The 53,492-nt window shown below is 70.5% G+C and carries 63 protein-coding genes (2 of these 63 running past the window's edge); 34 read left to right on the top strand and 29 right to left on the bottom strand.

Annotation, left to right across the window (positions count from 1 at the left end; translation table 11 throughout):
- The 3 genes in view from JHE00_RS08145 to JHE00_RS08135 are tightly spaced (at most 13 nt apart) and all read right to left on the bottom strand, a layout consistent with a single transcriptional unit that may run on beyond the window.
- Positions 1-917, bottom strand: partial view of a sugar kinase gene (locus tag JHE00_RS08145; protein ID WP_200316587.1) — the 5' portion only. 25 nt of this gene lie to the left of the window's left edge; the window shows 917 of its 942 coding nt (coding positions 1-917); its start codon is at positions 915-917; its stop codon lies off the left edge, out of view.
- 13 nt (positions 918-930) lie between these two features.
- Positions 931-1,833 carry a dihydrodipicolinate synthase family protein gene (locus JHE00_RS08140; RefSeq protein ID WP_200316585.1) on the bottom strand — a complete coding sequence of 301 codons (903 nt, stop codon included), beginning with the start codon at positions 1,831-1,833 and terminating at the stop codon, positions 931-933.
- Between the two features lie 4 nt (positions 1,834-1,837).
- The gene (locus JHE00_RS08135) at positions 1,838-2,998 is read right to left on the bottom strand and encodes a mandelate racemase/muconate lactonizing enzyme family protein (RefSeq protein WP_200316583.1); all 1,161 of its coding nucleotides are present in this window, start codon (positions 2,996-2,998) and stop codon (positions 1,838-1,840) included.
- 91 nt (positions 2,999-3,089) lie between these two features.
- Between JHE00_RS08135 and JHE00_RS08130 the strand changes: the two genes are divergently transcribed.
- From JHE00_RS08130 to JHE00_RS08105, 6 genes are read left to right on the top strand one after another with little or no spacing between them, the layout of a single operon-like run.
- Entirely contained in the window at positions 3,090-3,890 is an 801-nt protein-coding gene (locus JHE00_RS08130) for an IclR family transcriptional regulator (protein WP_200316581.1), read from the top strand.
- Positions 3,887-4,519: a bifunctional 4-hydroxy-2-oxoglutarate aldolase/2-dehydro-3-deoxy-phosphogluconate aldolase gene (locus JHE00_RS08125; RefSeq protein ID WP_200316578.1), complete on the top strand. Its 633-nt coding sequence runs from the start codon at positions 3,887-3,889 to the stop codon at positions 4,517-4,519. The genes JHE00_RS08130 and JHE00_RS08125 overlap by 4 nt, the downstream gene beginning before the upstream one ends.
- Before the next feature lie 31 nt (positions 4,520-4,550).
- Positions 4,551-5,822, top strand: a complete 1,272-nt coding sequence (locus JHE00_RS08120) for an ABC transporter substrate-binding protein (protein WP_200316576.1) — start codon at positions 4,551-4,553, stop codon at positions 5,820-5,822.
- Entirely contained in the window at positions 5,812-6,756 is a 945-nt protein-coding gene (locus JHE00_RS08115) for a carbohydrate ABC transporter permease (RefSeq protein ID WP_200316567.1), read from the top strand. The genes JHE00_RS08120 and JHE00_RS08115 overlap by 11 nt, the downstream gene beginning before the upstream one ends.
- A complete protein-coding gene (locus tag JHE00_RS08110) occupies positions 6,756-7,604 on the top strand; it encodes a carbohydrate ABC transporter permease (protein ID WP_200316564.1) in 849 nt (282 codons plus the stop codon). The genes JHE00_RS08115 and JHE00_RS08110 overlap by 1 nt, the downstream gene beginning before the upstream one ends.
- Before the next feature lie 16 nt (positions 7,605-7,620).
- Complete coding sequence (locus JHE00_RS08105; protein WP_200316562.1) at positions 7,621-8,562, top strand: zinc-dependent alcohol dehydrogenase; 942 nt, start codon at positions 7,621-7,623, stop codon at positions 8,560-8,562.
- Here the strand turns inward: JHE00_RS08105 and JHE00_RS08100 are convergent.
- Positions 8,542-9,396, bottom strand: a complete 855-nt coding sequence (locus JHE00_RS08100; RefSeq protein ID WP_200316560.1) for an LLM class F420-dependent oxidoreductase — start codon at positions 9,394-9,396, stop codon at positions 8,542-8,544. The two genes, JHE00_RS08105 and JHE00_RS08100, sit on opposite strands and share 21 nt — an antisense overlap.
- A 48-nt stretch (positions 9,397-9,444) precedes the next feature.
- On the bottom strand, positions 9,445-10,257 hold the full coding sequence (locus JHE00_RS08095; RefSeq protein ID WP_200316558.1) for a TIGR02452 family protein: 813 nt from the start codon (positions 10,255-10,257) through the stop codon (positions 9,445-9,447).
- 109 nt (positions 10,258-10,366) lie between these two features.
- Between JHE00_RS08095 and JHE00_RS08090 the strand changes: the two genes are divergently transcribed.
- Positions 10,367-10,990, top strand: coding sequence for a DedA family protein (locus JHE00_RS08090; RefSeq protein WP_200316556.1), 624 nt, complete (start codon positions 10,367-10,369; stop codon positions 10,988-10,990).
- Here the strand turns inward: JHE00_RS08090 and JHE00_RS08085 are convergent.
- Positions 10,971-11,573: a TetR/AcrR family transcriptional regulator gene (locus tag JHE00_RS08085; RefSeq protein ID WP_200316554.1), complete on the bottom strand. Its 603-nt coding sequence runs from the start codon at positions 11,571-11,573 to the stop codon at positions 10,971-10,973. The two genes, JHE00_RS08090 and JHE00_RS08085, sit on opposite strands and share 20 nt — an antisense overlap.
- 50 nt (positions 11,574-11,623) lie before the next feature.
- Here JHE00_RS08085 and JHE00_RS08080 point away from each other — a divergent pair, with 50 nt between their 5' ends.
- Positions 11,624-12,853, top strand: a complete 1,230-nt coding sequence (locus tag JHE00_RS08080) for a cytochrome P450 (RefSeq protein WP_200316552.1) — start codon at positions 11,624-11,626, stop codon at positions 12,851-12,853.
- Here the strand turns inward: JHE00_RS08080 and JHE00_RS08075 are convergent.
- Entirely contained in the window at positions 12,810-13,196 is a 387-nt protein-coding gene (locus JHE00_RS08075) for a hypothetical protein (RefSeq protein WP_200316550.1), read from the bottom strand. The two genes, JHE00_RS08080 and JHE00_RS08075, sit on opposite strands and share 44 nt — an antisense overlap.
- Before the next feature lie 173 nt (positions 13,197-13,369).
- Between JHE00_RS08075 and JHE00_RS08070 the strand changes: the two genes are divergently transcribed.
- The gene (locus JHE00_RS08070) at positions 13,370-13,747 is read left to right on the top strand and encodes a MerR family transcriptional regulator (protein WP_200318255.1); all 378 of its coding nucleotides are present in this window, start codon (positions 13,370-13,372) and stop codon (positions 13,745-13,747) included.
- A gap of 18 nt (positions 13,748-13,765) precedes the next feature.
- Positions 13,766-15,343, top strand: coding sequence for a peptide chain release factor 3 (locus JHE00_RS08065; RefSeq protein ID WP_200316548.1), 1,578 nt, complete (start codon positions 13,766-13,768; stop codon positions 15,341-15,343).
- A 7-nt stretch (positions 15,344-15,350) separates the two neighbouring features.
- On the opposite strand, the gene JHE00_RS35535 is transcribed toward JHE00_RS08065, so the two are convergent.
- Positions 15,351-15,473, bottom strand: coding sequence for a hypothetical protein (locus tag JHE00_RS35535; protein WP_268958247.1), 123 nt, complete (start codon positions 15,471-15,473; stop codon positions 15,351-15,353).
- Positions 15,474-15,776: 303 nt separating this feature from the next.
- Here JHE00_RS35535 and JHE00_RS08060 point away from each other — a divergent pair, with 303 nt between their 5' ends.
- Together JHE00_RS08060 and JHE00_RS08055 are read left to right on the top strand one after the other, a co-directional pair.
- Positions 15,777-16,910, top strand: coding sequence for a ScyD/ScyE family protein (locus JHE00_RS08060; RefSeq protein ID WP_230423165.1), 1,134 nt, complete (start codon positions 15,777-15,779; stop codon positions 16,908-16,910).
- Between the two features lie 119 nt (positions 16,911-17,029).
- Positions 17,030-17,425 carry a VOC family protein gene (locus tag JHE00_RS08055; protein ID WP_200316546.1) on the top strand — a complete coding sequence of 132 codons (396 nt, stop codon included), beginning with the start codon at positions 17,030-17,032 and terminating at the stop codon, positions 17,423-17,425.
- On the opposite strand, the gene JHE00_RS08050 is transcribed toward JHE00_RS08055, so the two are convergent.
- The 4 genes from JHE00_RS08050 to JHE00_RS08035 form a co-directional block, all read right to left on the bottom strand.
- On the bottom strand, positions 17,377-17,745 hold the full coding sequence (locus JHE00_RS08050) for a hypothetical protein (protein WP_200316544.1): 369 nt from the start codon (positions 17,743-17,745) through the stop codon (positions 17,377-17,379). The two genes, JHE00_RS08055 and JHE00_RS08050, sit on opposite strands and share 49 nt — an antisense overlap.
- Entirely contained in the window at positions 17,742-19,637 is a 1,896-nt protein-coding gene (locus tag JHE00_RS08045; RefSeq protein WP_200316542.1) for a M48 family metallopeptidase, read from the bottom strand. Before JHE00_RS08045 ends, JHE00_RS08050 begins: the two co-directional genes overlap by 4 nt.
- 97 nt (positions 19,638-19,734) lie before the next feature.
- Complete coding sequence (locus JHE00_RS08040) at positions 19,735-20,178, bottom strand: DoxX family protein (protein WP_200316540.1); 444 nt, start codon at positions 20,176-20,178, stop codon at positions 19,735-19,737.
- Positions 20,179-20,311: 133 nt separating this feature from the next.
- The gene (locus JHE00_RS08035) at positions 20,312-20,530 is read right to left on the bottom strand and encodes a hypothetical protein (RefSeq protein ID WP_200316538.1); all 219 of its coding nucleotides are present in this window, start codon (positions 20,528-20,530) and stop codon (positions 20,312-20,314) included.
- A 415-nt stretch (positions 20,531-20,945) separates the two neighbouring features.
- Between JHE00_RS08035 and JHE00_RS08030 the strand changes: the two genes are divergently transcribed.
- From JHE00_RS08030 to JHE00_RS08015, 4 genes are read left to right on the top strand one after another with little or no spacing between them, the layout of a single operon-like run.
- A complete protein-coding gene (locus JHE00_RS08030) occupies positions 20,946-23,417 on the top strand; it encodes a sensor histidine kinase (RefSeq protein WP_200316536.1) in 2,472 nt (823 codons plus the stop codon).
- Positions 23,418-23,423: 6 nt separating this feature from the next.
- Positions 23,424-23,834: a roadblock/LC7 domain-containing protein gene (locus JHE00_RS08025; RefSeq protein ID WP_200316534.1), complete on the top strand. Its 411-nt coding sequence runs from the start codon at positions 23,424-23,426 to the stop codon at positions 23,832-23,834.
- Positions 23,831-24,202, top strand: coding sequence for a DUF742 domain-containing protein (locus tag JHE00_RS08020; protein WP_200316532.1), 372 nt, complete (start codon positions 23,831-23,833; stop codon positions 24,200-24,202). Before JHE00_RS08025 ends, JHE00_RS08020 begins: the two co-directional genes overlap by 4 nt.
- Positions 24,183-24,779, top strand: coding sequence for a GTP-binding protein (locus JHE00_RS08015; RefSeq protein ID WP_200316530.1), 597 nt, complete (start codon positions 24,183-24,185; stop codon positions 24,777-24,779). Before JHE00_RS08020 ends, JHE00_RS08015 begins: the two co-directional genes overlap by 20 nt.
- A gap of 73 nt (positions 24,780-24,852) precedes the next feature.
- Here the strand turns inward: JHE00_RS08015 and JHE00_RS08010 are convergent, their stop codons facing one another.
- From JHE00_RS08010 to JHE00_RS07990, 5 genes are read right to left on the bottom strand one after another with little or no spacing between them, the layout of a single operon-like run.
- On the bottom strand, positions 24,853-25,473 hold the full coding sequence (locus tag JHE00_RS08010; RefSeq protein ID WP_200316528.1) for a DUF305 domain-containing protein: 621 nt from the start codon (positions 25,471-25,473) through the stop codon (positions 24,853-24,855).
- Positions 25,474-25,533: 60 nt separating this feature from the next.
- Complete coding sequence (locus JHE00_RS08005; protein ID WP_200316526.1) at positions 25,534-26,046, bottom strand: hypothetical protein; 513 nt, start codon at positions 26,044-26,046, stop codon at positions 25,534-25,536.
- A 56-nt stretch (positions 26,047-26,102) separates the two neighbouring features.
- Entirely contained in the window at positions 26,103-27,380 is a 1,278-nt protein-coding gene (locus JHE00_RS08000; RefSeq protein WP_200316524.1) for a (Fe-S)-binding protein, read from the bottom strand.
- Positions 27,377-28,489: an FAD-binding oxidoreductase gene (locus tag JHE00_RS07995; RefSeq protein ID WP_200316522.1), complete on the bottom strand. Its 1,113-nt coding sequence runs from the start codon at positions 28,487-28,489 to the stop codon at positions 27,377-27,379. The genes JHE00_RS08000 and JHE00_RS07995 overlap by 4 nt, the downstream gene beginning before the upstream one ends.
- The gene (locus tag JHE00_RS07990) at positions 28,486-29,937 is read right to left on the bottom strand and encodes an FAD-linked oxidase C-terminal domain-containing protein (RefSeq protein ID WP_200316520.1); all 1,452 of its coding nucleotides are present in this window, start codon (positions 29,935-29,937) and stop codon (positions 28,486-28,488) included. Before JHE00_RS07990 ends, JHE00_RS07995 begins: the two co-directional genes overlap by 4 nt.
- Positions 29,938-30,136: 199 nt before the next feature.
- Here JHE00_RS07990 and JHE00_RS07985 point away from each other — a divergent pair, with 199 nt between their 5' ends.
- From JHE00_RS07985 to JHE00_RS07975, 3 genes are read left to right on the top strand one after another with little or no spacing between them, the layout of a single operon-like run.
- The gene (locus JHE00_RS07985; RefSeq protein WP_200316518.1) at positions 30,137-30,727 is read left to right on the top strand and encodes an HSP18 transcriptional regulator; all 591 of its coding nucleotides are present in this window, start codon (positions 30,137-30,139) and stop codon (positions 30,725-30,727) included.
- 37 nt (positions 30,728-30,764) lie between these two features.
- Positions 30,765-31,640: a non-homologous end joining protein Ku gene (gene ku / locus JHE00_RS07980; RefSeq protein WP_200316516.1), complete on the top strand. Its 876-nt coding sequence runs from the start codon at positions 30,765-30,767 to the stop codon at positions 31,638-31,640.
- Positions 31,641-31,688: 48 nt separating this feature from the next.
- Positions 31,689-31,895 carry a hypothetical protein gene (locus tag JHE00_RS07975; protein WP_200316510.1) on the top strand — a complete coding sequence of 69 codons (207 nt, stop codon included), beginning with the start codon at positions 31,689-31,691 and terminating at the stop codon, positions 31,893-31,895.
- 475 nt (positions 31,896-32,370) lie between these two features.
- Here the strand turns inward: JHE00_RS07975 and JHE00_RS07970 are convergent, their stop codons facing one another.
- From JHE00_RS07970 to JHE00_RS07945, 6 genes are all read right to left on the bottom strand, one after another.
- The gene (locus JHE00_RS07970; RefSeq protein ID WP_200316509.1) at positions 32,371-32,574 is read right to left on the bottom strand and encodes a hypothetical protein; all 204 of its coding nucleotides are present in this window, start codon (positions 32,572-32,574) and stop codon (positions 32,371-32,373) included.
- 185 nt (positions 32,575-32,759) lie between these two features.
- A complete protein-coding gene (locus tag JHE00_RS07965) occupies positions 32,760-33,128 on the bottom strand; it encodes a DUF6401 family natural product biosynthesis protein (protein WP_230423164.1) in 369 nt (122 codons plus the stop codon).
- 177 nt (positions 33,129-33,305) lie between these two features.
- Positions 33,306-33,848 carry a TetR/AcrR family transcriptional regulator gene (locus JHE00_RS07960; RefSeq protein ID WP_200316507.1) on the bottom strand — a complete coding sequence of 181 codons (543 nt, stop codon included), beginning with the start codon at positions 33,846-33,848 and terminating at the stop codon, positions 33,306-33,308.
- On the bottom strand, positions 33,845-35,218 hold the full coding sequence (locus JHE00_RS07955) for an amidase (protein ID WP_200316506.1): 1,374 nt from the start codon (positions 35,216-35,218) through the stop codon (positions 33,845-33,847). Before JHE00_RS07955 ends, JHE00_RS07960 begins: the two co-directional genes overlap by 4 nt.
- Positions 35,219-35,252: 34 nt before the next feature.
- Positions 35,253-35,951, bottom strand: a complete 699-nt coding sequence (locus JHE00_RS07950; RefSeq protein WP_200316505.1) for a DUF998 domain-containing protein — start codon at positions 35,949-35,951, stop codon at positions 35,253-35,255.
- Between the two features lie 60 nt (positions 35,952-36,011).
- On the bottom strand, positions 36,012-36,779 hold the full coding sequence (locus JHE00_RS07945; RefSeq protein WP_200316504.1) for a PP2C family serine/threonine-protein phosphatase: 768 nt from the start codon (positions 36,777-36,779) through the stop codon (positions 36,012-36,014).
- Positions 36,780-36,846: 67 nt separating this feature from the next.
- Between JHE00_RS07945 and JHE00_RS07940 the strand changes: the two genes are divergently transcribed.
- Together JHE00_RS07940 and JHE00_RS07935 are read left to right on the top strand one after the other, a co-directional pair.
- The gene (locus JHE00_RS07940; RefSeq protein WP_200316503.1) at positions 36,847-37,056 is read left to right on the top strand and encodes a helix-turn-helix domain-containing protein; all 210 of its coding nucleotides are present in this window, start codon (positions 36,847-36,849) and stop codon (positions 37,054-37,056) included.
- A complete protein-coding gene (locus JHE00_RS07935; RefSeq protein ID WP_200316501.1) occupies positions 37,056-37,589 on the top strand; it encodes a Clp protease N-terminal domain-containing protein in 534 nt (177 codons plus the stop codon). Before JHE00_RS07940 ends, JHE00_RS07935 begins: the two co-directional genes overlap by 1 nt.
- Here JHE00_RS07935 and yczE read toward each other — a convergent pair.
- The gene (gene yczE, locus JHE00_RS07930) at positions 37,584-38,234 is read right to left on the bottom strand and encodes a membrane protein YczE (protein ID WP_200316499.1); all 651 of its coding nucleotides are present in this window, start codon (positions 38,232-38,234) and stop codon (positions 37,584-37,586) included. The genes JHE00_RS07935 and yczE overlap by 6 nt on opposite strands.
- A gap of 53 nt (positions 38,235-38,287) precedes the next feature.
- Here yczE and yczR point away from each other — a divergent pair, with 53 nt between their 5' ends.
- Complete coding sequence (gene yczR, locus JHE00_RS07925; protein ID WP_230423162.1) at positions 38,288-39,742, top strand: MocR-like transcription factor YczR; 1,455 nt, start codon at positions 38,288-38,290, stop codon at positions 39,740-39,742.
- Between the two features lie 422 nt (positions 39,743-40,164).
- Here the strand turns inward: yczR and JHE00_RS07920 are convergent, their stop codons facing one another.
- Both JHE00_RS07920 and JHE00_RS07915 read right to left on the bottom strand, forming a co-directional pair.
- A complete protein-coding gene (locus JHE00_RS07920; protein WP_200316497.1) occupies positions 40,165-41,313 on the bottom strand; it encodes a hypothetical protein in 1,149 nt (382 codons plus the stop codon).
- Positions 41,314-41,410: 97 nt separating this feature from the next.
- On the bottom strand, positions 41,411-42,613 hold the full coding sequence (locus JHE00_RS07915) for a pyridoxal phosphate-dependent aminotransferase (RefSeq protein WP_200316495.1): 1,203 nt from the start codon (positions 42,611-42,613) through the stop codon (positions 41,411-41,413).
- A gap of 29 nt (positions 42,614-42,642) precedes the next feature.
- Here JHE00_RS07915 and JHE00_RS07910 point away from each other — a divergent pair, with 29 nt between their 5' ends.
- Positions 42,643-43,938, top strand: a complete 1,296-nt coding sequence (locus JHE00_RS07910; RefSeq protein WP_200316493.1) for a DUF445 domain-containing protein — start codon at positions 42,643-42,645, stop codon at positions 43,936-43,938.
- Positions 43,939-43,942: 4 nt separating this feature from the next.
- Positions 43,943-44,671 (top strand): 5-formyltetrahydrofolate cyclo-ligase, encoded by a 729-nt coding sequence (locus JHE00_RS07905; protein ID WP_200316491.1) that lies wholly within the window; start codon positions 43,943-43,945, stop codon positions 44,669-44,671.
- Between the two features lie 69 nt (positions 44,672-44,740).
- On the opposite strand, the gene JHE00_RS07900 is transcribed toward JHE00_RS07905, so the two are convergent.
- Positions 44,741-45,214, bottom strand: coding sequence for a CGNR zinc finger domain-containing protein (locus JHE00_RS07900; RefSeq protein WP_307831854.1), 474 nt, complete (start codon positions 45,212-45,214; stop codon positions 44,741-44,743).
- Between the two features lie 90 nt (positions 45,215-45,304).
- On the opposite strand from JHE00_RS07900, the gene JHE00_RS07895 reads away from it, so the two are divergent.
- The 3 genes from JHE00_RS07895 to JHE00_RS07885 all read left to right on the top strand — a co-directional run bounded on the left by JHE00_RS07895 (position 45,305) and on the right by JHE00_RS07885 (position 46,867).
- On the top strand, positions 45,305-45,676 hold the full coding sequence (locus tag JHE00_RS07895) for a VOC family protein (protein WP_200318251.1): 372 nt from the start codon (positions 45,305-45,307) through the stop codon (positions 45,674-45,676).
- Positions 45,677-45,738: 62 nt separating this feature from the next.
- Entirely contained in the window at positions 45,739-46,188 is a 450-nt protein-coding gene (locus tag JHE00_RS07890; protein WP_200316489.1) for a TFIIB-type zinc ribbon-containing protein, read from the top strand.
- A 13-nt stretch (positions 46,189-46,201) separates the two neighbouring features.
- Positions 46,202-46,867, top strand: coding sequence for an ATP-binding protein (locus JHE00_RS07885; RefSeq protein ID WP_200316487.1), 666 nt, complete (start codon positions 46,202-46,204; stop codon positions 46,865-46,867).
- Here JHE00_RS07885 and tgmC read toward each other — a convergent pair.
- Positions 46,806-47,945 (bottom strand): ATP-grasp peptide maturase system methyltransferase, encoded by a 1,140-nt coding sequence (gene tgmC, locus JHE00_RS07880; protein ID WP_200316485.1) that lies wholly within the window; start codon positions 47,943-47,945, stop codon positions 46,806-46,808. The genes JHE00_RS07885 and tgmC overlap by 62 nt on opposite strands.
- A 125-nt stretch (positions 47,946-48,070) precedes the next feature.
- Between tgmC and JHE00_RS07875 the strand changes: the two genes are divergently transcribed.
- The 6 genes from JHE00_RS07875 to JHE00_RS07850 all read left to right on the top strand — a co-directional run bounded on the left by JHE00_RS07875 (position 48,071) and on the right by JHE00_RS07850 (position 51,590).
- Positions 48,071-48,499 carry a helix-turn-helix domain-containing protein gene (locus JHE00_RS07875; RefSeq protein WP_307831853.1) on the top strand — a complete coding sequence of 143 codons (429 nt, stop codon included), beginning with the start codon at positions 48,071-48,073 and terminating at the stop codon, positions 48,497-48,499.
- A 5-nt stretch (positions 48,500-48,504) separates the two neighbouring features.
- Positions 48,505-49,185, top strand: coding sequence for a hypothetical protein (locus JHE00_RS07870; protein WP_200316483.1), 681 nt, complete (start codon positions 48,505-48,507; stop codon positions 49,183-49,185).
- Positions 49,186-49,266: 81 nt separating this feature from the next.
- Positions 49,267-49,563 (top strand): DUF2516 family protein, encoded by a 297-nt coding sequence (locus JHE00_RS07865; protein ID WP_200316481.1) that lies wholly within the window; start codon positions 49,267-49,269, stop codon positions 49,561-49,563.
- A 28-nt stretch (positions 49,564-49,591) separates the two neighbouring features.
- The gene (locus JHE00_RS07860; protein ID WP_200316479.1) at positions 49,592-50,131 is read left to right on the top strand and encodes a YbaK/EbsC family protein; all 540 of its coding nucleotides are present in this window, start codon (positions 49,592-49,594) and stop codon (positions 50,129-50,131) included.
- Positions 50,132-50,148: 17 nt separating this feature from the next.
- Positions 50,149-50,595: an SRPBCC family protein gene (locus JHE00_RS07855; protein WP_200316477.1), complete on the top strand. Its 447-nt coding sequence runs from the start codon at positions 50,149-50,151 to the stop codon at positions 50,593-50,595.
- Positions 50,592-51,590 (top strand): NADP-dependent oxidoreductase, encoded by a 999-nt coding sequence (locus JHE00_RS07850; protein ID WP_200316475.1) that lies wholly within the window; start codon positions 50,592-50,594, stop codon positions 51,588-51,590. Before JHE00_RS07855 ends, JHE00_RS07850 begins: the two co-directional genes overlap by 4 nt.
- An 80-nt stretch (positions 51,591-51,670) precedes the next feature.
- Here the strand turns inward: JHE00_RS07850 and JHE00_RS07845 are convergent, their stop codons facing one another.
- Positions 51,671-52,612, bottom strand: a complete 942-nt coding sequence (locus JHE00_RS07845; protein WP_200316473.1) for a methionyl-tRNA formyltransferase — start codon at positions 52,610-52,612, stop codon at positions 51,671-51,673.
- 166 nt (positions 52,613-52,778) lie between these two features.
- Between JHE00_RS07845 and JHE00_RS07840 the strand changes: the two genes are divergently transcribed.
- Positions 52,779-53,492, top strand: the 5' portion of a protein-coding gene (locus tag JHE00_RS07840; RefSeq protein WP_200316471.1) for a lysine N(6)-hydroxylase/L-ornithine N(5)-oxygenase family protein. The gene runs 627 nt beyond the window's last position; the window shows 714 of its 1,341 coding nt (coding positions 1-714); the start codon lies at positions 52,779-52,781; the stop codon falls past the right edge of the window.

Raw genomic sequence — 53,492 nt, 5'->3', positions numbered from 1 at the left:
GTCTCGACCAGCAGTTCCGCTGCCCGTGCGCGGTCGGGCAGTCCTGCGGTGTCCCCCGTTCGGGCGAGTACGTCGGCCGCGAGCCGGGAGCCGAGTCGTGCCGCCGCGCCCCCGCTCGCGCCGGCGAGCCTCGCCGCGAGGTACCCGCCCGCGAACGCGTCGCCAGCGCCGACCGGGTCGACCACGCTCGTCGCGAGGCTCGGCTGGTGCCTCGGCTCGCCGCCGTCGGTACTCCACCAGCAGCCCTCTGGGCCGGCCTTGACCACGACCTCGCGCACACCGGACCGGCGCACGATCTCCGCCGGATCCGTCGTGCCGAACAGCGGCTCGGCCTCGTCGGTGCCGACCAGCAAGACGTCGGTGTGCGGCAGGATCGCGCGCAGCGTGGGCACGGCGCTGCCCCGCGGATCGAGCGCGGGCCGCAGGTTCACGTCCACCACCACCGAGCTGCCGTGCTCGGCGGCGTGGGTCGCGACGTGGGTGACCAGCCGTTGCGGGCCGGGGCCGAGCGCGGCGGTGAGCCCGGAGACCAGCACGGCTCTCGGCCGGTGCCGCAGCGCGCGAACTCCGTCGGCGACGTCGAGCGCCGAGGCCGCCGAGCCCGCGCGGTAGTAGTGCACCCGCCGTCGTCCGTCGGGCAACGCGTCCTTGGCGAACAGGCCCGTGGGCCGGTCGGGGTCGGACTCCGCGTCGAGCGCGACGCCGAGCGCGTCGGCCGCGTCCCGGACCCTGGCCGCGAACGGGTCGGCACCGAGCCGCGTGCACAGCACCGTGGAGCTGCCGAGCACGGCCGCCGCCGCGCACGCGTTCAGCTCGGCTCCCGCCACGTGGACCTCGAAGGACGCCGCGGCCGACAGCGTCTCGCCAGCCGGTGGCTGGACGAGCACCATCGGCTCGCCGATTCCGACGAGGTCCACGCCGGAGTGCAACTCAGCCCGCCTTCGCGAGCAGCGGCAGCTCGTCCAGGATCGTGTGCAGGCTCTGCTTGCCCGCCTGGTCCAGCGGAGCTGCGGGCAGCCGCACGGTGGCGTGCTCGATGAGGCCGCGCCGCACGAGCACCTCCTTGTGCACCGCCCACGCGATGCCGGACTGGAGTCCGAAGAGGACCAGCGGCAGCAGCCTCGCGAAGGCCGCGCGCGCCTGCTCCCGCTTGCCTGCCACGAAGTCGGCGAGGATCGGCGCGAGCAGGTCGGGGAACTCGCACGCCGGCATCGTGCCGACGGCACCCCGCGCGTACTCCTCCAGCACGAACTGCGCGTTCTGGCCGCCGAGCACCGCGACGTCCTCCGGCAGCGCGTCCACCACGGCCGCGACCTTCGGCGCCGTCGGCGGCGACTCGACCTTCACCGACGTGACCCGCTCCGGCTCGCACAGCTGCGCGACGAGCGCGGGCGGCATCGCGACCCCGGTGGCTCCCGGCGCGTCCTGCACCATGATCTCGGCCGAGGTGGCCGCCGCCAGTTCGCCGTAGAACTCCACGAGCTGTGCCGCACTGGGCTTGACCATGAACGGCGGCAGCACCATCAGTGCCTGCGCGCCCAGGTCCTCGGCGGCGCGGGCCTGCTCCAGCGCGGTCACCGTGGAGGTTCCGTTCACGCCGGCCACGACGGGTACCGCGCCCGCCACCACATCGGTGATGGTGCTGAGGATCCGCTCCCGCTCCGCGCCGGTGAGCGCGAAGCCCTCGCTGGCCATGCCGAACGTGGCGACCCCGTCCACGCCCGAGGCGAGCTGGAACTCGGTGAGCCTGGCGAGTCCGGCGAGGTCGAGCGAGCCGTCCTGGTCGAACGGGGTGGCGAGAATCGGCACGAGACCGTGCACGGTGTGGGGCATCTGTTCAGGACTCCTTGGCGAGCGCGGCCACGGCCTCGGCGTCGACCTCGACGCCGAGGCCCGGACCGGCGGGCAGGGACATGGCGGACGGTTCCACCGCGAGCTGACGGGCGAGGATCCGCTCGCCGACCCGCAGTGAGGTGGGCTGGTACTCGAAGGCGGGCAGGTCCTCCACGGCAGCGCTGACGTGGAGTCCCGCCGCGACCGCCACGCCAAGGCCCACCGAGTGGTGGGGCGCGACGGGCACGTGCTGGGCGGCGCAGACCTCGGCGATGGCCATCGCCTCGGTGATGCCGGTGCGGGCGACGTCGGGCTGCGCGATCCGCAGCGCGCGGGCGCCGGCCCACTGGGCGAACTCGAACCGGTTGCGCAGGGACTCGCCCACGGCGACCGGGATGGTGGCGCGGGCGACGAGCTCGGCGTGGGCGGCGACGTCCTCGGGAGCCAGCGGCGCCTCGAGGAACCAGCCGCCGCGCCGCGCGAGTCCGTCGGCCAGGCGCAGGGCCTGGTCGATCGGGTACGCCCAGTGCGCGTCCACGGCGACGCGCAGCTCGGGGGCGGACTCGCGGATCGCGTCGATGGTCGCGAGGTCGGCCTCGACGCCGTGGCCGAGGTGGAGCTTCACCGCCGTGGCGCCGCGATCGGCCCACTCGCGAGCGAGTTCGGCCCTGCCCGCGTCGTCGGGGCGGGGCAGGCCGGAGACGTAGGTGGGCACGCGCGTGCGGAACGCGCCGCCGAGCAGTTCGGCGACCGGGCGGCCGGCGAGCCTGCCCGCGAGGTCCCACAGCGCGATGTCCACGGCGGCGAGCGCGTCGGCCTGGTGCCCGACCAGGTGCCCGCGTTCGCGCATGAGGTCGCGCAGCCGTGACCACGCGGGCCGCGGCGCTCGCGCGTCGGACCCGATGAGCACGGGCGCGAGCAGCAGGTCCACCACCGCGGCCGGCACCTCGGGCGCGACGGGCGCGAGCGCCTCGCCCCAGCCGGTGGTGCCGTCCTCGGCGGTGAGGCGCACGAGCAGGGTCTCGTAGCGGTCGGAGTAGAGGCTGCGCCACGGCTCCCGCACGCGGTATCCGGCCTCGGGAGCGCTGCCATCGGCGAGGCGCCCGAGGTAGGCCTCCTCGGCCGGAAGCTTCAGAACGAACGTCTCTACCGCGCTGATTCTCATACGAGATGCTCTATCTGGTTGACTCCATGCATCATGTGGTTAAGACTTCCACATACTGCACAGGCAATGCAACAAACCGAGGAAGGGTGGCATGGCAGCCGATCAGGGGATGAACCAGAGCGTCGAGAAGGCGGCGGCCGTGCTGGCCACCTTCCTCGACGGCCGTGGCGACCTGCGGGTCTCCGACGTCGCGCAGCGCGCGGGTGTCGGCCAGTCGACGGCCTCCCGGCTGCTCGCGACGCTCGAACAGCTCGAGTACGTGGAGCGCGACGAGATCAGCTCGCTGTACCGGCTCGGCCCCGCGGTGATCTCGCTGGCGGGCGCCGCCGTGAACCAGCACCCGGTGCACCGCGAGGCGCGCCACCACGCGCAGAGCCTCGCGTGCTCACTCGGCCTCGGCGCCAACGTCGCCGTGCGGCGCGGGGCGTCGCTGTTCTACCTGTGCAACTTCGAGGGAAACCTCGCGCCCAAGTCCTACAGCCTGCTGGGCCAGCGCAACCCGTTGCACGCCACCGGGATCGGCAAGTGCCTGCTGCTCGGGCTCACCCCGGAGCAGCGCCGCGAGCTGCTGCCGGAGCTGCCGCGCTACACCCAGCACACGCTCATCACGCACGACCAGCTCGATGCCGAGCTGACGCAGGTCGCCGAGCGTGGCTACTCCGTGGAGCGCGAGGAGCTCGCGCTCGGACGCGCGTGCGTGTCCGCGCCGGTGCTCGACGGCACGGGCTCGGTGACGGCGGCGATCTCGATCTCCGGTCCACTCTCGGCGATCGACCTGCCCAACCGCGAGGAGGAACTGGGCCGCAAGGCCATCGAGGTGGCCGACTCGATCAGCATCGGTCTCGGCTACATCGGCCCGAGTCACCCGGTGAGCGCGGGAACGGGCCGATGACCGACGTCGTCGCCGCGGCGCTGGACTCGACCCCGGTGGTCGGGATCATCCGGCTGCCCGACGCGAGCGGTGCTGTGGCAGCGGCCGAGGCGCTGTGGCGGGGTGGTGTCCACGCCGTCGAGGTCACGCTCACCACGCGCGGCGCAGCCGACGCCATCCGCGCGCTGCGCGACCGCGAGCAGGGGCCGGGCGTGATCGGGGCCGGGTCCGTGCGCACCGAGGCCGATGCGCGCGAGGCCATCGCCGCGGGCGCACGGTTCCTGGTCACGCCGACGTTCCGGCCCGCGGTGCTCGACGCCGCGCGGGCCGAGGGCGTGCCCGTGATGTGCGGCGGGCTGACACCGACGGAGCTCGACTCCGCGGCGCAGGCCGGCGCCGACTACCTGAAGCTCTTCCCGGCGTCCGCCGTCGGACCCGGTTACCTGCGCGAGCTGCTCGCGCCCATGCCCGACCTCCGGATCATCCCGACCGGCGGCATCGGTGCCGACGACGTGGCCACGTGGGCCGCGGCGGGCGCGCACGCGGTGGCCGCCGGATCGGCGCTGGTCTCGGCCGAGCTCGTCGCCAGGCAGGACTGGGCGGAGCTCACCGCGCGAGCCGAACGGTTCGCGCGCTCCTGGCCGCGCTGACGCGGCCGGGGAAGTCCACAACGGAGTGAACATGATCGCCTTGCACCGCAAATCCAGGCGGGTGCTGGCAACGGCGGCCACCGCCGTGCTGCTCGCCGCCGCCTCCGCGTGCGGTCCGTCCACCGAGGACGGCAAGCTCGTGCTGGAGTTCCCGTCCTGGCAGGCCGACGACGAGTCGTTCTCGCCGTTCTGGCACGAGCTGATCGACGCCTACGAGGACGAACACCCAGACGTCGAGATCGACTTCTACCAGGTTCCCTTCGACAGCTTCGTCGCGCAGCAGACCACCCGGTTCGCGGCGGGCGATCCGCCGGACATCGTGCACCTGCCCTCCAGCAACGCCGTCGAATTCGCCGCGCGCGGCTGGCTCGCGCCGATCGACGACCGCCTCGCGGGCACCGACGTGCTCGAGGAGTGGACCCCGCTGCAGGAGCAGATGAAGTGGGACGGCCGCTACTACGGCCTGCTGCTGCTCGGCTACGGCTACGCGCTGTTCTACAACGAGCAGCTGCTGGCCGATGCGGGCGTGCCGGTGCCAGAGACGCCGGAGCAGCTGCTCACGGCCGCGCGGGCGGTGTCGGAGCAGCAGGGCGACTCGTTCGGCTTCGGCGCCACGACCGTGCAGAACCCGGACAACTACACCGAGCTGACGTCGTTCCTGGTCGGCAACGGCGGGTCGTGGTCGGAGCCGGACGGCCGCATCACCGCCGAGAGTGCGGACGCCCGCACGGCGCTGGAGCAGTACCGCCAGGTGCTGGCCACCGCGCCGGCGGGAATCCAGTCGCAGCAGCGCAACGAGCTTTTCCTCAACGGCCAGATCGCGATGCTCATCGACGGGCCGTTCCTGCTGTCCGAAGTGGATTCGGCTGCGCCCGAGGTGCGCGAGCACCTCAAGGTCACCGCGCCGCCGTTCGAGGTGGTCCCCGGAGGGGTCAGCAACAGCCTGCACCTCGCGGCGGGCTCGGAACCCGAGGTGGCCGACGCGGTGTGGGAGTTCGTGGAGCTGGCCTCGCAGCCGCGGTGGCAGGAGCGCTACACGCAGCTCACCGGAGTGCCCGCGCCGCGCGAGGGCTCGGTGACCGAGCAGGCGCTGAGCGAGACGCCCGAGCTGGAGCTCTTCGCGCGCCTGGCCGACGAGGCCGTGGACATCTTCCCCGAGTCGCCCCAGCTGCGGCGCAACTACGGTCGCGTCGGCGACGCCGTGGCCTCGGCCGCCATCCGGCTGCTCGCCACCGACCAGCCCGTCGAGCGGGTGGCGCAGTCCCTGCAGCGTGACCTCGAAGGAGTCGGCGATGACGACTGACGTGGGACTCACCGACGTGCGGACGCAGGGCCCGCCGAAGCGCAGGCGCACGCGCGCCCAGCGCGACCGGCTCTTCGCCTACGGCATGCTCACGCCGACGCTGGCCGCGGTCGGGCTGCTCATGGCCTACCCGATCTACATCGCGATCAACCTGAGCTTTCGTGGCGGCGAGATCGCCGACCTGCAGAACCTCGGCCAGTACCCGCTGACGCTCGGCAACTACGTCGACGTGATCACCGACCCGAAGCTGCTCGGCGACATCTGGCGCTCGATCGTCTACACCGTCGGCGTCGTGGTGCCCGCGTTCGCGATCGGTCTCGGGCTCGCGCTGCTGCTGAACAAGACGTTTCCGGGCAAGCGCATCGTGCGCCCGCTCGCGCTGCTGCCGTGGGCGGTGCCCGGCGTCGCTGTGGCCGCGGCGTTCAGCTGGATGCTCGACGGCTCGTTCGGCGTGATCAACTACCTGCTGCGCTCGGTGGGCCTGATCGACGCGAACGTCGCCTGGCTGGCCAACGCCGACACCGCGATGACCGCGGTGATCATCCCGACGGTGTGGAAGTTCTACCCGTTCTTCACGCTCGTGCTCGTGGCCGCGCTGCAGGCGATCCCCAGTGACCAGTACGAGGCGGCGCGCATCGACGGCGCCGGTCCCTGGCAGCAGTTCCGCTACGTCACCTGGCCCGCGCTGCGCGCCCCGTCCGCGCTGGCGATCGTGATCACCGGCGTCGGCGTGTTCCGCGAGTTCGACTTCATCTTCCCGTTGACGGGCGGTGGTCCCGACGACGCGACGACCACGCTGGCCGTGCGGATCTACAACGAGGCGTTCGAGTACTTCACCTTCGGCGCCTCGGCCGCGATCGGCGTCGTCACGATGGTCATCGCCGGTGCGCTCCTGCTCGCCGCGGGCCGCTCGGTGCGAGAGGGGATGAACTGATGAGCACGCTCACGCGCAAGCGCACGCCCCAGCAGTGGGGCCTGCTGGCGATCAGCATCGCGGTGCTGACGGTGCTGCTCTTCCCGGTCTACTGGATGGTCATGACCTCGGTGGTGCCGTCGAGGGAGCTGCTGACGTCGTCGCCACCGCTCGTGCCGCCCGCCGACTCGGCGAGCTTCGATGCCTACGGCGAGGTGCTGGAGAGCAGGCCGATCGGGCTGTGGCTATGGAACTCGACGCTGGTGACGCTGGGAACGGCGCTGATCTCCATCGTGATCAGCACGCTCGGCGGCTACAGCCTCTCGCGTTTTCGCACCAAGGCACAGCAGGCGATGGGCTTCACGTTGCTGTTCAGCCGCATGCTGCCGGGAACGCTGCTGATCATTCCCGTGTTCGTCATCTTCGCCTCGGCCGGGATGATCAACAACTTGTGGTCGGTGATCCTCGTGAACGTCGCGGCCACCGTGCCGTTCACGACGTGGCTGATGAAGGGCTTCGTCGACGGGATTCCCTCGGAGATCGAGGAAGCCGCGATGATCGACGGCTGCGGCAGGCTCCGCACGTTGTGGCAGGTGATCGTGCCGCTGCTGCGCCCCGGCCTGGCGACCACGTTCACCTACGCCTGCATCCTCGCGTGGGGTGACTTCCTGTTCGCCCGCACGCTGATGCCCAACCCGAGCGACTGGACCATCACCGTCGGCATCGCCTCGTTCATCGGCGAGTTCAGCGTGGACTGGAGCGGATTGATGGCAGCGGGCATCATGTCGATGGTGCCGATGTTGATCCTCTTCGTGTTCCTGGAGCCGTTCCTGGTCAAGGGAATGGCCTCGGGCTCGGTCAAGGGCTGACGCCGCGATGTGGGCGGTGCGGCTGAGCGCGCCCGGCACGCTCGAGCACGTCGACGTGCCCGAGCCCCGGGAGCTGTGCGAGGGCGAGGTGCTCGTCGCCCCGCGCCACGGCGGCATCTGCGGCAGCGACCTGCCGTACTTCCGCGCCGGTGGCAGGCTGGCCGGCGCCACTCCGCCGCACGGGTTCCCGCTGCACGAGATCACCGGCGAGGTCACCGAATCCCGCGATGCGGGGCTTCCGGTCGGTACCCACGTGGTCGGCTGGGCCTCTTCCTCGGACGGGCTGGCCGAGCTGGTGATCTCCGCCGGAGACGGGCTCTGCGCCGTGCCGCCGAGCCTGACGCTCGGGGCCGCGACCGTCGTCGCGCAGCCTCTCGCGTGCGTGCACTACGCCGTCGACCAGCTCGGTGACGTGCGCGGCAAGCGTGCCGCGGTGGTGGGCCTCGGGCCGATCGGGCTGCTGTTCGCGTGGGTCCTGCGGCAGCGCGGCGCGCACGTCACCGGCGTCGATCCCGTGGACCGCACCGCGCACGCCGCGGCGTTCGGGCTCGACGACGTGGTGGTGACGGGCAGCGCGGAGTGGGCACGCGAGCTGTCCGGTCCGCGGCCCGACGTGGTGATCGAGGCCGTCGGTCACCAGCGCGACACCCTGGCCGACGCGATCACCGCCGTTGCCGACCAGGGCGCGGTGTACTGCTTCGGGATCCCGTGCGCGGGGCCGTATCCGGTGGACCTGAACGCCGTGGTCCGGCGCAACCTCCGCCTGATCGGCGGGCTGACGCTCGACCGCAGGAGGGTGCTGGTCCGCGCGCTCGACGACCTGGTGCGCGAGCCCGCGCTCGCGCACCGGCTGGTGACCCACGTGGTCACCGATGTCGACGAGGCGTTCGCGCTCGCCTCCGAGCCGGGGCCGGGCCGGCTCAAGGTCGTGCTCGACCTAGCCGCTCCCGCGGCCTAGTTTGCCGCCGAGCTTGGCGATGTAGCCGGCGACCTCGTCCTCGGCGCGATCCGGCAGCCCGAACACCACCTCCGTGACCCCGAGCGAACGCCAGGTCTCCAGCTGCTCGTTGTCCGGCTTGCCCGCCAGCGCGACGACCTGCGGCTCTCCGGCACGGTCGGCGTCGCGCCAGGCCTTGCGCAGCAGGTCGATCTTGTCGCCGAGGTCGGTCTCCAGCGGTGTGGTGATCCAGCCGTCGGCGCAGCGCGCGATCCACGTGAACGTCCGCTCGGTGCCGCCCGCGCCGATCAGCACGGGGACGCCCGCTCCCTGAGCCGGTTTCGGCCATGCCCAGCTCGGTCCGAAGCGCACGAAGTCGCCGTCGTAGCTCGCCTCGTCGTGCTCCCACAGCGCCCGCATGGCATCGAGGTACTCGCGCAGCATCGTGCGGCGCTTGCCCGCGGGCACTCCGTGGTCGCTCAGCTCGTCGACGTTCCAGCCGAAGCCCGCACCCAGCACCACGCGGCCGCCGGAGAGATGGTCGAGCGAGGCGATGGACTTCGCCAGGGTGATGGGATCGTGTTCCACCGGCAGTGCGACCGCGGTCGCCAGCGTGATCCTGCTGGTCACCGACGCCGCCGTGGACAGCGCCACCCACGGGTCGAGCGTGCGCAGGTAGCGGTCGTCGGGCAGGCTCGCGTCGCCCGTCGTGGGGTGCGCCGCCTCGCGTTTCACGGGGATGTGGGTGTGTTCGGGCACGTAGAAGGAGTCGAACCCCGCGGCCTCCGCCGCCCGCGCGGCCGAGGCGGGGGTGATGCCGCGGTCGCTGGTGAACAACACGACGCCGTATCGCACGCTGGCTCCTCTCGTCGCCAGCATTAGAACACGTTCTAGTTCATCTTGTCAGCCCGCGAACGTGTCCCGGAACGCCGAGAGCGGCTGCCGTCCGGGGTGGTCGAGCACCGCGAACACCACGTGCGAGAAGCACCCGGCGAAGGGTCCGGCGAGCAGTTCGGCGAACGTCGTGGCCACCAGCCTCGGGTCGTTGCCGAACACGCCGCAGCCCCACGCGCCGAGCACCAGCCGCGAATGACCGTTGTGGTGGGCGACCGTGAGCACCTTCGCCGCGCGCTGTCGCAGAGCGGCCGGGATGAGCTCGAGCTGGTCCTCGTTCGCCGCCGAGGCGTTGGGAGCGGCCGAGGTGAGGAACGCGACCTGGTAGGGCTGGGCGAGCAGCGCGTGTTCGTCGTCGCGGAACACGGGAACGCCGGGGGAGTAGATGATCCGGTCGGTGTAGAGCGCGTCGCGATGCGCGCGGTGGTGGGAGTAGTAGCCGGGAGCCGCCTCGAGACAGGCGACCAGGCCCGAGGCCCTGGCCAGGCTCTCCTCCTGCGCGCGGGCTCCCGTGCGGTAGCCGCCGCCGGGCTTGCGGGCCGAGGCGAAGTTCAGGCATGCGGGCTCGTCGCGGCCGTCGTCGACGAGTTGCCGGGCGGCCGCGAGCGTGGAGCACTCCACGACCTCGATCTTGGCGGCCACATCGGGTTCCGGCTGAGGTGGCGCGGTGGTCTGTTCCGGCAGGTAGAGCCGGGTGCCGCGCACGGACTCGAACACGGCGGGGCTGATGTCCACGGTCGAGCCAGAGGCACTGGTGTAGCGGCCCGAGGCCACGATCCGGTCGGTCTGCTCGGCGATCGCCGCGAGCTGAGTCCGGTCCACCGGGCGACTCTAGCCAATCCGGTCACCGCTGTGGGCGGTTTACTTTCGACAGGGTCACCGCTGCCGATCGACAGCTGTTCACCTCTCGTCGCGTCGGCACGCTGGGCACATGGCATTGGTGACCGATCTGCTCGACTGGCTGCAGAGCCTTCCTCCCGCCGGCGTGACCCTGGGTGCGGGGCTGCTCGTGTTCGGCGAGTGCACTCTCGGGCTGGGCTTCATCACGCCGGGCGAGACCGGCCTGTTCATCCTGGGCACCACGGCGAGCACTCCGGCGAAGTTCCTGATCATGTGGCTGGTCACCACGGTCTGCGCGGTGGCTGGCGACTCCGTCGGCTACGCGCTGGGCAAGCGGTACGGGCCGAGGCTGCGGCAGACCAAGCTGGTGCGCAAGCACGGCGCCGAGGGCTGGGACAAGGCCACGGATCTGTTGCGCAGACGCGGATCCGGCGCGGTGCTGATCGCGATCTTCCTGCCGGTGCTGCGCACGCTCCTGCCCGCGGCCGCGGGTGCCTCGGGGATGGCGTACCGCACGTTCCTGCCCGCCGTGTCGGTCGGCGCAGCCGCGTGGTGCGCGCTCCACATCGGAATCGGCGCCGCGGCCGGCGAGGCGGCCAGGAAGGTCGAGAGCATCGTCGGTGCGGGCAGCTGGGTACTACTCGGCGCGATCGCGGTGGCCATCGTGACGGTTGTGCTGGTGAAGCGCAGGCGCGTCAGGGCCGCATCCCGCTGATCGACTTGCGGATCAGGTCGAACCACTCGTCGCGCACCCGCTGCTTGTCCTCCGGCGCGGTTCCCGAGAGCGCGAGCCCGGCGCCGCCGAGCATCCAGAAGAAGTACCGCGTGGTGCTCTCCGGCGCCGTGTGTGGGAGGTGGCCCGCCCGCATGAGCAGCTCCACGAAGCCCTTGACCAGTGCGAGCGCGTAGTCCTGTTCGTAGTCGTGCCAGCGGGCGAAGCCCAGCGCGGTCGGCGCCTCCTGCCAGCACAGTCGTCCGTAGACGGGCTCGCAGCAGTGGTCGAGGAACACGCCGAGCGCCGTCATCGCGGCCTCCAGCGGGTCGTCGATCCCGGCCGCCGCGGCGCCGACGTCCTCCATCGCGCGCGACTCCTGCGCGTCGATCACGGCCTCGAACAGTGCGAGCTTGCTGGCGAAGTGGTGGTACACCGCGCCGCGGGTCACCTGCGTCGCGGTGGCGACGTCCGCCAGCGACGTTCCGGTGTACCCGCGTTCGGCGAACAGCGCGGTCGCCTGTTCCAGCAGGGCGGCACGGGTCGCGTCCGAGTACATCTCCCGGCGGCTCTTGACAGGCGGCATACGCTGAGTCTAGCGACATACACAGAGTATGTGACCGACAGGGAGCACGCATGTCCGAGAGCACGCTGCCGGCCGAAGACGTTCCGTTGTTCAACCCGTTCGCCGAGGGCTTCGCCGAGAACCCGTATCCGCAATACGCGCTGCTGCGGGACCAGGCGCCGGTCCACGAGCACCCGCTCGGGTTCTGGGTCGTCTCCCGCTACGAGCACGTCTCGGCGCTGCTGCGCTCGGGTGCCTCGGTGGAGGACCGCAACATCACGCCCGGACCGCTGAGCGAACTGCAGCAGGCCGCCGGCGACTCGGCCTCCCTCGTCGAGGGTCTGTCCATGTTGGACCGTGACCCGCCCGATCACACGCGACTGCGCAAGCTCGTGTCCAAGGCGTTCACGCCACGGTCGGTGGAGGCGCTGAGGCCGAGGATCGAACAGCTCGTCGACGGGATGCTCGATGACATCGAGCGGCAGGGCGCCGTGGATCTGGTGCCCTCGCTGGCTTTCCCGCTGCCGTTCGCTGTGATCGCCGAGATGCTCGGCACACCGCCGACCGACCAGCTGCGCGTGCGGGAACTGAGCGGGCTCGTGGTCCGCTCGCTGGAACCCGTGGTGGACCCGGAGCTGCTGCGCGCCATCGACGAGGCCAACGACGAACTGACCGGACTCGTCGCCGACATGGTGGCGTGGAAACGGAAGAACCCGGCCGACGACCTGTTCACCGCGCTGGTCAACGCGGAGGAGGACGGCGACGTGCTCAGCGACGACGAGCTCGTCGCCCAGGTGCTGCTGCTCTACATCGCGGGCCACGAGACCACCGTGAACCTGCTCGCGGGCGGCACACTCGCGTTGCTGCGGGAGCGGGACCAGTACGCCGCGCTGGTGAACGATCGCGCGCTCGTGCCGAACGCGGTCGAGGAGTTGTTGCGCTACGACAGCCCGGTGCAGCAGAGCAGGCGGATCACGCTGGAGCCCACGACGATCGGTGGCGTCGAGATCCCCAAGGGCGCCTTCGTGATGGCGGTGCTCGCCTCGGCGAACCGCGACGAACGACGCTGGGGACCGGACGCGGACAGCCTTCGTGTGGACCGGGAGGGCGCGCGCCACCACGTGTCGTTCGGCGCGGGTGTGCACCACTGCCTCGGCGCGTCACTCGCCCGGTTGGAGGGCCACGTGGTGTTCGACCGGTTGGTGAGCCGTTTTCCCGAACTCGCCCTGGACGGCGAGGTGACGTGGAACGGCAGGATCAACCTGCGTGGCCCCGAGACGCTACCGGTGTCGGTGCGCTAGCGAGCACGCCCTGCACCTCCGAGAGCCGGGTCGGCCACTGCCTGGTGATCGCCTTCCATGCCTCCCGCAGGGGTGTGTCGTCGGCGAGTACCAGCACCGGGCCGTCGCCCCAGCGCGTCGCCACCACGGTGCCGGTTCGGTCCGGTTCGTCGGGACCCGGTGCGCCACCGGGAAGGAAGTCGATGGTCAGCGTGGCTTCCGTGCCCGCCACGTCGTCGGCCACACCGCGCATCGCCGCGTGGTATCCGCGCAGGCAGTTGCGCCTGCTCGGCTCGGTGGGCATCGGGCAGTCCGGATTGGCGGCGTTGTAGGCCTCCACCGATGCGAAACGTTCGGGAGTCACGGTCGGGAATCTTACCCTAACGTTAAGGAAAGGTAGCCGTAATCCAAGCATCTCGCGACGTGAGAACACGTCCATTTTAGACGATGCCTTTGCCGCACACGCTCCGCATCCGAGCCTGTACCGTTTGAGGATCAAGCGATGGGCGGAAGCGAGGTCGGCACGTGGGCGAGCACATGCGGATCGGCGAGGCCGCCGCCCGCACGGGACTGTCGATGCGCACGCTCCGCTACTACGAGGAAGTCGGGCTGGTCACGCCGTCGGCGCGCAGCCAGGGCGGCTTCCGCCTCTACGCCGAGTCCGACGTGGCGCGGTTGGAGCAGATCAAGCGCATGAAGCCGCTGGGCTTCCAGCTCGACGAGATGCGCGAGCTGCTCGAACTGCTCCACCCCGACTCCACGGCGCCGTTGACCGAGACCCAGCGCGAGCGGCTGCGGCAGTTCGGTGAGGCCGCCGAGCGGCGCTGCCGCGAGCTGCGTACCGAACTCGCCACGGCCGAGGAATTCGCCGCGGCCCTGCGCAGACGCCTCGACGTCGGTTCGACCGTGACGTGAGAGTAATGTCGGCGGGCGATGTCCATTCTCAGCGAGGCCGGCCGCAGGCGATCGTTCGCGGTGATCAGCCACCCCGACGCGGGCAAGTCCACCCTCACCGAGGCGCTCGCCCTGCACGCCAAGGTGATCAACGAGGCCGGGTCCGTGCACGGCAAGGGCGGCCGCCAGGGCGTGGTGTCGGACTGGATGGAGATGGAGAAGGCCCGCGGCATCTCGATCACCTCCGCCGCGCTGCAGTTCTCCTACGGCGACGCCGTGATCAACCTGCTCGACACCCCCGGCCACGCCGACTTCTCCGAGGACACCTACCGCGTGCTCTCGGCCGTCGACTCCGCGGTGATGCTGCTGGACGCGGCCAAGGGCCTCGAGCCGCAGACGCTCAAGCTCTTCGACGTCTGTCGGCACCGCGGCATCCCGGTGATCACCTTCATCAACAAGTGGGACCGGCCCGGCCAGGAGGCGCTGGCACTGTGTGACGAGCTGGTGGAGCGCATCGGCCTGCAGCCCATGCCGCTGACCTGGCCCGTCGGCGCGGCGGGGCACTTCCGCGGCGTGCTCGATTCCACCGACGGCGGCTTCATCCGCTACCAGCGCACCGACGGCGGGGCAAAGGCCGCGCCGGAGACCAGGCTCGACCCCGCCACGGCACTGGCCGAGGAGGGCGAGGACTGGGTGCGCGCGGGCGAGGAGCTGGAGCTGATCGCGGCCTCTGGCGGCGAGTTCGAGGCGCAGCGCTTCTTCGACGCCACGGCCACCCCGGTGCTCTTCGGCGCCGCGGTGCTGAACTTCGGCGTCCGGCACCTGCTCGACCTGCTGGTGGAACTGGCGCCCCGGCCCGATCCCCGCATCGACGCCGAGGGCGAGCCGAGGCCGCTGGACTCGGAGTTCTCGGCGTTCGTGTTCAAGGTGCAGACCGGTATGGACCCCGCGCACCGCGACCAGGTGGCGTTCGCCAGGGTGTGCTCCGGCGAGTTCGAGCGCGGCATGGTGGTCACCAACGCCACCACCAAACGACCGTTCGCCACCAAGTACGTGCAGCAGGTGTTCGGCCAACAGCGTTCCACTGTGGACACGGCTTTCCCGGGTGACGTGATCGGCCTGGTCAACGCCTCGGCGCTGCGGGTCGGTGACACGCTCTACTCGGGCAAGCCGCCGGTGCGCTACCCCGGGCTGCCGAGCTTCGCGCCCGCCCACTTCGCCGTGGCGCGGCCCGCCGACCTGAGCAGGGCGAAGCAGTTCCGCAAGGGCGTCGACCAGCTCGCCGCCGAGGGCGTGGTGCAGTTGCTCAAGTCCGACCTGCGCGGCGACGCCTCGCCGGTGTTCGCCGCGGTGGGGCCGATGCAGTTCGAGGTGGCCGCCCACCGCATGGAGTTCGAGTTCTCCTCGCCGGTGAAGCTCGACCGGTTGCCCTACAGTGCGGTGCGCCGACTGGCCGATCCCGCGCAGCGTTCCATCGTCGACTCCGGCAGGCGCAGCGAGGTGCTCACCAGGGGCGATGGCGTCGATCTCGCGCTGTTCGAGGACGAGATGAGCATGCGCATCCTGGTCAGGCAGAACCCCGAGCTGGCACTGGAGCCGCTCGTCGCCGAGGGCTGAGCGGCCGCTACTCGCGGCCGCGCACGATCGTCGGCTCGTCCTCGTCGTCCAGGGCGACGATCACCACCGGGGTGGCGGGCGGCCGCTCGTCGGTTCGCTGCTCGCGTTCTGGCGCTGTCGTGCTCTCCATGCCGGGATATATCGCCGCGAGCCCGTCCGGTGTTGCCTCCGAGGGCGTCGACCCCGCGCGGGCCGTGGCCGAAGCTCGGGTGATGGCGCGAGCAGCTGGACCTACGCCGAGCCGCACGAACGCTGCCGACATCTGGCAGGGGGCCTGACCACGCTCGCGCGCGGCAGACCGGTCGCGACCCCCGCTGACTTGACGCCGATGTAACACCTCCGCTCACTCCCACGTCTTTGTGACTGCGGTTCACGCCTGGGGGAGCGACAGCCGAGCCGGACAAGGGGGCTTTCGCGCAGAGGAGGACCCACGATGCGACTGAGACGTTCCCGATTACTTCTGGCCAGTGTGGCCACGGGGACCACACTGGCCATGACCGTCGCCGTGCCCGCCGTCGGGCAGGCGCACTGGCGGGACGGTCCGAAAACGACGACGATCGCCCGCGGTCTCGACAATCCGCGCGGCCTGACGTTCGGCCCCGACGGTTCGCTCTACGTCGCTGAGGCGGGCCGCGGCGGAGCGGGCCCGTGTCTGACCGGGCCGGAAGGCGAGCAGGTCTGCTACGGCACCAGCGGCGCCATCACCAAGATCCGCCACGGCAAACAGCGCTCCGTGATCTCCGGCCTGCCCTCGCTGGCAGAGCCGTCCGGTGGGTCCGCGATCGGCCCCTCGGACGTGTCGTTCGACCGCAACGGCAAGCTCTACTTCACCGTCGGTCTCGGCGCGGATCCCGCGGTGCGCGACCAACTGCCGAAGCTCGGCAGGCAGGCACTGGGCTGGCTGCTGAAGGAGAAGGGCAGGCACTCCTGGCGCCAGGTCGCCGACATCGCCGGGTTCGAGGCCAGGGCCAACCCCGACGGCGGGCTCCAGGACAGCAACCCGAACTCGGTGCTGGCCACCAGGCACGGTCAGTACGTTGTGGACTCCGGTGGAAACTCGCTGGTGTTCGTCTCCCATCGCGGCAAGGTCTCGACGGTCGCGACGTTCGGCGAGCGCATGGTTCCCCCGCCCCCGAGCCTGGGGCTACCGCCGGGCACGAAGATCCCGATGCAGTCCGTGCCGACGACGGTCACGCGCGGCCCCGACGGCGCGCTGTACGTGGGCGAGCTGACCGGGTTCCCGTTCCAGGTCGGTGCCGCGCGGGTGTTCCGCGTGGTTCCTGGCCACGCGCCCAAGGTCGTCGCGACGGGATTCACCAACATCATCGACATCGACTTCGACCGCGCGGGCAGGCTGTTCGTGCTGGAGATCGCCCGCAACGGACTGCTCTCGGGCGACCCTGAGGGCGCGCTGCTGCGTGTGAAGCACGGCAAGCCGAAGCTCGTCCTCGCCAAGGGCCTCAACATGCCGGCCGGGCTCACGCTGAAACACGGCTCGGCCTACGTCTCCAACTGCGGTGTCTGTGCGGGCACCGGAACGATCGAGAAGATCTCGCTGCCGCGTTAGCGGTGAGTTGCCCCGCCCGTCGCCGATCAAGGGCGCCCGGCCACCCGTCGCCACCCCGCGACGTCGGGTGATCGCCCGGATCGGCGGCGGGCCTTCCCGTTTCGGGGCACCATGAACCGATGGACAGACGAATCCAGATCGCCGTGGACTGCGCGGATCCCGGCCGGCTCGCGCGGTTCTGGGCGCAGGCGCTCGGCTACGAGGTGGAGACCGCGCCGGAGGGCTTCGCGAGCTGGCACGAGTTCTCCCTCGAGTACGGTGCGCCGGGGGAAGGCTGGAGCGCGGTGGTCGACCCGGCGGGCGTCGGGCCCCGCGTGCTGTTCCACAGCGTTCCCGAGGTCAAGACCGGCAAGAACAGGTGGCACCTCGACGTGCGGATCGGCAGGGCCAACGTCGATGCCGAGGTGGTCCGCCTCGGCGCGCTCGGGGCGAGCCACCTGCGCACGGTGGCCGACGAGTCCGACTACTACGCCGTACTGCGTGATCCCGAGGGCAACGAGTTCTGCGTCTGCTGACGTCGAAGCACGGCCGCCAGCGTGCCGTCCACGACCGTCAGTGCGGCCATGCCCGCTGCGGGAGCGGCCTGGTTCTCGCGGCGGTAGTGGTTCGCTATCACCAGGTTGAGTCCCGTCCTGACGGCGAGCCACGCCCAGTGCGGCCTGCGGCGCAACAGTCCGGGCGCCAGCGCCAGATCGGCCGCGCCGACCGCGCGGGCGAACCGGGGATGCTCGCCGAGGCGGAGCACCTCGGCGCTGCGGCGCGGAGCCGCCGTCAGCGCGACGCCCATCGCCAGTGTCACCGCGCCCACGGCGTTGGCCAGCCGATCCGGGTTCATCGGGCAGCTCCCTGTGGTCGTGGCACGGTGTCGAGGAAACGGGCCAGCTCGTCGTAGGCGTCATCGTCCTGCGTTCGCAGTGTCGCCGTGTCTCCACCGGCGAACCGCAGTGCGACCTTACCGCCGCCGGTGAGGTAGCTCTTGCGCTCGCCGCCCAGCATGGTCGCCATCGGCAGCCAGCGTGCGCCGGGCCTGTCGATCAGCTGCGCGGTGCCGTGCCGGAGCAGCCGCGCGATTCGCTTGCGTCGCGCGGATTCCGACCGGCCCACCGCGCCCGCCAGGTGCCGGCTCGCCGTGAGCGGCACCAGCAGCAGACCGTCGTCGTGTATTAGCACGTCCCAGTTCCGTTTGAACGCCACCACTTCCGGCGCCACGCCCACCACGACGTGCATGCGGCCGACTTCTCCGTGCGAACCGGCGGATCCACGCCCGAAGTCCAGCGGTACACCCATCACCGTGAGCCGCTGTGCCAGCCGGGGAACCGACTCCGGGTCGCGTACCGCAGGCGTCACCAGCCTGGCGACGTCCAGCACACCCTCCGGCCCGGTCACCACCCAGCCTCTGCCCCAGTCGAGCTCGTGGTGCACGCGGCGCTGGGCCAACAGAGCGCACACGACGACGTCGCCGAGCAGCACGGCCAGCCGCTCGCGCGCCGAGTGCCGGAGCAGCTCGGGATCGGCGCTTTCGTCGAGCAACGGGCGCATCAGCCGGTCGATCCGGCCGTGCTGGACGGCGGTGAGCAGCTCGCCCAGCGTCCCGTTCGGTGCAACGCCGGACTCGCGGCCCGCCCTCGCGAGCAGTGCGGCTCCGCGGGTGGCGCTTGTCGCGCCCGACAGCTGCACGATCTCACCCCACGTCGTCCTCGGCCCCGGCTCGGCCTTGAAGTAGAGCCGTTCCTCGGCCACGGGGATCGTGCGGGCGGGGTCGGTCAGCACCGTCCACGCCGGACGCGGATCGGGTCGTGCCGGGGCCTCCGGCAGCGTGGCGATCCGCTCGATCCGCTGGCGGGCGCTGCGATGGCCGTCGAACCGCGAGCCGGGCCGGGTGCCGAGCGCGGTCGGCTCCAGCTCCGTCACCAGCCGCCGCTGCGCCGGATGTCCGAGGAACAGGCGAAATCCCAGCAGGACGTCCGGCGTGCGTTCGGCCAGAGGCGGCAGCCTGAGGAACCGGTCGCCGTAGGACTGCCACAGCGGTCGCAGGGTGGTGGTCTTGCGCAGGGCACTCGTCGCGATGGCGCGGCCTGCCGCCGCCACCGAGTACTCGTCCGCCCGCAGTTCCTGAGCACGGTTGGGCGAGCGCGACACCACGGCGTAGACCCACGCGTAGGCACCGAGGATCCAGCGAGTGGGTCCTCTGTCCACACGCGACACGATGAGTCTCAGTGTCTCGGCGCCGCGGTAGCTCACGGCGAGCAGTCCAGGTCGAGCCCCCGCGTAGTGACCGAGCTCGTGGGCGAGTACGCAGCGCAGCTCGGCGACGTCGAGCCCGGCCAGCAGTGGGAGCCCGATGACCAGATACCGCCTGCCCTGCCGCAGTCCCAGAACTCTCGCGTCGTCCCGCACGGCGGCCTCGACCTCACCCACCAGCACGATCACGTCCGGTGGCCGGGTGCGCGCCCGCGCCGCGAGCTCGTCGACGAGCCGCCACAGCGCGGGATGTGCCTGCCGCGTCAGCGCCGGGCCCTTCGGTGCGGGCAGCCGGGTGCGCAGTGCCCGCACGAGCGCGAGTCCGAGCACCAGCAGCGCGGCCAGCGACAGGATCGCGACCACGAGCCCGGTGCGGTGTCCGATCGCGACACCCGCGAGCACCCCGCCGAGTCCCGGCGCGAGCACGACCACCGGGAACAGCACCAGCGACAGCACCGCGAGCCCGCCGCGAACGGATCCCCTCACGACGGACTCGCCTCGGAGCCGCAGACGACGACACCCCCGATTCCCCTCGGCCGGTGGCCGGGAGGTTCCGGGGGTGTCGCGGTGAAAGCCAGGTGGCTCAACGGCTCCTGCGCCGGTTGTCCAACGCCAGTGCTCCGGGACCGAGCGCGGCGATCAGCAGGAAGATCCAGCTGAACAGCGCTGCCTGCTCGCCCATGTTCTGCAGCGGCAGCAGCGCGAGCGGCTGGTGCACGGTGAAGTAGGCGTAGGCCATCGTGCCCGAGGCCAGCACCGCGGCCGACCGCGTGAACAGGCCGAACGCCACCAGCGCGCCGGTGAGCACCTCGATCACGCCGGCGTAGAAGCCGGGCCACGATCCCACCGGCACCGCCGTGCCCGCGCCGTCGACGCCCCCGAACAGACCGAAGGCCTGCAGGCCGTGGCAGAGGAAGAGCAGGCCCACCACGATCCTCGTCGCGGCGAGCACCACGCCCCGCAGCCTGGTCGCCGGGTCGGTGGTGGCGGTGCTGGTGGTCTCGCGGGTGAGGGTGGAGTTCGTCATGGCGGGTCCCTTCGAGGTCCGTTGTTGTTCCGGCTCTGCCCACCCGTCGAACGGGGCGGCGCTGGATCGACATCGAAGGTGACTTTTCTTTCCGTGACGAAGAGTTACTCAGAATGACAATGAAACCGGGGAATCACAGGCGACGTTTCTCACTTCCGTCCCACGCGCGTACGGCGTTGATCAGACACCACAGTGCGGCGAGAGCGAGAGCGGCCGCGAGTACCGCGGGCCACCATTCGGACATCGAGCTCGCCAGAAAGGCCTGGAGCACCGCGGTGGCCGCGAAGGCGAGCGCGAGAATCAGCAGTAGCAGGCGCTGTGAGAACGAGAACCTGCCGGCGCGCTTCAACATCGACACCGGCCTCCTAGGTGTCTTCGGGGGCGGGCTTGCCTCGGTTGTGCACTGGTATCGCCGCACGTGGCCGTGGAGTTACCGATTCGTGCGAGGTCTGCCCGGACAGATCCGTGTTTGCCCGATGGCACCGAGTGAGCCGACGGATTTGCCCGAAATGAGCTTGCTCACCGTGGTCGAGATCACCGTTGTCGTCAAGGGCTGCAAAACCACTGCTCGCACCGGTTTGGATCGAAGAAGCCGCTGTTCGGCCGTACGGAGTAGTGAAGTTGACTCACGTTTCTGGCGCTGCATAATCATGCGCTGAGCGGTGGCTTACCGGCGCGGGGAGCGCGGATCACCGCTCGAGGGTGTCGGGGGCCCAGACCGATCAGAAAAGTCGCTGAAAGGGCCTTTGAGCGCGTTGGTTAAGAAGATGTTCGGGTCGCGCACCCGACGGTCGTCGATCCGGGCCAGAGTGCTGGCGATCGCGTTCGTCCCCAGCGTCGCCCTCCTGCTCTCGGGCGTCGCGCTCGCGGGCTACCTCGTGTACGACGCCATCGGAGTTCGCGACTTCGCCACGAAGGTCCATGACGCGGCCGAACCGGGTGCCCGGTTCTTCGCCGCCGTCCGCGAGGAACGCAGACTGACCCTGCAGGACCTCGCCAGCAACGGCTCCGACAGGGCCGAGCTCGACCAGGTGCGTGGCGAGACCGACGCCGCCGCGGCGGCGATCAACGCCGAGCTCCAGGGCATGGTCGGCGATGCGCCCCAGAACGTGCGGCGCAGCATCGCGATCACCGCGGAGCAGTTCGCGCGGCTGCCGCAGTTCCGGCAGCAGATCGACGCGGGCGCGCCCTCACTGCAGGACGCCTACGACTTCTACAACCGGCTGATCGACGAGTTCGCGATCGGCCTCAACGGTGTCGCCCAGCAGGCTCCCGACGCCGAGACCGCGTACCTGCGCGTCACCGCGATGCCGCTGTTCACCAGCGCCGACGGCATGTCGCGCGGCGACGCGCTCGCGGCGGCCGGATTCGTCGGCGGCGGGCTCACCGAGGAGGAGTTCCGCACCTACGTCGGCCAGATCGGCGCCTACCACGCCGGCCTGCAGTCGGCGGCCCCCGAGATGATCCCCGAGGTCAGGGCGCAGTACGAGCAGCTGCTGCAGAGCGAGGCCTGGCAGCGGCTCACCACCGTCGAGAACGCCTTCCTGCGTGGCAACCAGACGCAGCTTCCGGTGCCGGAGGAGGAGTGGCGCGCGGCCGCGCGCGACGTCGGAACCGCGCTGATGGGCATCTACATCGCGCAGAGCTCCAACGCCACGAACATCGCGCTCGACGACGCCGACCAGACGCTGGTGACCTCGATCATCGTCGGTGCCACCGTGCTGCTGATCGCGCTCGCCCTGTTCCTCATCGCCTGGCGCCTGTCCAACCGGCTCGTGCAGCGCCTCGCCCGGCTGCGGGCGGACACGCTCGACATCGCCGACAACCAGATGCCGCAGCTGGTCGAACGGGTCAGGGCGGGCGAGTCGGTGGACCCCGACTCCGAGATGGCCTACCTCGACCACGGCAACGACGAGATCGGCCAGGTCGCCGACGCCTTCAACAAGGCGCAGCAGACCGCCGTCGCCGCGGCCGTCGAGGAGGCCAAGACCCGAGAGGGCACCAAGAAGGTGTTCCTCAACATCGCCCACCGCAGCCAGGTGATCGTGCACCGCCAGCTGCAGGCACTCGACGCCGCCGAACGCAAGCAGGAGGACCCCGACCAGCTGGACATGCTGTTCCGGCTCGACCACCTGTCGACGCGGGCAAGGCGCAACGCCGAGAACCTGATCATCCTCGGCGGCGAGCAGCCCGGCAGGCAGTGGCGCAACCCCGTCGCGCTCGCCGACCTCGTGCGGGGCGCGACGGCCGAGACCGAGGACTACAAGCGCGTCAAGGTCGGCAAGCTCCCGGCAATGGCCGTCGCCGGGCCCGCGGTGGGCGACCTCGTGCACCTGCTCGCCGAGCTGATCGACAACGCGACGTCGTTCTCGCCGCCGCAGTCGAGGGTGGAGATCAGCGGCGAGATCGTCGGCCGCGGCGTGGTGATCGAGGTGGAGGACCAGGGCCTCGGCATCGAGCCGGACCAGGTCGACGAGCTCAACGACCTGCTGCGCAACCCGCCGGACTTCAGCTTCATGGCGCTGTCGGAAGAGCCCCGGCTCGGGCTGTTCGTGGTGGCCAGGCTTGCCGCGAAGCACGGCGTTGTCGTGACGCTGCGCGAGTCGGCCTACGGTGGCACGCGGGCGATCGTGCTGGTGCTGTCGGACCTGCTCGGCCCGGTGCCGGAGGCGGACGACGCCTCCACGGAGGACGCCGTGCCTGCGCAGCAGACCCCGGCGCTGCGCCGCAGGCCGAGGGCGACCCCGCAGCCTGCTCCGACTGCGCAGGCCGCCCCGGCGGCACCGCCCGCACAGAACGGTGGTGCGCCGAGGGAACTGCCCAAGCGCAGGCGGGAGCTGCCACAACGAGAGAGCGTGCAACGGGAAACCCCGCAGCGGGAGAGCGCGCCGCGCGAGAACGTGTTCCAGGACAACGCCGTGCGCGGTAACGTCGCGCCGAGGGAGCTGCCCCAGCGGCAGCGACCGGCCCCCGAGCGACAGCAGGAGAGCAGGCCGCCGCAGGAGGCCGGGCCGCAGCAACCGGGCGGCTCGATGTCGCCGAGCAGGCCGCCGCTGCCGAGGCGGCGCAGGCAGCAGAATCTCGTGCCACAGTTGATGGAGACCGGTCCCACGATCGAACAGCCGGAGGTGGCCACCGACTCGCCCGAGCAGGCCCGAAGCAGGCTTTCCGCCTTCCAGCGCGGAACCCGGCAAGCACGTGAGCACGACACAGGCCGCGACGACCCTTCTGGAGACTGACACACCATGGTGAACTCGGGAGTCAACGAACTCGACTGGCTGCTTGACGACCTGGTGCAGCAGGTAGCCGGAGCCGACCGCGCCGTCGTGCTGTCCGCCGACGGTCTGCTCATCGGCCGCTCGAGCAATCTGTCCGAAGAGGATGGTGAGCACCTTTCGGCGGTGGCGTCGGCGTTCCAGAGCCTCGCGCGCGGCACCGGCAGGCACTTCGGCGGTGGCCAGGTGCGCCAGACCGTGGTCGAGATGGACCACGCGTTCCTGTTCGTGACGGCGGCGGGTCGTGGTGCGTGCCTCGCGCTGCTCACGTCGGAGGACGCGGACATGGGCATGGTGGCGTACTCGATGAACATGATGGTGAAGCGGGTCGGCGCGGTGCTGAGCGCGGCTCCCAGGGTTGAGCAGCACAGTGCGCCATGAGCGGCGAGGACGAGGCGTGGTTCGACGAGGCGGCGGGGCCCTTGGTCCGGCCGTACGCCGTCACGGGCGGACGCACCCGCTCGGACCAGTTCGGCCTCGAGCTGATCACGCTCGTCGTGGCGCTGCCGTCGGTCGCCGAGGCCTCGGCGCTGCCGCCGGAGTACGCGAGGATCGTGCGGCTGTGTCAGCGACCGATGTCGGTGGCGGAGGTGGCGGCACTCATCGACCTACCCCTGCCGGTGATCAAGGTGCTGCTCAGTGATTTGATCGAGCAGAACTACGTGATCTTCCGTAGAGCTGCGCCCATGAGTGAAGCCCCCGACCAACACGTACTGCAGGCGGTTCTCGATGGCATCCGAAAACTCTGACCCGCGGCGACGGCTCACCGCGACCGCGGTGAAGCTGCTCGTGGCCGGTGGCTTCGGCGTCGGCAAGACCACCATGGTCGGCTCGGTGAGCGAGGTGCCGCCGCTGCGCACGGAGGAGCTGCTGACGTCGGCGTCGGAGGGCGTCGACGACCTGGCGGGCGTCGAGGCGAAGAGCACCACCACGGTGGCGCTGGACTTCGGGCGCATCACGATCAGCCCCGAACTGATCCTCTACCTGTTCGGCACGCCAGGGCAGGACCGGTTCTGGTTCATGTGGGACGAGCTGGCCACCGGCGCGCTCGGAGCCGTGGTGCTCGCCGACACGCGCAGGCTCGAGAGCTGCTTTCCCGCCGTCGACTTCTTCGAGCGCCGTGGACTTCCGTTCGTGGTGGGCGTGAACTGCTTCGACGGCGCCCACCGCTATGGCACCGAAGAGGTCCGCGCGGCCCTGGACGTGGACCCGACGGTGCCGATGCTGCTGTGCGACGCGCGTGATCGTGAGTCGACCAAACAGGTGCTGGTCACGCTCATCCAGCACGTCATGCGCAACGCCGAGCTGCTGCCCGCCGGACGCTGAGCCTCAGGTCCTTTTAGGACGAATGCCGGAGCGACCTGCCGCGCGCCGTGGCACGCGGCAGGTCCAATGCGGCTCAGGAGGTGCCGAGCAGGCTCTCCATCACGTCGATCTCGCCCTGCTGGGCGTCGATGACCTGTTGGGCGAGCTCCAGTGCACCCTTGTCGGAGCCCTGCGCGAGCTCGGTGCGGGCCATCTCGATCGCGCCCGCGTGATGCTCGATCATCAGCTCCAGCCACCGCTTGTCGAACTCGGCGTCGCGCAGTTCGCTCAACTGCTCCAGGCGACCGTCCGACATCATGCCCGGCATGTCACCGTGACCTGAACCGTGGCCTTCGTGTTCACCCGGCACCGGTGCTCCCCACTGGTCGAGCCACTCGGACAGCTGCTCGATCTCGGGGCTCTGCGCCCGCTCGATGTCGTCGGCGAGCTCGCGCACGCGGGCGTTCTCGGTGCGCTCGGGCACCAGTTCGGCCATCACGACGGCCTGCCGGTGGTGAGGGATCATCTCCTGCGCGAACGTCACGTCCGCGTCGTTGTGACTCGCTTCCTCGGTGCCGCCCTGGTCGGCGTGCGCGGACTCGGAATGCGCGGACCCGGAGCTTGTCGACTCGGGGGACTCGGAGGTCGTACAGCCCGTGAGCAGTGCGGCCGCGGCGATCGCGGGCAGCGTCAACCGCAGTGTCTTCTTCAACATCGTTCGGATTCCTAGCGTGACTAAGGGATTGGGGGACAAGCGCTCGAATCGAGCGGCTCATCACACCCGGAGCACGCAGGCGAGGTGCAGGTGATCGCGCCCGCGCCGTGGTGGCGCGCGGGCGGTGGAGCGTTCGGCGACGGCCCCGCGCAACGCGGGCACGGTGTGGACGGCGAGACCGCGGAACCACGCGGCGAGCAGCAACCCGCCGATCACCGCGAGCACGGCGAGGCACAGGTGCAACATCTCGTGCCCGCTGTGCCCGTCGTGGTTGCCCTGGTCGCGCTGGTTGGCGTGTCCGACCTGCTTGCCCTGAGTGGCGTGCGTGCCCTGGTTGGCATGGTTGCCGCGTGCGGTCTGGTCCTTGACGCCGGTCGCGAGGCGCTCTGTCTGCGCGTGGTCGGCGTGCATCGGCACGGCCACGCTCACCTGGGGCGCGCCAGGCGAGGCGAACGTCGCCTGCCCGGCGGGCGACGTGGGCGAGGCTCCGACGTGGTGCATGGCCACCACCGCGAGAGCGAGCGCGCACAGCAGCGCCCACCTCGCCGGAAGTCCGATCGCGCCTCGTGCCACGTCGTCAACTTAGCCGAGCACTCGTCGCCCGGCGCTTCGCCTGCCGAGTCCTCGGCTCAGGTCAGGGACCGGCCCCGTAGCGAGGCATCCAGCACCTGCACCGGATGCAGCATGGGGATGTCGCCGTCGAGATAGCGGCCGATCTGCAACAGGCAGCCGGGATTCGCGGTGACGAGCACGTCCGGATCGACGGTGCGGATGTTCTCCGCCTTCCGCTCACCCAGCTCGGCCGCGGGTTCCGGTTGCACCATGTTGTAGATCCCCGCCGAGCCACAACACAGCTCCGCCTCCGGCAGATCCACGATCTCGAGCCCGGGAACCGTGCGCAGCACCGCCCTCGGCTCCGCGCGCACGCCCTGAGCGTGGCCGAGGTGGCAGGCGTCGTGATAGGCCACCTTCGCGTCGATCCGCTGCCGCGGAGCCCGAGGGCCCAGTTCGGCGAGCAGCTCGGTGACGTCTCGGACCTTCGCGCTGAACTTCTTCGCGCGTTCCGCCCAATCCGGGTCGTCGGCCAGCAGGGCGGCGTACTCCTTCATCGAGGAGCCGCAGCCCGCGACGTTGACCACGATGTTGTCCACAGGCAGCCGATCGAAGGTCTCGATGGTGCGCTTGGCGTGCGTGACGGCATGTTCTTCGCGACCCGCGTGCAGGCCGAGCGCGCCGCAGCAGCCCTGGTCCCGGGGCGTGAGCACCTCGCAGCCCTCTGCGGCGAGCACCCGCTGGGTGGCGACGTTGACCTCGTGGAAGAACACGTCCTGCACGCAACCCGACAGCATCGCGACCCGGCGGCGCACGTCGCCGTCCGGCCGCACCCGCCGCGGCAGCGATGCGAACGCGGCCCGCAGCTTCACGGGCGGCATCAGCGCCTGCGTGGCCCGCAGCCGCGCGGGCAGCACGCGTTCGGCGACCCGCGCGAGTCCGAGCTTCTGGTACGCCAAGCCGAAGATCGCCGCCGCCCGCAGTCGGCGCCGATACGGGAACAACGCGAAGATTCCGCCCCGGAACAGCCGGTCGGACCGCGTGCGCCGCACGTTGCGCTCGATCTGCGGCCGGGTGGCTTCCAGTAGCCGGTCGTACTGCACCCCGGACGGGCACGACGTCACGCACGCCATGCATCCGAGGCATGCGTCGATGTGCTCGGTGAACGCGCCCTGCAGCTCGATCTCGCCGCGCTCGGCCAGATCCATCAAATAGATCCGGCCCCGCGGCGAGTCCATCTCCTCGCCCCACAGCTGGTAGGTCGGGCACGTCGGGAGACAGAACCCGCAGTGCACGCAGTCGTCGAGCAGCTCCCGCGAGGGTGGGTGCAGCGCGTCGAAACCCGGCTCCGTCACGGAGTGCCCTCCTTGTCGTCCAGTTCTGCGAACCACGACTCGAACCGGCCCGGGCTCAGCCGGCCCAGCGGGTCGAGCTCCTTCTTCACCGCCGTCAGCAACCTGATCGCCGACGGCGGCCTGCCCCACGCCCTCACTCCGTCCGGCGGCCGTCGGCGCGTGACCGACATGCCGCCCTCGGTCGTCACCGCGTCATGCACGGCGCCGACCTCGTCGAGCGGGAGGGACGTGGTGCCGATGCCCGTGCCGAGCCCGGCCACGGCGGTGTCGCCGAACCGGCCCAGCAGCCCGGCGAGCCTGCTCGGCCGGCAACCGACGCGAACCGCGGCCCGGCCCACCAGCTCCGCGTGCCGCTTCCACGCCGCTGCGCCCGCGTCGTCCCCGAGCACGGCACCGCCGACGAGCTCCGCGAGCTCGCGCGATCGGTCCTCGGTGCCCTCGGAAGTGCCTTCGAGGCGGATGAGCAGCGTGCCGTCCGCCCACTCGAGGCACACCGGTTCCAGCGCGCTGCCGAGCACCGTCGCCGCGCGTTCGGCGGCCGCATCCAGCGCACAGTCGAGCGCGACCGTGCGGCTGGCCCCCGGGACGGGATGCAGCCGCAGCACGATCTCGGCGAGCAGAGCGAACCCGCCGTAGGAGCCGTGCAGCAGTTTGGCGAGGTCGTATCCCGCGACGTTCTTGATCACGTGCCCGCCGGTGCGAGCCATCGTGCCGTCGGCGAGCACCACCGTCGCGCCGATCACCAGATCCCGCAGCGAGCCATAGGCCAGTGCGAGCGGACCCGAGTCGGCCGTGGCGACGAGTCCACCGACCGTCGCCCCGCGCGCGACCCGCGCCGCGTCGAAGGCCAGCCGCTGGCCGTTGGCGGCGAGCTCGCGCTGCAACTCCGCCAGTGGCGTGCCCGCCCGCACGGAGACGGTCATGTCCGACGGGTTGTAGGTCAGCACACCGGTGAGCCGCGTGGTGTCCAGTACGGCGGCGGTCGGCAGGGGAGCGCCCGCCCAGCCCTCGGCGGTTCCCGCACCCCGGATCGATACCGTGCCCTTGGTGTCGGCGAGTGCCTCGTGCGCGCCCTTGAGGTCGGTTGGCGCGAGCATCGTGGTGGTCATAGCCGCTCGATCACTCCAGCCTCTTCCAGCGGGTGCGGCCGGTAGCGCCCTGGACGTTCGCCGCACAGCCGGGGAGTGGGCAGCAGCTTGCCCGGGTTGCACAGCTTCCGCGCGTCGAACGCCGAGCGGACCCGGTCCATCGTGGCGAGGTCGTCAACGCCGAACATGCGCGGCATCGAGCACGCCTTGTCCGTGCCGATTCCGTGCTCACCGGACAGCGAACCGCCCAGTTCGACGCAGAGCTCGGCGATGTCCTTCGACAGCTCCTCGGCGCGTTCGAGTTCGCCCGCATCCTCGTCGAAGAGCACCAGCGGGTGCAGGTTTCCGTCGCCCGCGTGGAAGACGTTGGCCACCCGCAGCCCCGCGGCCGTGCCCATGTCCTCGATGCGCCCGAGCACCTCGGCCAGCCGGGTTCTGGGCACCACGCCGTCCTGCACGATGTAGTCGGGACTGATCCGGCCGACCGCGGCGAACGCCGCCTTGCGGCCCATCCAGATCTTCGCCCGCTCACCCGTGTCACCGGCGATATGCAGTCGCGTGCAGCCGTGCCGGTCGCAGATCTGCTTGACCTGCTCGAACTGGCTGCCACATTCGGAGGCCGGGCCGTCGAGCTCCACCACGAGCGCCGCGGGGGTGTCGAGTGTGTAACCGGCGCCGACGGCCTTCTCCGCGGCCTGGATGGCGAGGTTGTCCATCATTTCCACGGCGGCGGGCACGATCCCGGCGGCGACGAGGTCGCTCACCACCTCACCGGCCGCGCGGACCGACGGAAAGTCGGCGAGCAGGGTGCGCACCGTCTGCGGCACGCGGAGGAGCCGCACGGTGATCTCGCAGACGATGCCGAGGGTGCCCTCCGAGCCGATGAACACGCCACGCAGGTCGGGGCCGAGCTGCTCCCCGGTGTCGCCACCGAGCGTCACGACCTCCCCGTCGGGCAGAACGACCCTCATCGACAGCACGTGGTTGGTGGTGAAGCCGTACTTGAGGCAATGCGCTCCACCGGAGTTCTCGGCGACGTTGCCGCCAATGGTGCACACCTGCTGGCTCGAGGGGTCGGGGGCGTAGTAGAGGCCGTGCGGCGCTGCGGCCCTGGTGATGTCGAGGTTGGTGACTCCGGGTTGCAGCACCGCGCGGCGGTCGACCGGGTCGACCTCGAGCACCTGCCGCAGTCGCTGCAGTGAGATCACGATGCCGTCGGCCACCGGCATGGCGCCGCCAGAGAGGCCCGTGCCCGCCCCTCGTGCGACGAACGGGATCTCGTGTTCGTGGCAGACCCGCACCGCGGCCGCCACGCTCTCGGTGTCCAGCGGCAGCAGGACGAGTGAGGGAACCTGCCGAAAACCGGTGAGACCGTCACACTCGTAGCTGCGGAGCTGGACCGGATCGGACAGAACGTTGCGCGGCCCGACCGCGGAGGCCAGCGCGTCACGCACGGCCGCGTTGAGCATCCTTGCCCACCTTTTCACTTCACGGAATTGAAATACCGTTCCAAGGAAAACGGTACAACCGTCCTGCGGGACCAAGTCAAGCCTTCGTGGACCCGGCACCCAGGTGATCGCTCCGTCTGGCCTCGATCGGTTCGTCTTTCATTTCTAACATGTCGTCACTTGGTTGACAAGAAGAGATGTCATCGACAAGATGACAGGAATGAACGGATACGAAGGGTTGCGGGCGGTCGCGGAAGACGCCGACCGCGACGGCGTCGAGAGTGGTGAGATCCTGGCCGCCCTCGGTGTCCTGCGGGAGCTGAGGGCGGACCTCGCTCGCTGGGAGCCACAGCTCATCGCGGCCGCCCGTGAGCGGGGAACGAGCTGGGCCGAGCTCGCCCCCGCGCTGGGGGTGGCGAGCAGGCAGGCCGCCGAACGGCGCTACCTACGGCTCCGTCGACCGGACACCGAGGAGTCGACCGCGGACGGGCGCGTGCGCGCGGAGCGCGACCGGCGGGCGGGAGACCGGGCAGTGGCCGAGTGGGCAAGGGACAACTCGGCGAGCCTGCGCAAGCTCGCCGCGATGGTGGCGGCGGCCGAGGGCACCGGCGATCCCGCGAGGCCGCACATCGACCGGGTGGAGCGGGCACTCGGGGAAAACGATCCAGTGATTCTGCTGCAGCCGCTCGCGGGGGCCGGTCCCCACCTGAAGCGGAGTCATCCCGACCTCGCCGAGCAGGTCGACGACGTCAACACACGCGCCGAGCGGGTGCGCAGGGAGACGGTCGACCGCAGAGAGAGCCTGCGGTAGCTGTCTATGAGCTGCACAAACGCGTACCTTCAGTCTCATGCGGGTTATGTGGAAGGGCGCGGTGTCGTTCGGGCTCGTCACGATCCCGATCCACCTCTACGCGGCCACCGAGAGCAAGAACGTCTCGATGCGCCAGGTGCACGAGGCCGACGGCGGGCGGATCCAGTACAAGCGGTTCTGCACGATCGACGGTCAGGAGGTGCCCTACGCCGACATCGCGAAGGGTTACGAGCTCTCGGACGGCGGCATGGTGGTGCTGACGGACAAGGAGCTGTCCGACCTGCCGTTGTCGACGTCCCGCACGATCGACGTGCAGGAGTTCGTGCCGCTCGAGGCCATCGACCCGATCTACTACGACAAGAGCTACTACCTCGAACCTCAGAAGGCCGCGCTGAAGCCGTACGTCCTGCTGCGCGACGCGCTGCAGAAGTCCGGTCAGGTCGCCATCGCCAAGGTCGCGATCCGCCAGCGGGAGGCGCTCGCGGTGCTCCGCGTGCTGTCGGACGTCATGGTGCTCACCACGATGCTCTGGCCGGACGAGGTGAGGGAGCCGGACTTCCCGTTCCTCAAGGAGGACTCGCCGCAGGTGCGCTCGCAGGAGATGACCATGGCGGCGTCGCTGATCGACTCGCTCTCGGACAGCGTCTTCGAGCCCGAGAAGTATTCGGACAGCTACCGGGAAGCGCTGCTGACACTGATCGACTCGAAGGTCGCGGGTGACGAGGCCACCAGGCCCAAGGCGGCGACCGCGGAGGCTGAGGTGACCGACCTCATGGAGGCGTTGCAGGCCAGCGTCTCGGCGGCGAAGAAGTCGCGTCAGCCTGCCAGATCCGCGAAGAGCGGCAAGGACGGCAAGGAGAGCAAGGAGTCCACGGCCAAACGATCGACGAGGAAGCCGGCCAAGGGGGCCTGAGGGCGTGTCGCTCCCGGCGTTGTCGGAGCGTGGTGGTACCAAAAGGTCATGACGTGCACAAGCTGCCTGAGGGAACTCGACCACTGCCACGGCACGTTGGTGCAGCACGTCGCCGATGCCACCGAGTGCACCGACCTTGGCTGCACCGATTTCGAGGTCGTGCGTCACAGCCTGGTCATCGACTGTGAGTCGGTCGACGGCGGATGCGCCTGCACGGAGCCCGTGTACTTCGAGGAGCTGTTGCGCGCGTCCTAGACCACGCTGAGTTCGGTGCCGGCGGAGATCGCCGGAGCCGGTGGTGACGTTCGGCTGAGGTGACGCTGCGGGGTCGGCCGGGCAGGTCGTGGCGGCCCGGGTGCGTAGCGTCTGTCGAAGCGGGACGTCGTCGTGGGTGTTTCGCTCCGCAGCTCGGTGTGGGCAGGGCTCGTGGTGCAGGCTCGATTCGGGGATCACTCGTAGTGGGCGCATTGTCGGCCGTGAAGCGACGCTGGACTCCGTGCGTGGCTTGTCGCGACGTGTCTACCGCTTGTTGGGCGCCCGGCGAGCCGTGGGCCTCACACTGACGCGATGACGTTCCGGCCAGGGCAGCCTGAACCGGGAGTTGATCCGCCTCGTCAGTCGATATCCGTCGCGACCGATTCTCACTGCAGCCGGTCTCCACCGGGGCGAATTCGTCGGAGCGCGCGAGTCCATCAGCGACGCCGGGCGCACATTCCCCGGCGCTCCGTCGTCACTGGCGCTGCGACGGGATGCTGCGGCCTTCCTCCGGGCGAAGGCCGAGTGCGTCCAGCAGGTCGGCGCAGTCGGCGGCGTCGGAGGACGCCGAGGCGATCGCGCGCACGGCCCTGCGCCGCTGTTCCGCGTTGGGCTCCTCGGTGCGCGGCAGAACAGGTTGCGGGTTATGACTCGGTGCTGTCGGGCTGTAAGTGTTCACGGCTTCTCCCCGCGGTCGAGATCACGTGGACCAGGCAGATACCCCGTTGGCCCCGCTCTTACACGTACGGATTTCCACGACCCCGCCCACATAATCCTCGGTGGGCGCCTTCGTGTTACGCGAAAGGGAACTTTAGTCGGCTACCGCAAGGAAAACGCTTCGTGTCCGATGTGGACCTCAGCGTCTCAGCCCGGTCGCGATCCCCGGATGAGTCCGACAATCGAGAACCAGTCGTGGTGACGGCGGGGTGGTTTCGGACCGCGCGGCTCGCGTGAGGCGAGTTCGTAGCACGCGAGCAGGCGCAGGCCGAACCATTCGTCCGCCGTCCAGTCCGACTCCGAGCGCGGGGGCTGCCAGCCCTCCTGCAACGCCTGTCGGCGGACATCGTAGGCGTGGCCCGCCAGTAGCACCAACTTCGAGGTGGGAACCGCCCGGTCCAGTAGCTTCTCCTGGTCCCGCAGGGTATCGACGACCGAGTCCCGGTGCTGGTCGAAGCGGCGCCGCACTGCCGGTTGTGCGAGCGCGGACCAGCCGGACTGGAGCTCGTCGCCCATCCGGCGCAGCCAACGTCGCGCAGAACGGTCTGTCGTCGAGTCCAACCAGCCCACACCCGATGATGCACGCGGCAAACGGCAGATTGCCAGTCGTTCGCGCGGGTGGGTGACCCGGATCGACGGTTGATCACGGATCCGGCGACTTCCGCAGGTCTCCGGCCGGTTTTCCGGGCGGGGTCAGCGCTCGCCGACCAGCAACAGCAGCGCATCGCCCGCGGGCGTGCGCGGGGCGGAGCCGGTCGCGAGCCTGCGCAGCTGGAGTCCCGCGATCAGCGCGACCACCGGGCCCGCAAGCCGCTCGGGATCGGCGACTCCGAGCGTGCGCAGAATCGTGGCCGCGAGCTCGTCGTAGGCGGCGAAGCACCGTTGTGTCGCGTCCCGCAGCGCTGGGTCCCGGCCCGCCTGCAGGTACAGCTCGAGCGAGGCGATCTCGTCGATGCTCATGGGCATGGCCTCGAGCACCCGCTCCACCGTCGCGGCCGCGTCCTCCAGCGTCGGCGCCTCGGCCTGCCGGGCGAGTGCGCCGAGCCGCTCGGTCTCGTCCTCGACGAACAGCAGCATGGCCTCGCGCAGCAGCTCGGTCTGGCTGGGGAAGTGGTAGGTGAGCGAGCCGAGCGAGACACCGGCCTCGGCCACGATGCGGCGGTTCGTCAGTCCGGCCACGCCGCGCTCACCGATCACGTGCAGCGCCGCGCGCAGGATCGCTTCCCTGGTGCTCACGGTGTCCGATCGTGCCAGCGCCGCACGTGCTGCAGTTGCGCGGCCAGCGAGAGCAGCAGCTCCTCGGAGTGGGCGGGCCCCGCGAGCTGCGCTCCCATCGGCAGTCCGGCGTCGGTGAACCCGGCAGGCACGTTCACCGAGGGCCAGCCGAGCACGTTCCACGGCCACGCGAACGGGCAGGCCGCGACGATCGCGCGGTCGGTGCGCCAGTTCGGCAGCCCGGCGAACACGTCGGCCCTCGGCGGCGGCGTCGCCGTAGTGGGCGCGAGCAGCACGTCGACGTCGCCGAAGACCCTGCCGATCCGCCTGCGCCACACCGGTTCGAGCCTCCTGGACAGCCCGAGCAGTGGCCGCAGCCGCGAGCCCGTGCGCCGGTTCGCGAGCGTGCGGGGGTCGAGCAGCGCCGGGTCGGGAACGCGTTCGATCCAGTCGGCGACGCCGCCGAGCGAGCGGGGCAGGAAGTCCAGCCCCACCAGGCCGTAGCGCGGTGTCACCGTGACCACCTCGTGCCCGAGGTCGGCGAGTGCCGCCGACAGCCGCACCACGGCGGCGCGCACGCGGTCGTCGAGGCGGGTGTGAAAGGCCGTGAACGGAGTGTTCAAGGCCAGCCCGATCCGCAACCGACGCGGTTCCCGGGCGGCCGCGGCCTGGAACCTGCTGCCTGTGCCCGCGAGGACGTCGAGCAGCAGCGCCGCGTCGCCGACAGTCCTGGCGAGCGGTCCGTGCCCGGTCAGCCCGTGGAACAGCTCCGGTTCCGGCGCGGTGGGAACCAGGCCACGGCTGGCTTTGACGCCGACGAGGTTGGTCCAGGCTGCCGGGATCCGCACCGAGCCCGCGCCGTCCGACCCGACTGCCGCGGCGACGAGACCCGCGGCGACGGCGGCCGCCGACCCACCGGAGGAGCCCCCGGGCGTGTGCTCGAGATTCCACGGATTGCGGGTGACCCCGAAGGCCGAGCCCTCGGTGAAGGGCCACTGACCGACCTCGGGGGTGTTTGTCTTGCCGATGACGACGGCCCCGGCGCCACGTAGCCGGGTCACCAGTTCGGCGTCGGTGTCGCGAACGGGAAACTCGCCGCGGCAGCCGAACGAGGTCGGCAGGCCCGCGATGTCGGTGTCGTCCTTGATCGCCACGGGCACGCCGAGCAACGGCGCCCGCTCACCGGCAGCGAGTCTGCGGTCGGCCGCCTCCGCCTCGTGCCGGGCCTCGGAGTCGCGGACGTGCCGGAACGCGTTGATCGTCGGCTGGGTCTCGGCGATGCGCTCGAGCGCCGCCGCCGTCAGTGCCCTCGCGCTGACGTGGCCGTCCGCCAGGAGCCTCGCCTGGCCCACGAGGCCCGCTGTGGCGCTGTCGTGCTCGGTGTCCGGCATGGCCGCTCCGCACTGTTCGTTCGAACGAACAGTATCACCGCAGCTCGCCCTGGTGCAGCCTCGCAGTCCGGACCGCGGCCACGAGCAGCGCCACGAGCAGGCAAAAGTCCACGACGAAGACGAGGCGCTGGGTGAAGCCCACCGGCAGCAGCGTCATCAGCGTGGTGACCACCGGCATGGCGGGCAGGGTGTCCACGACGTAGCTGACGCCGAACAGGCCCAGGCTCAGCAGGCCGACCTGCAGTAGCCGCACCAGCATCCGCCGCGTGGCCGCGAGCTGGGGCACCTCCGCGAACTTGTCGAGCAGGGAGAAGGCGATCGCGGGCAGGCACAGGAACGCGATCAGGCTGCCGTACTGGTGGATGCGGCCGCTGATCGGATCGATCTCGGGCGTGAACGTGGCCGGGAAGAGCGCGGCGGCGACGAGCCCGAGCGCCGTCGCGTAGATCAGTACCGACGTCGTGCGCGGGAACGTGATGCCCGCGGCGAGCAGCGCGCCGCGCACCGCGATCACGCCGACGGAGAACGAGAGCAGGCTCGCCTCGAGCATCCCGCCGCCGTGGTCACTGAACGCGTAGCGGCTGAGCGGATCCGTGAGCGGGTGGAACGAACTGACGATGTGCAGGATCGCGAGCGTGAACAGAGCCCAGCCCAACGCCGCCCACGCCGCGATCGTCCACACACGAGTGCGTGCGACGGCCGAGGTGGCGGTCTTGGTCCCCAGGTCGGACATGGCTAACAGCTTGGCGCGAAATGGTCAACTTGGGATCAGGGGAACTCCCTGAGTCACCCCTTAGGCTGGAGTGAACTGGATCACAGCGAGCGCTTGGTCGTCGTGGCGTTTCGGACGCGGCCAGCGGGTGCCGTCGGCGTCGGCCTGCTCAGCGTCTCGAACGGCGTCGAGCACCGCCTTCGCTCCGTGCTCGCGGGCGAGCTCCAGGGCGTGCGGCCAGTCGAACAGCGCGTAGTCGTCGATGCCCACCGATACGCCGTCCGTGGCGAGCAGGACCGTGTCGATCTCGCGGCGTGGCCAGTCGGCCCGCAGGGCGTGTTCGGCCGCGGTGGGGTCGGCCTCGGCGACCCAGAACCCGTTCTCGGTGTTGCGCATGCGGTTGACGTCGGCGCGCGTGCGCAGGAGCCCGCGCTCGCGCAGCCGGGTGATCCGCTGGTCGGCGAGCACCACGGTGCCTCGCCTGCCGAACGCGACGACGGGGCTGTCAGCGAGCACGAGTGCGTGCACGCGCTCCTCGGTCCAGCGCAGGATCGCGACCGTGCTGGACGGCGAGTGGCGTGGCTGCAGATCGTGCTCGGCGGCGACGTCGGCGATCGCGCCAGCCAGCAGCACACCCAGGTCGGCGTCCGGCGCGTCCGTGAGTCCCTCGCCGAGGCGCGCGGCGAGGCGCCCCGCGTACCAGCCGCCGCTGGGCAGGTCCTCGCGGAACTCGGTGGCTCCGTCGAGCAGCACCACGGCGTTGCCGGTGGCGACCACGAAGTCCTCGGTGGGTCGCGGCTGACCGTCCACGCCGACGCCTGCTTGCTCGGCGATGTCGATCTGGGGCACGGCCACGAGACTAGTCACTGTCAACGTGAGTTGACAGTGAGATTCCTGTCAACCTAGATTGACAGACATGACTGAGGCAACCGATCTGGCCGCCAGGGCCGGGGACCGCGACCCGCGAATCGGCCTGCGCGCCGTCGCGGCGCTGCGCAGGATGCTCGAACAACTCGAGGCGGTGCAGGTGCGCAGCGCACGCGTGCACGGCTGGTCATGGCAGGACATCGCCGACGAACTGGGGATCAGCAGGCAGGCCGTCCACAAGAAGTACGGGAGACGCTGATGTTCGAACGGTTCACGAAGGACACCCGTGCGGTCGTCACGGAGGCCGTCCGCGAGGCGACGCGGCTGCGCTCGCCCGAGATCGACCCGCTGCACCTGCTGGTGGCGCTGACCCGGTTCCCGCGCGGTGGGGCCGCGGCCCTGCTCGACGCGCTCGATGTCGCGCTCGACGACGTGCGAGCGCAGGTGGAGCGCGCTCGCCGCAGAGGAGGGGTCAGCGAGACCGACGCCCAGGCGCTGGAAGGTCTCGGCATCGACGTGGACGCGATCGTCGCGCACGTCGAGAGCGAGCACGGGCCCGGCGCGCTGACGGGCGGCTGGCGCCGAACGGGAGGGCACATCCCGTTCGGCTCCGCCGCCAAGCGCGTGCTCGAGCGGACCCTGCGGGAGACGGTCGGGCTCGGTCAGCGCACGATCGGCGGCGAGCACCTGCTCACGGCGCTCGCCGTCGTGCCAGGTCCCGCCGCGGACGTGCTGGCCGGGCAGGGCCTCACCCCTGACCTGCTCAGGACCGCGCTGCGCACGGCGTCATGACCGCTCGGCAGGCTGGCGCCACACCACGTACGGCAGGAACAGCTGCGCGAGCGGGCCGATCGCCAGCGCGTAGAGCACCGTGCCGACTCCGACGGTGCCGCCGAGCAGCCAGCCGACACCGAGCACCGTGAGCTCGATCAGCGTGCGGACGAGGCGCACCGAACGGCCCGTCGCCGCGGCGAGCCCGGTCATGAGGCCGTCGCGGGGTCCCGGCCCGAGGCGGGCGCCGACGTAGACGGCTGTGGCGAGTCCGTTGAGGACGATGCCGCTGAGCAGGAAGGCGATCTGCCAGCCGAGTGCGTGCTGCTCGGGGAGCACGAGCCGCGCGAGGTCGACCGTGACGGCGATGACCACGACGTTGGCGATCGTGCCGATGCCCGGTCGCTGTCGAAGCGGGATCCACAGCAACAGCACGACCAGGGACGCGAGCGCCGTCACGGTGCCGAACGTCAGGCCGGTCCGGTTGACCACGCCCTCGTGCAGCACGTCCCACGGGTTCAGGCCGAGCCCGGCCCTCGTCATCAGCGCCATGCTCGTGCCGTAGAGCACCAGGCCGAGCAGGAGCTGGGTCAGCCTGCGGGTGGGACTCGCGGTGACCGGGACGGGGTGGAGATCGAGCTGTTGCAGTTGAGCCACACGACCCAATATCAACTACCAATGGGTGGTTCTGCCATAGCCAATCAGCAACAATTGGTCTCATGACTGCGCAGTTCCCACTGGGTGGACGCATATCGGGCGGCCGGTTGGCCACGATGCTGGGCGATTGGCGGCACAGTGGCTCTCGACGTGGTGGCGCCGACCTTGCCGCGGCGATCGAGCTGCACGTGCTCGACGGCAGGCTGCCGGTCGGCACGCGGCTTCCCGCCGAACGAGAACTGGCCGACGCGCTCGGCGTCAGCAGGACGCTGGTGGGCGCCGCGCTCGACCGGCTCCGCGAGGGCGGGCTCGTGGCGAGCAGGCAGGGCGCCGGCTCGTGGATCACGTTCCCGCGCGGTGGCAGCGGTCTGCAGGTACACGCGGGCGAGCGGCTTGACCTGATCGACCTCGCGCACGCCTCGCCCTCGGCCGTGCCCGCGCTGCTGCCCGCGCTCGACTCCGCACGCGGTCTGTTCACCGCCGAGCTGCTCGACCACGGCTACGGTGTGCGCGGCCTCGCGGTGCTGCGCGAACGCGTCGCGGCCCGCTACACCGCGCGCGGCCTGCCTACCGAACCAGGGCAGGTGCTGATCACCAACGGTGCGCAGCACGCCTTCGCGCTGGTGCTGCGCACCCTCGCCGGGCCAGGAGACCGGGTGCTCGTGGAGCAGCCGTGCTACCCGAACACCCCGGAGGCCATCCGCGCGGCGCACACCCTGCCCGTGCCCGTCGCCGTCGACCCGCGCGACGGCTGGGACGTGCCCGGCATCGAGGCAGCGCTGCGGCAGGCCGCGCCCCGGCTGGCCTACTTCTGCGTCGACTTCCAGAACCCCACCGGTCACCTGCTCGACGCCGAGGACAGGGAACGACTGGGCGCGGCGCTCGCGAGGGCGCGCACGCCGGCCGTGGTGGACGAGACCATGGCCGAGCTCGACCTGCGCGACGACGCGAGCCCGGTGCCGCCGCTCGCCGCGTTCGCGGGCGAATGGGCCATCACGGTCGGGTCGGCGTCGAAGTCGTTCTGGGGCGGGCTGCGCCTCGGCTGGATCAGGGCGCAGGAGGACGTGCTCGACCGGCTCGTCGCGGCCAGGTGGTCGCTCGACCTCGGTTCACCGGTGCTGGAACAGCTGGTGCTCGCCGAGCTGCTCGCCGATCCCGATCCGGTGCTGCGCGGGCGAAGGGCGGAGGTGCGTGAGCGGCGCGACGCCGTGGTCGCCGCACTCGGCGAGCACTGTCCCGAATGGAGGTTCCGTGTTCCGGAAGGCGGGCTGTCGCTGTGGTGCGGGCTGCCGGAGCCGATGAGCACCCGGCTGAGCGTGGCCGCGGCGAACCACGGGGTTCAGGTGGCGCAGGGGTCGCGCTTCGGCGTGCACGGCGGGCTCGAACGGTGGCTGCGGCTGCCGTTCTCGCTGCCGCCGGAGCGGCTGACCGAAGCGGTGCGCAGGCTCGGCGTCGCGGCGGCCTCGGTGGTCTCGACGGCGCCGGTGCTCGAGAGCCCGGCAGGCGCGGTCACCTGAACCAGGACAAAAAAGTAGAGCCGGTGCGCTGGATGTGGGGGTGCCGTCACTCCAGGGATACGGGACGGTCAATCATCCAGCGCACCGGCTCTGTGCCGTGGGCCCTCTCCGGCATCGCCCCTCGCCATGCCGGGCGGGCCCTACGGCTCAGGAGTGCGTCGGGTCGTCGTTCCTGTTCGGCGCGGTGAACAGAAACGTCCGACGCTGCTCCTGTCGGGGTCCCGGAACCACAGGGGTTGAGTGGCACCGGGACCAGACCCCGACACGGCCGGGCGCGGTCGGCCGAGCGGGAAGACGTGGATTCACGGAGAAACCCCTAGACGAAACGACTGAGCGGGAAGAACGCCTCAACCGGCGAACGGAGAAACCGCCAGAAGTTGATCTTGATCTGGACGCACTTCTCCCCGGTTCACGGGGCCGCGTCAGTCAGGGGTGGTGCTGGGCAGGGCGGCTTCCCTGCCCGCGCCGTCGACGTCGTGGTCGCGGCTGGTGCCGATCAGGCGAAGCTGGGTCAGAGTGGGAGCCCAGCTGAGGATGCCGTTGACCGAACGGCCTCCGGCGTGGTTGTCCTGGGGCGCGGCGGCGCTGCCTGCCGCGCTCGCGAAGCCCGTGGGGGCGGGCGGCATGGGGCTGGCCGGCGGCTTCCCGCCTGTAGCGGCTCCACCACCGGCCTTGACGTCGTCGGTGCTCGCGTCGGAGTCGGGCGAACTCGGCGAGGGTGCGGGGTCCGCACCGGCCACTTCGGACACCACCGTGGCCTGACGGGCCCCGGTGGTCGCGGTCTGCTCCGGCGCGGGCGCCCGGTGCTGGACGGGCTCGGCCGGCGGAGCGGGAACGGGCTCGGGTGCGGGTTCGGCGGGCACGGCGATCACGCCGCCACTTCCGCTGCCGAGGTCGGGCAACGACGGGAGTACGCCGGGCAGCGTGTCGCCGAGGTCGGGCAGGACCTTCGGCACGCTGACGATCGGTGCTACGCCGTCGATCGTGCCCGTGAGGTCGTCGACGGTGTCGGTGACCGAGTCGACGGTGCCGTTCACCGTGGTGGTGATGCTGCCGACCAGGTGGTTGACGGTCGTGGTGAGCGAGCCCAGCAGCCCGGGCCGCTTCGCCTCCGGGGCAACGGTCTCAGCAGGCTCGGTGGCCTCGGGCTGGGTCTCTTCGGGCTCGGTGGCTTCCGGTGCCTGCGGCCGCTCGGGGGTCACCGGTTCGTGGATCGGCTCCGGAAGGGTGACCGGGTCGTCGACGGGCTCGGGTGCGGGGTCGAGGCCCTCGACCGGCTCAGCGGGTTCGACAGGCTCGACGGGCCCAGCGGGCTCGGTGTCCTCTGTGTCCTCTGTGTCCCGCGCGTCGGTGCCCGCATTGTCCGCGGGCGTGTCCCCCTGCGCGTCGTCCGCGACGGCACTGGTCCGGCCACTGCCGTGGCCGCAGGGTTCTTCGGTGCTCGCGTGTGCGGCGGAGGACAGCAGCGCGGCGAGCAGCCAGCCGCCCGCCGCGACGCCGACGATGATCAGGACTCTGTGGAAGGCAGGCGAACGGAGATCGCAGGCGCGCACGCCGATCAATCTCCTCACCGGAATCACCCGCCGTCTGCCACTTGATCTTTCGATGCGGTCTGACCAGGCCGCGTCCGGCCCGGGACTGCTATTTCTAGCATCGGTGGCGAGTGTTTCACCTCGGCTGCGTTCGATCCACCCCGGACGGCCCAACGGAAGCCAGCCCGTGGAGGCGTTCGATCGCCGTGTCGAGGACCTCGTCGCGCTTACAGAACGCGAAGCGGAGTACGTGATTCCACCCGTCCGGGTGGTCGGTGAACACCTTGACAGGGACGGCCGCGACGCCAACACGCTCTGGGAGTTGCCAGGCCAGCTCCGCGGCGTCGGTGAAACCGAGCGGTCGGACGTCGGCACAGACGAAGTACGTGCCCGCGCTCGGCCACACCGCGAACCCGGCCTCGGTGAGCCCCTTCGACAAGCGGTCGCGTTTTGCGGCGAGTGACGTGCGCAGCCGCTCGACCCAGTCCAGTTCGTGGTCGAGCGCGTGCGCGACGGCGGGCTGTAGCGGGCCGCCCGAGACGAAGGTCAGGAACTGCTTGCTCGCCTTCACCGCGGCCACGAGCTCGGGAGTGGAGCACACCCAGCCGATCTTCCAGCCGGTGCAGTTGAAGGTCTTGCCCGCGCTGGAGATCGACACCGTGCGCTCGCGCATGCCGGGCAACGTCGCCAGCGGCACGTGCTCGTGCTCGTCGAACACGAGGTGCTCGTAGACCTCGTCGGTGATCGCGACCAGGTCGTGCTCCACGCACACCTCGGCGATGGCGGTCAGCTCCGCGCGGGTGAACACCGTGCCCGTCGGGTTGTGCGGCGAGTTGACCAGGATCGCCCTGGTGGCGGGTGTGACGGCCGCGCGCAGCGCGTCGACGTCGAGTGCGAACCGGTCGCCGTCGGGCACCAGCGACACCACGCGCCGGGCCGCGCCCGCCATGGCCACCGCGGCGGCGTAGGAGTCGTAGTACGGCTCGATGACGATGACCTCGTCACCCTGTTCGGTCAGCGCGAGCAGGCTCGCGGAGATGGCCTCCGTGGCGCCCGCGGTGACGAGGATCTCGGTGTCCGGGTCATAGTGGGTGCCGTAGCGGGCGCGGTGGGCCGAGATCGCCGCGCGCAGCTCCGGGCGGCCGGGGCCGGGCGGGTACTGGTTGGCGCCGCCGAACAGCGCGTCCTTCGCGGCGTCGAGCATGCCCGAGGGACCGTCGGTGTCGGGGAAGCCCTGGCCCAGGTTGACCGCGCCGGTCCGGACGGCCAGCGCCGTCATCTCGGCGAAGATGGTCGAGGTGAAGGGCCGCAGGCGGGGGACGAGAACTGGTTCGCGCACGATGGCCCATCCTCACGGACAATGTGGGTGTGGAGCAACCTAGGTCCGGCACGGTGCCCGCCCAACCGCCAGGCGGGCTCGCGGGCGAGGAGAGCAAGCGCCGCGGTCTGCGCAGGATGAAGCTGGTCGCCCTGTCGTTCCTGCTCGGGGCGACGGTGGTGTTCCTGCTGATGAGCTGGGCGCAGTCGGCGGGATGGGGGCCGTGGACCGGCTACGTGCGGGCCGCGGCCGAGGCGGGCATGGTGGGCGCGCTCGCCGACTGGTTCGCCGTCACCGCGCTGTTCCGGCATCCGCTGGGGATCAAGATCCCGCACACGGCGATCATCCCCAACAAGAAGGACGCGCTGGGCAGCAGCCTCGGCGACTTCGTGGGCGCCAACTTCCTCTCCGAGAGCGTCGTGCGCGAGAAGCTGCGCCGCATCGAGATCGCGCACCGGGCAGGCGAATGGCTCGCCAAGCCGGAGAACGCCGAGCGCGCGACGGCCGAGCTGTCGAACGTCGTACGCGGTGCGGTGAAGATCCTGCGCGACGAGGACGTGCAGGCCGTATTGGAACAGGCCGTGGTGCGCAGGGTCGTCGAGCGGGAGTGGGGCCCGCCGCTGGGCAAGCTGCTGGAGCAGGTGCTCACCGACGGCGCGCACTACCGCCTCGTCGACCTGATGTGCGACCGCGCGTACGAGTGGGTGCGCACCAACCACGCCACGGTGTTGCGCGTGGTGTCGGACCGGGCGCCGTCGTGGTCGCCGAAGTTCGTGGACGAGATGCTCGCGGACCGGGTGTACGGCGAGGTGCTGGCGTTCGCGTGGGCCGTCAAGACCGACGTCAACCACCCGATGCGACTGGCGCTGGACAAGTTCCTCGGTGAGTTCGCCCAGGACCTGCAGAAGGACGCGGACACGATGGCCCGCGCCGAGCAGGTCAAGCAGCAGCTGATCGAGCACCCCGAGGTGCAGCGGGTGATCGGCTCGGCGTGGACGACGGCCAAGGACATGCTGCTGACCGCCGCCGAGGACCCGTCGAGCGAGCTGCGCACCCGCGTGCGCGAGGGCCTGCTCACGCTGGGTACGCGGCTGCAGTCGGATCCCGCGCTCGCGGGCAAGGTCGACGGCTGGGTCGAGGGCGCCGCAGCGTACGTGGTGACGCACTACTCGCAGGAGATCACCACGATCATCAGCGACACCGTGGAGCGCTGGGACGCCGAGGAGACCTCGCGCAAGATCGAGCTCCAGGTAGGCCGCGACCTGCAGTTCATCCGAATCAACGGCACCGTCGTCGGTGCGCTCGCCGGCGTGGCGATCTACACGATCGCCCAGCTGCTGTTCTGAGCTCGTGGACGAGCTCGTGGACCAGGTCGAGGCCGCCAAGCAGTCCGTCCGCGAGCGTGTGTGGGAGGCGCTCGAGGAGGAGCGCCTGGCGCGGTTTCCCGGAGCTCACGGCCGGATCCCCAACTTCGTCGGCGCCGAGGAGGCCGCCGCGAGCCTGGCCGGGCTGCCGGAGTGGCGGGCCGCCAGCGTGCTCAAGGCCAACCCCGACAGCCCGCAGTTGCCGGTGCGGTCGAGGGCGCTCGCCGCGGGCAAGCTGCTCTACCTCGCGGTGCCGAAGCTGACGGAGTCGCGGCCGTTCGTGCTGCTGGACCCCCGGCGGATCGCCGAGTCGCCGCGCAGGGCCGCGGCCAAGGACAGGGGGCTGGCGCTCGGCGAGCCCGTGGCGGTGTCGGGAATGCGCCCGGTGGACCTGGTGGTGTGCGGGACGGTCGCGGTGAACCGGGCCGGCGTGCGGATCGGCAAGGGCGGTGGCTTCGCCGACCTCGAGTTCGGCCTGCTCACCGAGGCAGGGCTGGTGGGTGAGCAGACCGTCATCGCCACGACGGTGCACGCACGGCAGCTGCTCGACGAGCCGCTGCCGGAGACCGAGCACGACTTCCGGGTGGACGTCATCGTCACGCCGGGCGAGGTGATCAGGACGCCCGAGCCGAAACGTGGGCCGGGGATCCTGTGGGAGCACCTCTCCGAGGCCAAGATCTCGGAGGTTCCGGCACTCTCCGCACTGCGCCGGTAACCGACGTCCCTCTCCCGAGGCCACCCGCCCGGGGGAGGTTATCCACAGTTCCGTGAGTTATCCACGGAGTTATCCACAGGCGGGTCGCTCTGTGGAGCGCTCCCGAAAGGCCCTCGCTTTCTGCCGGTTCCCGCAGACCTTCATCGAGCACCACGTGCGCGAACGATTGCGCGACTCGTCGTAGAACGCCCACCGGCAGTCGTCGGCCGGGCAGATCTTCACGCGCGGCCAGTCCCCGAGTACGGCCAGCCGCGCCGCGGCGGCGAACACGGCGCCCACGGCCGTCGACGGCGCGAGGGCCGGACCGTCCGCCGTCAGCGCGACCTCCACGGGCGCGCGCACCTCACCGGGTGTCGCGTCCGGATCTCCGACCGCCGCCCTCAGTGACTGCCGTGCGTGCACGGCGTCGGCGAGCGAGTCGGCGCGCAAGCTCCGTTCGCGGGCCCAGGTCAGCCAGCCGGATTCGGTCGCGAGCGTGTCCATGCCCTGCTCGACGTCGACCGTGTTGAGGAAGCCGAGCACGAGGGTCACGTCCGGGGTCACGTCACCAGTGTATGGCGAACGGTGGTTGCCTCACTTGCGCGTAACCGCCATACTGCGTTGACAAGTTACCTGGAGGTGGCTGTGACTTCTGTGTCCTCGACCGTGAAGCTGGGCTGCGTCGCGCTGGACTGCCCTGACCCGTACCGGCTCGCCGGGTTCTACGGAGCACTGCTCGGCTGGAAGATCCACGACGAGCACAAACCGGGCGACGACTGGGTGACGCTCGTGAACCCCGACGGCGGAGCCGACATCTCGTTCCAGTCCGATCCCGACTACCGGCCCTCGACCTGGCCTGCCAACGAGCGCCCGCAGATGCTGCATCTCGACTTCACCGTGCCCGACATCGACGCGGAGCACGACCGCGTGCTCGGCCTCGGCGCCACGCTGCTCGACGACGGACCTGCGACGTTTCGCGTGTACGCCGACCCCGACGGCCACCCGTTCTGCCTCTGCGCGTGCTGAGCTTTCCGGGCTCTCGCACGGAGATCGCCGCGAGAGCCCGGGATGTGCGTAATCTGTCCCCCGTGATTTGTCCCAAGTGTCAGAACAGCATGTCGACGGTCGACAAGGGCGGCATCCACATCGAGCAGTGCCGCGGCTGCGGGGGGATCTTCCTCGACCGCGGCGAACTGGAGCAGATCATCAGCGCCGAGAACGCCTACTACGGCGGGCCGGGTGGCGCGCCGCCGCCGTACCAGGGCTCGCGCGGGCACGCGCCCACCCAGCACTACGCCGACTCGCCCCGCGGCTACCGCGGCGGACCCGGTGGTCACGGCGGCCGGCACCAGGACTCGCCCCGCCCCTACGGCGGTCACGGCGGGAAGAGCGGTTACCGCGACTCCCCGCGTCCGTACGGCGGCCACGGCGGTCACAGCGGGCACGGCGGGTACCGGGACTCGCCTCGGCCGTACGGGGGCCACGGCCACGGCAAGGGGCATCGCAAGCGCAGCTTCATCGAGAACCTCTTCGGCTGAGCGAGTCCCGAGGGTGCTCGACCTGAAGATCTGCCCGGGCTGCGGCGATCGTGCCGACATCCCGGTCGTGACCGAGGGGCAGCTGGTGTGCGCGCGGTGCGGGCACCGCAGGCCGTTTCACCGGCTGCCCCTGCTCGCGCTCACCGGCCCGAGCGCGGCGGGCAAGTCCACCGTCGGGCCGGAGCTCGCCCGCCGTCTGTCCGGCGAAGTGGTGGTGCTGGAGCAGGACGTGCTGTGGACGGCCGGGCTGCGGGACGACGTCGATGGGCATCCGCTGTTCCGGTCGACGTGGCTGCGGATGGCCGCGATGATCCACCAGAGTGGTAGACCCGTGGTGCTGTGCGGAACCGTGGTGCCGCCGGAGTTCGAACCCCTGCCGGAACGCGTCTTCTTCTCCTCGATCCACTACCTGGCGCTGGTCGCCGATCCCGGCGCGCTCGCCGCGCGGCTGCGGGCCCGGCCTGCCTGGCGCGAGTGGGACGAGCCGCGCATCGCGGAGATGCTGGAGTTCAACGACTGGCTGCGCGCCGACGCCGCGACCATGTCGCCTCCGGTGAGCCTGTTCGACACCACCGACGCCACGCTGGAGGCGGCCGTCGACCACGTTGAGGCGTGGGTCAGGCGAGTGACCAGCGCTGATCGCCGAAGCGGATCTCCTGGAGCCGCCCCCGCACACTGACGGTGAACCGGTCGCGGGCGGGGCTGCCGAGCGAACGCCACCGTCGGTGGGCCGACTCCACCCCGTCCCAGAGCCTGCGGACGCCGCCCTGTTCCACGACGTACTCGTCGCGCTCGGTGCGGTGGCTGGCCCACGATCCGTCGGGGTGCACGAGAAAGCACGTGTCGCTGCCGTCGGGGTCGATCGCCGCGGTGACGGCTGGCAGTTCGAGGCTCGCGAAGAACTCGAACGGGTTGGCCGGGTCGAGCACGGTGCCCAGCGGCAAGGCCGTGGCGCGGCGGATGGCGGCCGGTGCCCGGTGTCGCAGCAACGTGGGGGTGTCGCCGTGCCGGTGCGCGCGCATGGGCATGAACCGGCCGTCGCGGGCGAGCACCTCGCCCTCCCCGCTCGCGCCGTCGCCCGCGACGAGGCGCACGAGGCCGGCGCCGATGGGGCGGTTCAGTGTGGTGAGCACGATGCCGCCGGGCCTGGTCTGTTCGAGCCACGCGGGCGGGATGTGCGAGACCGAGCAGGTGCACAGCACGCGGTCGAAGGGCGCACTCGGCGGGAACCCCTTCTCGCCGTCGGCCACCTCGCACTCGGGGGCGTAGCCGCTGGCGGCGAGCGTGGCCCTCGCCGCCAGCGTCAGTGCCGGGTCGATATCCACTGTGGACACACTCGCGTCGCCGAGGCGGTGGCACAGCAGGGCGGCGTTGTACCCGGTGCCGGTTCCGATCTCCAGCACGCGGTCACCGTCACGGACCAGGAGTTCCTCCAGCATCACGGCCATGATCGAGGGCATGCTCGACGACGACGTCGGTGTTCCGGCAACGGGGCCCTCGCGGCGCGCGAGCGTCCAGCGTTCGGGGTCGTCGTCGAGCTGGGTCACGAGCACGGTGTCGGAGTAGATGGTGGTGAGCCAGCCGGGGTCGTCGCGGTCGGCCGCTGCCCAGAACCGTCCCCGCTGCACGAAGTAGCGGGGGAGGAACACGTGCCGGGGTACCCGGCGGAACGCGTCGATCCACCAGGGATCGGTCAACGTGCCATCGCGGCGGAGCCGTTCCGCGAGGCGTCGTCGCTCTCGAGCCGCGGAGCTCATCTCGTCAGGGTAGTGCGTGCGACGTTCGAGTGAGTGCAAGCAGAGTGCTTGCAATAGCTAGCACTCGAGCGTAGCGTGGTCGGTGTCGCGAGGAGGTGACCCGGAGCTTGACGGAAGAACCGCCGGTGGACGACGGCGCGGTCGATCCCCCCACGGGGCCCATCGACAAGGTGGCCGACCTGGGCCGCGACATCGGGGCCTACATCCGCCAGCAGCGCAACACCGCGAAGATCTCCCTGCGGCAGCTGTCGAAACTGGCCGGCGTTTCCAACCCGTACCTGAGCCAGATCGAACGCGGGGTCCGCAAACCGAGTGCGGAGATCCTGCAGCAGATCGCCAAGGGGCTGCGAATCTCGGCCGAGGCGCTCTACGTGCAGGCGGGGATTCTCGACGTACCGGCAGGGGGACCGGTGCCCGATGCCGTCCGAGCCGACACCGCGCTCTCCGAGCGCCAGAAACAGGTTTTGCTCGACATCTACGAGTCGTTCCGCCGCGAGAACCGGGCAGCAGAGCCGGCCGAGAACGACAACGATCCCGACTTCTCCAAGGAGTGAGCACCATGGCGAACACCAGTTCCGACGACGTCCGCAACGCCGTCAACACCGCTCTCGAGCAGGTCAAGACCTCGCTGCTGGCCGCGCTCGGCGCTGGCCAGCTGGCCAGCCAGGCCGTCACCGACGCGGTGGGCAAGGCAAAGGACCGCGTGAACGAGGGCAGCGAGACCGCGCGTCGCAACATCGAGGAGCTGCCCTCCGACGTGGAGAGCCTGCGCGACAAGCTCGAGCCCGCCGAGCTGCGCAAGCTGCTCGACGAGTACACCGACGCCGCGCTGAAGCTCTACCACAAGCTCGCCGAGTCCGGTGAGCAGACGTGGGAGAAGTTCCTCGCCCAGCCCCAGGTCAAGAAGAACGTGGAGCAGCTGGAGGAGGTCCTGCAGAGCGCGCAGGGCCGGGTCGACGGCATCTCCCACGATGTGCGCGACCGCGTCGACGACGTCGTCTCCAAGGTCACCGGCCGTACCCGCGAGGTCGGCGAGGAGGCCGCCAACAAGGTCGAGGACGCCGCCGTCAAGGTCGAGCAGGTGACCAGTGACGTGGCCGACAAGGTCGAGGAGACGGCGCCAAGCGCCGCCAAGAACTCGAACTCCAAGGCGGCGCCGCGCACCGCCACGACCAGGCGCACCACCAGCGCGGCGGCCAAGAAGCCCGCCAACAACAACGCGCCGAAGAACACGAAGTAGGCGCTGCGCGCAGGGCCCCGGTACCCCTTCGGTGGGTGCCGGGGCCCTCGCCGTGTCCGCGGGCTGACGTACGCTGGTGCGGTGCCGCTTCTCGCGCTGTGGATCGTCTGGGTCATCGACTGGGCCGGGACCTTGGCAGGTCTGGTCGCGTTCGCCCACGCCCTCATGCAGAGATCGGATGCCTACACGGCTGCCGACCGCATGACCAAGCCGGTGTGGATGGCCATCACCGGTGGGGCCACCGCCGCCATGCTGCTGTTCGGCTTCTACGGCGCAGGCATGATCTTCTGGCTCGCCGGGATCGTCGCCGCACTGGTCTACCTGGTGGACGTCCGGCCGAAGTTGATCGAGGTGCAGCGCGGCGGCCAGAGCTGGTGACGTCGCGGGCGTGAGTACGGTTGCCCTTGTGAGCAACTGGAGTATCGCCGGAACCCTGACCGTCGTGTCGGCCGCGCAGCGCACCGACCTCGTGGCCGAGTCGGTGGCCAAGGCACTCGCGTCGATCTCCGAGCCGGTCGGGCTCGCCGAGATCGACCCCGGCCTCGCCGATACCGCCGAGTTCTGCGCCGCCTACTCGTCCCCGCTGTCGGCCTCGGCCAACTGCGTCGTCGTGGCGGGCAAGCGCGGCGGCGAGGTGCGATACGCGGCCGCCATGGTGCTGGCCACCACGCGTGCCGACGTCAACAACGTCGTCCGCCGCAAGCTCGACGTCCGCAAGGCATCCTTCGCGCCGATGGCCGAAGCCACCGAGCTCACCGCCATGGAATACGGCGGCATCACCCCGATCGGCCTGCCCGAGAGCTGGCCGATTCTGGTGGACAAGGCCGTGGCCGACTCGCCGGAACTGGTGATCGGCAGCGGCATCCGAGGCAGCAAGCTCCTGGTCACCGGCGCCCTGCTGGCAGCACTGCCCGGCGCCGAGGTGATCGAGGGCCTCGCCAACTGATCCGAGAAGGGACACTCATGGGCAAGGTCACCGCCACGGCGGAGCGAACCATCGACGCGCCTGCCGACAAGGTGCGCACGCTCGTCGCCGACTACTCCGGCACGAGGCCGAAGATCCTCCCCGAGCAGTACCGCGACTACGAGGTCACCGAGGGTGGCACGGGTGCGGGCACCGCGGCGAAGTGGAAGCTGCAGGCCACGTCCAAGCGCGTGCGCGACGTCGCGGCCACGGTCAGCGAGCCCGAGCCCGGCACGCTCGTGGAGACCGACGCGAACTCGTCCATGGTCACCACGTGGACCGTGCGTGAGGCGGGGCCGCGCAGCCTGGTGCGCATCGAGACCACGTGGGACGGCGCGGGCGGCATCGGCGGCTTCTTCGAGAAGACGTTCGCTCCCGGCGGCCTCAAGCGCATCTACGACTCGCTGCTCGACAGGCTCGACCAGGAGGTGCACCAGACCTCATGACGGCCACCGAGATCCGGCTCGCGTCGCGCCCGAAGGGCACGCCGACGCTCGAGAACTTCGACGTCGTGGACACCGACGTCCCCACGCCCGGGCCCGGCCAGGTGCTGGTGCGCAACACCTGGCTGTCGGTCGACCCGTACATGCGCATGCGAATGAGCTCGGCCAAGTCCTACGCCGCGCCGTACGAGGTCGGCAAGGCGATGCTGGGCGCGGCGGTCGGCGAGGTCGTGGAGTCCGATGTGGACTCGGTTGGCCCGGGGGACACCGTGCTGCACGGGTTCGGCTGGCGCAGCCACGCGGTGCTGAAGGCGCGGCACATCGTGAAGGTGGACCCGCAGGCCGCGCCCGTGTCGTCGTACCTCGGTGTGCTGGGAATGACGGGCATGACCGCCTACGCGGGCCTGTTCGACGTCGCGTCGATGCGCGAGGGCGACACGGTGTTCGTCTCCGGCGCCGCGGGCGCGGTGGGTTCCGTCGCGGGCCAGCTCGCGAAGCTCAAGGGAGCCAAGCGGGTGATCGGCAGCGCGGGCTCGGCGGAGAAGGTCCGCTGGCTCACCGACGAGCTCGGGTTCGACGCGGCGTTCAACTACAAGGACGGGCCGGTGACCGAGCAGCTCGCGAGTGCAGCGCTCGACGGCATCGACGTCTACTTCGACAACGTCGGCGGCGAGCACCTCGAGGCCGCGATCGACTCGCTGAACCTGCACGGCCGGATCGTGGTGTGCGGCATGATCTCGCAGTACAACGCCACCGCGCCGACCCCGGCGCCGCGCAACCTGAGCCAGATCATCGCCAAGCGGTTCACCATGCGCGGGATGCTGGTGGGCGATCACGAGCACCTGCGTTCCGAGTTCCAGTCCGAGGTGGCCCCGCTGGTGGCCGAGGGCAGGCTCAAGTACTCGGAGACCGTGGTGGACGGCATCCGCAACACCCCGCAGGCGTTCCTCGACCTACTGGCCGGAGCCAACACGGGCAAAATGCTCGTCCGCCTCTAGCCCCTGTTCCTGATTGCGGTGAAGGGCACCTTTACTGCGTTGAACGCAGTAAAGGTGCCCTTCACCGCAGTTGGGGTGCCTCAGTGCGAGGTGAGGTAGCCGCCCATCTTCGTGAAGTAGTCGGCCGCCGCGTAGTCCGTGCCGTCGTCGGTGCGCACGCGCTCGATCGCGAGGCCGTGGTTGCGGCCGAAGCGCGCGTCGGCGCCAGCGACGATCACCACGCCCTTGCCCTCCGGGATGAACACGCGGCCCGGTGTTCCGCCGTAGCGGCCCTCCGACACCGACGCCGCCAGGATCCGGATGCGTTCACCCCGGTAGAAGGCGTAGGCGTTGGGGTAGGGGTCGGACTGCGCGCGCACGAGTCGTTCGATGTCGGCGGCCGGCCAGTTCCAGTCGATCCTGCTGTCCTCGAGCGAGCGTTTGTGGAAGAAGCTCGCCTTCGTCCGGTCCTGCGGCGTCCAGTCGGTGTGGCCCTCCGCGATGAGCGCGAGTGACTCCGACACCAGCGGCTCGATCAGGTCCACGGTGCTGTGGAAGAGATCCGTCGCGGTGTCGCGTGGTCCGACCGCCACGGCCTTCTGCCGCACGATCGGGCCCGCGTCGAGCTCGCCGTCCATCATGTGCGCGGTGACGCCGACCTCCTGCTCGCCGTTGATGAGCGCCCAGATCAGCGGCGAGAAGCCCGCGTAGGCGGGCAGCAGCGAGTCGTGCACGTTGAGCGTGCCGTGCGTCGGCAACGTGAAGATCTCCGGCGGAATCCAGGTGCGCCAGTTGTTCGCGACGATCAGGTCCGGCCTGACCTCGCGCAGCTTGGCGGTGAGCGCCTCGTCCGGCCGGTTCGCGAGCACCACCTCGACACCGTGTTCGGTGGCCAGATCGGCGACGGAGTCCGCCCAGATCCGTTCGTAGGCGTGATCGGATTTCGGGTGTGTGACAACGAGTGCCACCTCGTGCTCCGAGTCCAGCAACGCGCGCAGGGTCCGGTGGCCCCACGTCTGGTAACCGAACATGACGACCCGCATCGGCCCCTCCGTTCTCCGTGGCAAACGGCCATAGTGAAGCAAGGCTTGCCTAACATCGCAAGGGCTGAGTGGGGGATGAGTATCACCCTCGAAAAGACTAACTGAGGCCCACCTTAGTTAGGTTAGGGTTGCCTCCGTCTGGCTGGAAATCGGCGATAGGACAGGTATGTCACAGGCAGAGCCGCAGGACGGACCACCGGTCTACGACCTGGTAGGAGTGGGTTTCGGACCGTCCAACCTGGCGCTGGCGATCGCGGTGGCCGAGCACAACGCGGCCACGAACGACACCGTGACCGCCCACTTCCTCGAGCGCCAGGAGAGATTCGGCTGGCATCGCGGGATGCTCATCGAGGACGCCACGATGCAGGTGTCCTTCCTCAAGGACCTCGTCACGCTTCGCAACCCTGCCAGCAGGTTCAGCTTTTTGTCGTATTTGCACGCGCGGGGCAGGCTGATCGACTTCGTCAACCACAAGAACCTGTTCCCGCTGCGGGTCGAGTTCCACGACTACTTCGAGTGGGCCGCGGCCAAGGTGGACGACATGGTCTCCTACGCGCACGAGGTCGTCGCCGTGCGGCCCGTGCGCGATGGTGGCGACGTCGCCTACTTCGACGTCGTGTCGGCGGACGGGGAGCGCTACCGGGCGCGAAACCTCGTGCTCGCAACGGGTTTGCAGCCGAATCTGCCCGAGGGTGTGACCACGTCCGACCGCGTGTGGCACAACAGCCAGCTGCTCCACCGCGTCGACGACGTCGATCCCGCCTCCGCCACGCGGTTCGTCGTGGTGGGTGCCGGACAGAGCGCCGCCGAGGTGACGGCGTTCCTGCACGAGCGCTTCGCCAACGCCGAGATCTGCTCGGTGTTCTCGCGCTTCGGCTAC

It is taken from the genome of Prauserella cavernicola (assembly GCF_016595675.1).
Taxonomy (GTDB): domain Bacteria; phylum Actinomycetota; class Actinomycetes; order Mycobacteriales; family Pseudonocardiaceae; genus Prauserella_A; species Prauserella_A cavernicola.
The sequence above is the reverse complement of the archived record's forward strand: the minus strand, read 5'-3'. Positions and strand labels throughout refer to the sequence as shown.

Excerpts from the sequence above, each read along its gene's own strand:
- JHE00_RS08140 (WP_200316585.1), bottom strand. The coding sequence starts at position 1,833 with ATGCCCCACACCGTGCACGGTCTCGTGCCGATTCTCGCCACCCCGTTC.
- JHE00_RS08135 (WP_200316583.1), bottom strand. The coding sequence starts at position 2,998 with ATGAGAATCAGCGCGGTAGAGACGTTCGTTCTGAAGCTTCCGGCCGAG.
- JHE00_RS08130 (WP_200316581.1), top strand. The coding sequence starts at position 3,090 with ATGGCAGCCGATCAGGGGATGAACCAGAGCGTCGAGAAGGCGGCGGCC.
- JHE00_RS08125 (WP_200316578.1), top strand. The coding sequence starts at position 3,887 with ATGACCGACGTCGTCGCCGCGGCGCTGGACTCGACCCCGGTGGTCGGG.
- JHE00_RS08120 (WP_200316576.1), top strand. The coding sequence starts at position 4,551 with ATGATCGCCTTGCACCGCAAATCCAGGCGGGTGCTGGCAACGGCGGCC.
- JHE00_RS08115 (WP_200316567.1), top strand. The coding sequence starts at position 5,812 with ATGACGACTGACGTGGGACTCACCGACGTGCGGACGCAGGGCCCGCCG.
- JHE00_RS08110 (WP_200316564.1), top strand. The coding sequence starts at position 6,756 with ATGAGCACGCTCACGCGCAAGCGCACGCCCCAGCAGTGGGGCCTGCTG.
- JHE00_RS08090 (WP_200316556.1), top strand. The coding sequence starts at position 10,367 with ATGGCATTGGTGACCGATCTGCTCGACTGGCTGCAGAGCCTTCCTCCC.
- JHE00_RS08085 (WP_200316554.1), bottom strand. The coding sequence starts at position 11,573 with ATGCCGCCTGTCAAGAGCCGCCGGGAGATGTACTCGGACGCGACCCGT.
- JHE00_RS08080 (WP_200316552.1), top strand. The coding sequence starts at position 11,624 with ATGTCCGAGAGCACGCTGCCGGCCGAAGACGTTCCGTTGTTCAACCCG.
- JHE00_RS08070 (WP_200318255.1), top strand. The coding sequence starts at position 13,370 with ATGCGGATCGGCGAGGCCGCCGCCCGCACGGGACTGTCGATGCGCACG.
- JHE00_RS08065 (WP_200316548.1), top strand. The coding sequence starts at position 13,766 with ATGTCCATTCTCAGCGAGGCCGGCCGCAGGCGATCGTTCGCGGTGATC.
- JHE00_RS35535 (WP_268958247.1), bottom strand. The coding sequence starts at position 15,473 with ATGGAGAGCACGACAGCGCCAGAACGCGAGCAGCGAACCGACGAGCGG.
- JHE00_RS08060 (WP_230423165.1), top strand. The coding sequence starts at position 15,777 with ATGCGACTGAGACGTTCCCGATTACTTCTGGCCAGTGTGGCCACGGGG.
- JHE00_RS08055 (WP_200316546.1), top strand. The coding sequence starts at position 17,030 with ATGGACAGACGAATCCAGATCGCCGTGGACTGCGCGGATCCCGGCCGG.
- JHE00_RS08050 (WP_200316544.1), bottom strand. The coding sequence starts at position 17,745 with ATGAACCCGGATCGGCTGGCCAACGCCGTGGGCGCGGTGACACTGGCG.
- JHE00_RS08040 (WP_200316540.1), bottom strand. The coding sequence starts at position 20,178 with ATGACGAACTCCACCCTCACCCGCGAGACCACCAGCACCGCCACCACC.
- JHE00_RS08035 (WP_200316538.1), bottom strand. The coding sequence starts at position 20,530 with ATGTTGAAGCGCGCCGGCAGGTTCTCGTTCTCACAGCGCCTGCTACTG.
- JHE00_RS08030 (WP_200316536.1), top strand. The coding sequence starts at position 20,946 with ATGTTCGGGTCGCGCACCCGACGGTCGTCGATCCGGGCCAGAGTGCTG.
- JHE00_RS08025 (WP_200316534.1), top strand. The coding sequence starts at position 23,424 with ATGGTGAACTCGGGAGTCAACGAACTCGACTGGCTGCTTGACGACCTG.
- JHE00_RS08020 (WP_200316532.1), top strand. The coding sequence starts at position 23,831 with ATGAGCGGCGAGGACGAGGCGTGGTTCGACGAGGCGGCGGGGCCCTTG.
- JHE00_RS08015 (WP_200316530.1), top strand. The coding sequence starts at position 24,183 with ATGGCATCCGAAAACTCTGACCCGCGGCGACGGCTCACCGCGACCGCG.
- JHE00_RS08010 (WP_200316528.1), bottom strand. The coding sequence starts at position 25,473 with ATGTTGAAGAAGACACTGCGGTTGACGCTGCCCGCGATCGCCGCGGCC.
- JHE00_RS07995 (WP_200316522.1), bottom strand. The coding sequence starts at position 28,489 with ATGACCACCACGATGCTCGCGCCAACCGACCTCAAGGGCGCGCACGAG.
- JHE00_RS07990 (WP_200316520.1), bottom strand. The coding sequence starts at position 29,937 with ATGCTCAACGCGGCCGTGCGTGACGCGCTGGCCTCCGCGGTCGGGCCG.
- JHE00_RS07985 (WP_200316518.1), top strand. The coding sequence starts at position 30,137 with ATGAACGGATACGAAGGGTTGCGGGCGGTCGCGGAAGACGCCGACCGC.
- ku (WP_200316516.1), top strand. The coding sequence starts at position 30,765 with ATGCGGGTTATGTGGAAGGGCGCGGTGTCGTTCGGGCTCGTCACGATC.
- JHE00_RS07975 (WP_200316510.1), top strand. The coding sequence starts at position 31,689 with ATGACGTGCACAAGCTGCCTGAGGGAACTCGACCACTGCCACGGCACG.
- JHE00_RS07965 (WP_230423164.1), bottom strand. The coding sequence starts at position 33,128 with ATGGGCGACGAGCTCCAGTCCGGCTGGTCCGCGCTCGCACAACCGGCA.
- JHE00_RS07955 (WP_200316506.1), bottom strand. The coding sequence starts at position 35,218 with ATGCCGGACACCGAGCACGACAGCGCCACAGCGGGCCTCGTGGGCCAG.
- JHE00_RS07950 (WP_200316505.1), bottom strand. The coding sequence starts at position 35,951 with ATGTCCGACCTGGGGACCAAGACCGCCACCTCGGCCGTCGCACGCACT.
- JHE00_RS07940 (WP_200316503.1), top strand. The coding sequence starts at position 36,847 with ATGACTGAGGCAACCGATCTGGCCGCCAGGGCCGGGGACCGCGACCCG.
- JHE00_RS07935 (WP_200316501.1), top strand. The coding sequence starts at position 37,056 with ATGTTCGAACGGTTCACGAAGGACACCCGTGCGGTCGTCACGGAGGCC.
- yczR (WP_230423162.1), top strand. The coding sequence starts at position 38,288 with ATGACTGCGCAGTTCCCACTGGGTGGACGCATATCGGGCGGCCGGTTG.
- tgmC (WP_200316485.1), bottom strand. The coding sequence starts at position 47,945 with ATGAGCTCCGCGGCTCGAGAGCGACGACGCCTCGCGGAACGGCTCCGC.
- JHE00_RS07870 (WP_200316483.1), top strand. The coding sequence starts at position 48,505 with ATGGCGAACACCAGTTCCGACGACGTCCGCAACGCCGTCAACACCGCT.
- JHE00_RS07855 (WP_200316477.1), top strand. The coding sequence starts at position 50,149 with ATGGGCAAGGTCACCGCCACGGCGGAGCGAACCATCGACGCGCCTGCC.
- JHE00_RS07850 (WP_200316475.1), top strand. The coding sequence starts at position 50,592 with ATGACGGCCACCGAGATCCGGCTCGCGTCGCGCCCGAAGGGCACGCCG.
- JHE00_RS07845 (WP_200316473.1), bottom strand. The coding sequence starts at position 52,612 with ATGCGGGTCGTCATGTTCGGTTACCAGACGTGGGGCCACCGGACCCTG.